General features: G+C 74.8%; 53 protein-coding genes, 1 pseudogene and 1 riboswitch (1 of these 55 running past the window's edge). Of the genes and pseudogenes, 23 read left to right on the top strand and 31 right to left on the bottom strand.

Features of this window, described 5'->3' with window-relative positions; genetic code table 11:
* Window positions 1-2,509 carry the 3' portion of an FAD-binding and (Fe-S)-binding domain-containing protein gene (locus PUR56_RS40220; RefSeq protein ID WP_329952603.1) on the top strand. It extends 416 nt beyond the left edge of the window, so only the last 2,509 of its 2,925 coding nucleotides appear in the window; the start codon falls outside the window, past its left edge; its stop codon occupies window positions 2,507-2,509.
* A 72-nt stretch (window positions 2,510-2,581) separates the two neighbouring features.
* Here PUR56_RS40220 and PUR56_RS40215 read toward each other — a convergent pair whose 3' ends face one another.
* The 3 genes from PUR56_RS40215 to PUR56_RS40205 form a co-directional block, all read right to left on the bottom strand.
* A complete protein-coding gene (locus tag PUR56_RS40215) occupies window positions 2,582-3,598 on the bottom strand; it encodes an MBL fold metallo-hydrolase (protein ID WP_329952602.1) in 1,017 nt (338 codons plus the stop codon).
* A gap of 163 nt (window positions 3,599-3,761) precedes the next feature.
* A complete protein-coding gene (locus PUR56_RS40210; protein WP_329952601.1) occupies window positions 3,762-4,229 on the bottom strand; it encodes a CBS domain-containing protein in 468 nt (155 codons plus the stop codon).
* 76 nt (window positions 4,230-4,305) lie between these two features.
* Window positions 4,306-5,295: a slipin family protein gene (locus tag PUR56_RS40205; RefSeq protein ID WP_329952600.1), complete on the bottom strand. Its 990-nt coding sequence runs from the start codon at window positions 5,293-5,295 to the stop codon at window positions 4,306-4,308.
* Window positions 5,296-5,428: 133 nt separating this feature from the next.
* On the opposite strand from PUR56_RS40205, the gene PUR56_RS40200 reads away from it, so the two are divergent.
* The gene (locus PUR56_RS40200) at window positions 5,429-6,244 is read left to right on the top strand and encodes a uracil-DNA glycosylase (RefSeq protein ID WP_329952599.1); all 816 of its coding nucleotides are present in this window, start codon (window positions 5,429-5,431) and stop codon (window positions 6,242-6,244) included.
* 78 nt (window positions 6,245-6,322) lie between these two features.
* Here the strand turns inward: PUR56_RS40200 and PUR56_RS40195 are convergent, their stop codons facing one another.
* Both PUR56_RS40195 and PUR56_RS40190 read right to left on the bottom strand, forming a co-directional pair.
* A complete protein-coding gene (locus PUR56_RS40195; RefSeq protein ID WP_329952598.1) occupies window positions 6,323-7,207 on the bottom strand; it encodes a CHAD domain-containing protein in 885 nt (294 codons plus the stop codon).
* Window positions 7,208-7,402: 195 nt separating this feature from the next.
* Window positions 7,403-7,789, bottom strand: a complete 387-nt coding sequence (locus PUR56_RS40190; RefSeq protein ID WP_329952597.1) for a hypothetical protein — start codon at window positions 7,787-7,789, stop codon at window positions 7,403-7,405.
* A gap of 66 nt (window positions 7,790-7,855) precedes the next feature.
* Here PUR56_RS40190 and PUR56_RS40185 point away from each other — a divergent pair, with 66 nt between their 5' ends.
* The 6 genes from PUR56_RS40185 (at window position 7,856) to PUR56_RS40160 (ending at window position 12,809) form a co-directional block, all read left to right on the top strand.
* Window positions 7,856-8,254: a hypothetical protein gene (locus tag PUR56_RS40185; RefSeq protein ID WP_329952596.1), complete on the top strand. Its 399-nt coding sequence runs from the start codon at window positions 7,856-7,858 to the stop codon at window positions 8,252-8,254.
* 465 nt (window positions 8,255-8,719) lie between these two features.
* Window positions 8,720-9,397: a hypothetical protein gene (locus PUR56_RS40180; protein WP_329952595.1), complete on the top strand. Its 678-nt coding sequence runs from the start codon at window positions 8,720-8,722 to the stop codon at window positions 9,395-9,397.
* 271 nt (window positions 9,398-9,668) lie between these two features.
* Window positions 9,669-10,511, top strand: coding sequence for a DsbA family protein (locus tag PUR56_RS40175; RefSeq protein ID WP_329952594.1), 843 nt, complete (start codon window positions 9,669-9,671; stop codon window positions 10,509-10,511).
* 63 nt (window positions 10,512-10,574) lie between these two features.
* Window positions 10,575-11,246 carry a vitamin K epoxide reductase family protein gene (locus tag PUR56_RS40170; RefSeq protein WP_329952593.1) on the top strand — a complete coding sequence of 224 codons (672 nt, stop codon included), beginning with the start codon at window positions 10,575-10,577 and terminating at the stop codon, window positions 11,244-11,246.
* Between the two features lie 304 nt (window positions 11,247-11,550).
* On the top strand, window positions 11,551-11,757 hold the full coding sequence (locus tag PUR56_RS40165; protein WP_329884248.1) for a hypothetical protein: 207 nt from the start codon (window positions 11,551-11,553) through the stop codon (window positions 11,755-11,757).
* Window positions 11,754-12,809 carry a radical SAM protein gene (locus PUR56_RS40160; RefSeq protein ID WP_329952592.1) on the top strand — a complete coding sequence of 352 codons (1,056 nt, stop codon included), beginning with the start codon at window positions 11,754-11,756 and terminating at the stop codon, window positions 12,807-12,809. The genes PUR56_RS40165 and PUR56_RS40160 overlap by 4 nt, the downstream gene beginning before the upstream one ends.
* 49 nt (window positions 12,810-12,858) lie before the next feature.
* Here PUR56_RS40160 and PUR56_RS40155 read toward each other — a convergent pair whose 3' ends face one another.
* From PUR56_RS40155 to PUR56_RS40145, 3 genes are read right to left on the bottom strand one after another with little or no spacing between them, the layout of a single operon-like run.
* The gene (locus PUR56_RS40155; protein ID WP_329952591.1) at window positions 12,859-13,920 is read right to left on the bottom strand and encodes a serine hydrolase domain-containing protein; all 1,062 of its coding nucleotides are present in this window, start codon (window positions 13,918-13,920) and stop codon (window positions 12,859-12,861) included.
* Between the two features lie 58 nt (window positions 13,921-13,978).
* Window positions 13,979-14,515 carry a GNAT family N-acetyltransferase gene (locus PUR56_RS40150; RefSeq protein WP_329952590.1) on the bottom strand — a complete coding sequence of 179 codons (537 nt, stop codon included), beginning with the start codon at window positions 14,513-14,515 and terminating at the stop codon, window positions 13,979-13,981.
* Between the two features lie 24 nt (window positions 14,516-14,539).
* Entirely contained in the window at window positions 14,540-14,932 is a 393-nt protein-coding gene (locus tag PUR56_RS40145; protein ID WP_329952589.1) for an ankyrin repeat domain-containing protein, read from the bottom strand.
* 401 nt (window positions 14,933-15,333) lie between these two features.
* Here PUR56_RS40145 and PUR56_RS40140 point away from each other — a divergent pair, with 401 nt between their 5' ends.
* The 3 genes from PUR56_RS40140 to PUR56_RS40130 all read left to right on the top strand — a co-directional run bounded on the left by PUR56_RS40140 (window position 15,334) and on the right by PUR56_RS40130 (window position 17,993).
* Entirely contained in the window at window positions 15,334-15,528 is a 195-nt protein-coding gene (locus PUR56_RS40140; RefSeq protein ID WP_327674940.1) for a hypothetical protein, read from the top strand.
* Window positions 15,529-15,649: 121 nt separating this feature from the next.
* Window positions 15,650-17,275 (top strand): hypothetical protein, encoded by a 1,626-nt coding sequence (locus PUR56_RS40135; RefSeq protein ID WP_329952588.1) that lies wholly within the window; start codon window positions 15,650-15,652, stop codon window positions 17,273-17,275.
* A 343-nt stretch (window positions 17,276-17,618) separates the two neighbouring features.
* On the top strand, window positions 17,619-17,993 hold the full coding sequence (locus PUR56_RS40130; protein WP_030396357.1) for an RNA polymerase-binding protein RbpA: 375 nt from the start codon (window positions 17,619-17,621) through the stop codon (window positions 17,991-17,993).
* 182 nt (window positions 17,994-18,175) lie between these two features.
* On the opposite strand, the gene fxsA is transcribed toward PUR56_RS40130, so the two are convergent.
* The 5 genes from fxsA to PUR56_RS40105 all read right to left on the bottom strand — a co-directional run bounded on the left by fxsA (window position 18,176) and on the right by PUR56_RS40105 (window position 23,236).
* Window positions 18,176-18,754, bottom strand: coding sequence for an FxsA family membrane protein (gene fxsA, locus PUR56_RS40125; protein WP_329952587.1), 579 nt, complete (start codon window positions 18,752-18,754; stop codon window positions 18,176-18,178).
* 55 nt (window positions 18,755-18,809) lie between these two features.
* Complete coding sequence (gene lnt, locus PUR56_RS40120) at window positions 18,810-20,471, bottom strand: apolipoprotein N-acyltransferase (RefSeq protein ID WP_329952586.1); 1,662 nt, start codon at window positions 20,469-20,471, stop codon at window positions 18,810-18,812.
* 125 nt (window positions 20,472-20,596) lie between these two features.
* A complete protein-coding gene (locus PUR56_RS40115) occupies window positions 20,597-21,067 on the bottom strand; it encodes an N-acetyltransferase (RefSeq protein ID WP_329952585.1) in 471 nt (156 codons plus the stop codon).
* Between the two features lie 44 nt (window positions 21,068-21,111).
* Window positions 21,112-22,764 carry an amidohydrolase gene (locus PUR56_RS40110; RefSeq protein WP_329952584.1) on the bottom strand — a complete coding sequence of 551 codons (1,653 nt, stop codon included), beginning with the start codon at window positions 22,762-22,764 and terminating at the stop codon, window positions 21,112-21,114.
* 31 nt (window positions 22,765-22,795) lie between these two features.
* Window positions 22,796-23,236: an Lrp/AsnC family transcriptional regulator gene (locus tag PUR56_RS40105; RefSeq protein WP_329884219.1), complete on the bottom strand. Its 441-nt coding sequence runs from the start codon at window positions 23,234-23,236 to the stop codon at window positions 22,796-22,798.
* 229 nt (window positions 23,237-23,465) lie between these two features.
* Here PUR56_RS40105 and PUR56_RS40100 point away from each other — a divergent pair, with 229 nt between their 5' ends.
* Complete coding sequence (locus PUR56_RS40100) at window positions 23,466-23,918, top strand: hypothetical protein (RefSeq protein ID WP_329884217.1); 453 nt, start codon at window positions 23,466-23,468, stop codon at window positions 23,916-23,918.
* A gap of 155 nt (window positions 23,919-24,073) precedes the next feature.
* Here PUR56_RS40100 and PUR56_RS40095 read toward each other — a convergent pair whose 3' ends face one another.
* On the bottom strand, window positions 24,074-25,237 hold the full coding sequence (locus tag PUR56_RS40095; protein ID WP_329884215.1) for an acyl-CoA dehydrogenase family protein: 1,164 nt from the start codon (window positions 25,235-25,237) through the stop codon (window positions 24,074-24,076).
* 211 nt (window positions 25,238-25,448) lie between these two features.
* On the opposite strand from PUR56_RS40095, the gene PUR56_RS40090 reads away from it, so the two are divergent.
* Together PUR56_RS40090 and PUR56_RS40085 are read left to right on the top strand one after the other, a co-directional pair.
* Window positions 25,449-26,087, top strand: coding sequence for a uridine kinase family protein (locus tag PUR56_RS40090; protein ID WP_443034627.1), 639 nt, complete (start codon window positions 25,449-25,451; stop codon window positions 26,085-26,087).
* 320 nt (window positions 26,088-26,407) lie between these two features.
* Window positions 26,408-28,636 (top strand): AAA family ATPase, encoded by a 2,229-nt coding sequence (locus PUR56_RS40085; protein ID WP_443034626.1) that lies wholly within the window; start codon window positions 26,408-26,410, stop codon window positions 28,634-28,636.
* Window positions 28,637-28,726: 90 nt separating this feature from the next.
* Here PUR56_RS40085 and PUR56_RS40080 read toward each other — a convergent pair whose 3' ends face one another.
* From PUR56_RS40080 to PUR56_RS40035, 10 genes are all read right to left on the bottom strand, one after another.
* Complete coding sequence (locus PUR56_RS40080) at window positions 28,727-29,716, bottom strand: reductase (protein ID WP_329952583.1); 990 nt, start codon at window positions 29,714-29,716, stop codon at window positions 28,727-28,729.
* Between the two features lie 99 nt (window positions 29,717-29,815).
* Complete coding sequence (locus PUR56_RS40075; RefSeq protein WP_329952582.1) at window positions 29,816-30,862, bottom strand: hemolysin family protein; 1,047 nt, start codon at window positions 30,860-30,862, stop codon at window positions 29,816-29,818.
* Window positions 30,859-32,205, bottom strand: a complete 1,347-nt coding sequence (locus PUR56_RS40070; protein ID WP_329884207.1) for a hemolysin family protein — start codon at window positions 32,203-32,205, stop codon at window positions 30,859-30,861. Before PUR56_RS40070 ends, PUR56_RS40075 begins: the two co-directional genes overlap by 4 nt.
* A 223-nt stretch (window positions 32,206-32,428) precedes the next feature.
* The gene (locus PUR56_RS40065; RefSeq protein WP_329884205.1) at window positions 32,429-32,863 is read right to left on the bottom strand and encodes a PH domain-containing protein; all 435 of its coding nucleotides are present in this window, start codon (window positions 32,861-32,863) and stop codon (window positions 32,429-32,431) included.
* Window positions 32,864-32,975: 112 nt separating this feature from the next.
* The gene (hisG, locus tag PUR56_RS40060; RefSeq protein ID WP_329884203.1) at window positions 32,976-33,824 is read right to left on the bottom strand and encodes an ATP phosphoribosyltransferase; all 849 of its coding nucleotides are present in this window, start codon (window positions 33,822-33,824) and stop codon (window positions 32,976-32,978) included.
* 57 nt (window positions 33,825-33,881) lie between these two features.
* Window positions 33,882-34,154, bottom strand: a complete 273-nt coding sequence (locus PUR56_RS40055) for a phosphoribosyl-ATP diphosphatase (protein ID WP_030306151.1) — start codon at window positions 34,152-34,154, stop codon at window positions 33,882-33,884.
* A gap of 138 nt (window positions 34,155-34,292) precedes the next feature.
* On the bottom strand, window positions 34,293-34,763 hold the full coding sequence (gene ribH, locus PUR56_RS40050; RefSeq protein WP_329884194.1) for a 6,7-dimethyl-8-ribityllumazine synthase: 471 nt from the start codon (window positions 34,761-34,763) through the stop codon (window positions 34,293-34,295).
* Window positions 34,764-34,851: 88 nt separating this feature from the next.
* Window positions 34,852-36,135, bottom strand: coding sequence for a bifunctional 3,4-dihydroxy-2-butanone-4-phosphate synthase/GTP cyclohydrolase II (locus PUR56_RS40045; RefSeq protein WP_329952581.1), 1,284 nt, complete (start codon window positions 36,133-36,135; stop codon window positions 34,852-34,854).
* Window positions 36,132-36,776: a nicotinamide mononucleotide transporter family protein gene (locus PUR56_RS40040; protein WP_329884190.1), complete on the bottom strand. Its 645-nt coding sequence runs from the start codon at window positions 36,774-36,776 to the stop codon at window positions 36,132-36,134. Before PUR56_RS40040 ends, PUR56_RS40045 begins: the two co-directional genes overlap by 4 nt.
* Window positions 36,773-37,459 (bottom strand): riboflavin synthase, encoded by a 687-nt coding sequence (locus tag PUR56_RS40035; protein ID WP_329952580.1) that lies wholly within the window; start codon window positions 37,457-37,459, stop codon window positions 36,773-36,775. The genes PUR56_RS40040 and PUR56_RS40035 overlap by 4 nt, the downstream gene beginning before the upstream one ends.
* A gap of 205 nt (window positions 37,460-37,664) precedes the next feature.
* A riboswitch (FMN riboswitch) is annotated at window positions 37,665-37,792 on the bottom strand.
* Window positions 37,793-38,021: 229 nt separating this feature from the next.
* Here PUR56_RS40035 and PUR56_RS40030 point away from each other — a divergent pair.
* Both PUR56_RS40030 and PUR56_RS40025 read left to right on the top strand, forming a co-directional pair.
* On the top strand, window positions 38,022-38,270 hold the full coding sequence (locus PUR56_RS40030; protein ID WP_329884187.1) for an SCO4226 family nickel-binding protein: 249 nt from the start codon (window positions 38,022-38,024) through the stop codon (window positions 38,268-38,270).
* A 113-nt stretch (window positions 38,271-38,383) separates the two neighbouring features.
* Window positions 38,384-39,079, top strand: a complete 696-nt coding sequence (locus tag PUR56_RS40025) for an MSMEG_1061 family FMN-dependent PPOX-type flavoprotein (protein WP_329952579.1) — start codon at window positions 38,384-38,386, stop codon at window positions 39,077-39,079.
* Between the two features lie 100 nt (window positions 39,080-39,179).
* On the opposite strand, the gene PUR56_RS40020 is transcribed toward PUR56_RS40025, so the two are convergent.
* Window positions 39,180-39,404, bottom strand: coding sequence for a YegP family protein (locus tag PUR56_RS40020; protein ID WP_329884183.1), 225 nt, complete (start codon window positions 39,402-39,404; stop codon window positions 39,180-39,182).
* A gap of 117 nt (window positions 39,405-39,521) precedes the next feature.
* Between PUR56_RS40020 and PUR56_RS40015 the strand changes: the two genes are divergently transcribed.
* A complete protein-coding gene (locus PUR56_RS40015) occupies window positions 39,522-39,998 on the top strand; it encodes an HIT family protein (protein WP_329952578.1) in 477 nt (158 codons plus the stop codon).
* On the opposite strand, the gene PUR56_RS40010 is transcribed toward PUR56_RS40015, so the two are convergent.
* The gene (locus PUR56_RS40010; protein ID WP_329952577.1) at window positions 39,995-41,575 is read right to left on the bottom strand and encodes an alkaline phosphatase family protein; all 1,581 of its coding nucleotides are present in this window, start codon (window positions 41,573-41,575) and stop codon (window positions 39,995-39,997) included. The two genes, PUR56_RS40015 and PUR56_RS40010, sit on opposite strands and share 4 nt — an antisense overlap.
* Before the next feature lie 180 nt (window positions 41,576-41,755).
* Complete coding sequence (locus PUR56_RS40005) at window positions 41,756-42,529, bottom strand: GntR family transcriptional regulator (RefSeq protein WP_329952576.1); 774 nt, start codon at window positions 42,527-42,529, stop codon at window positions 41,756-41,758.
* A gap of 425 nt (window positions 42,530-42,954) precedes the next feature.
* Here PUR56_RS40005 and PUR56_RS40000 point away from each other — a divergent pair, with 425 nt between their 5' ends.
* From PUR56_RS40000 to PUR56_RS39990, 3 genes are all read left to right on the top strand, one after another.
* Window positions 42,955-44,091 carry a glycoside hydrolase family 19 protein gene (locus PUR56_RS40000; RefSeq protein ID WP_329884176.1) on the top strand — a complete coding sequence of 379 codons (1,137 nt, stop codon included), beginning with the start codon at window positions 42,955-42,957 and terminating at the stop codon, window positions 44,089-44,091.
* Between the two features lie 144 nt (window positions 44,092-44,235).
* Entirely contained in the window at window positions 44,236-45,315 is a 1,080-nt protein-coding gene (locus PUR56_RS39995) for a serine hydrolase domain-containing protein (RefSeq protein ID WP_329952575.1), read from the top strand.
* A 326-nt stretch (window positions 45,316-45,641) separates the two neighbouring features.
* On the top strand, window positions 45,642-49,370 hold the full coding sequence (locus PUR56_RS39990; protein WP_329952574.1) for a SpoIIE family protein phosphatase: 3,729 nt from the start codon (window positions 45,642-45,644) through the stop codon (window positions 49,368-49,370).
* A 189-nt stretch (window positions 49,371-49,559) separates the two neighbouring features.
* On the opposite strand, the pseudogene PUR56_RS39985 reads toward PUR56_RS39990, so the two are convergent.
* The 3 genes and pseudogenes from PUR56_RS39985 to PUR56_RS39975 form a co-directional block, all read right to left on the bottom strand.
* A pseudogene (locus PUR56_RS39985) lies at window positions 49,560-50,540 on the bottom strand (S-adenosylmethionine:tRNA ribosyltransferase-isomerase); the annotation flags it as partial.
* A complete protein-coding gene (locus tag PUR56_RS39980; RefSeq protein WP_329952573.1) occupies window positions 50,537-51,430 on the bottom strand; it encodes an SDR family NAD(P)-dependent oxidoreductase in 894 nt (297 codons plus the stop codon). The gene PUR56_RS39980 and the pseudogene PUR56_RS39985, both read right to left, overlap by 4 nt.
* Window positions 51,431-51,516: 86 nt before the next feature.
* Window positions 51,517-52,536: a pseudouridine synthase gene (locus PUR56_RS39975; RefSeq protein WP_329952572.1), complete on the bottom strand. Its 1,020-nt coding sequence runs from the start codon at window positions 52,534-52,536 to the stop codon at window positions 51,517-51,519.
* Between the two features lie 178 nt (window positions 52,537-52,714).
* Here PUR56_RS39975 and PUR56_RS39970 point away from each other — a divergent pair, with 178 nt between their 5' ends.
* The 3 genes from PUR56_RS39970 (at window position 52,715) to PUR56_RS39960 (ending at window position 55,234) form a co-directional block, all read left to right on the top strand.
* Window positions 52,715-53,815 carry a PP2C family protein-serine/threonine phosphatase gene (locus PUR56_RS39970; protein WP_329952571.1) on the top strand — a complete coding sequence of 367 codons (1,101 nt, stop codon included), beginning with the start codon at window positions 52,715-52,717 and terminating at the stop codon, window positions 53,813-53,815.
* Between the two features lie 126 nt (window positions 53,816-53,941).
* Complete coding sequence (locus tag PUR56_RS39965) at window positions 53,942-54,337, top strand: DUF3224 domain-containing protein (RefSeq protein ID WP_329952570.1); 396 nt, start codon at window positions 53,942-53,944, stop codon at window positions 54,335-54,337.
* 114 nt (window positions 54,338-54,451) lie between these two features.
* On the top strand, window positions 54,452-55,234 hold the full coding sequence (locus PUR56_RS39960; protein ID WP_329952569.1) for a DUF5995 family protein: 783 nt from the start codon (window positions 54,452-54,454) through the stop codon (window positions 55,232-55,234).
* Window positions 55,235-55,237: 3 nt separating this feature from the next.
* On the opposite strand, the gene PUR56_RS39955 is transcribed toward PUR56_RS39960, so the two are convergent.
* The coding region (locus PUR56_RS39955) for an IMP dehydrogenase (protein ID WP_329952568.1) at window positions 55,238-55,451 on the bottom strand (214 nt) is incomplete at its 5' end.

Here is a 55,451-nt window from a genome sequence, read left to right as displayed (position 1 = left end):
CCACAGCCGGTGCACGCTCGGCGGCATGATCGGCAACGACTCCTGCGGCGCGCACTCGGTGACCTGGGGCCGGACGGCCGACAACGTCGAGTCGCTGGACCTGCTGCTCGCCGACGGCACCGAACTCACCGTCGGCGGCGCCCTCGGCACGGCGGAACGCGCCGCCCTCCGTGCCCTGCCCGGCCCGGTCGGCCGGCTCCACACCCGGCTCCAGGAGTTCACCGAACGGAACCTGGCCGCCATCCGCCAGGGCATGCCCGACCTACCGCGCCGCACCTCCGGCTACCCGCTGGACGCCCTCCTGCCCGAGCGCGGCCACCGGCTGGCCCGCGCACTGACCGGCACCGAGGGCACCTGCGCCCTGCTGCTCGGTGCCACCGTCCGGCTGGTCGAGGAACCGACCGCCCGCGTGCTGGTGGTCGCCGGGTACCCGGACGAGACCGCCGCCGCCGACGCCGTCCCCGCCCTGCTGCCGCTGCGCCCGCTCACCGTCGAGGGCATGGCCGCCGACCTGGTCGCCGCACTGCTGGCCGCCGGCCCGCGCCCGCCCGCCCTCGACCGGCTGCCGGACGGCGCCTGCTGGCTCTTCCTGGAGGCCGGCGGCACGACGCCCGCCGAGGCCCTGGACGCCGCGCGCGGGCTCGCCGACGCGGTGCGGCGCGAACGGACCGCGACCGTCTCCGTGGTCACCGACCCGGCCGAGCGGAAGCAGCTCTGGGGGGTGCGCGAGGCCGGCGCCGGGATCGTCACCCGGCTCCCGCGCGAAGCGGCCGACGGTGCCGGCGGCGGGCAGGGCGGGGGGAGCGAGGCCTGGCCCGGCTGGGAGGACTCGGCCGTCCCGCCGGAGCGGCTCGGCGACTACCTGCGCGACCTGCGCGCGCTGCTGCGCCGGCACGGCCTGCGCGGCATCCCGTACGGGCACTTCGGCGAGGGCTGCGTCCATCTGCGGATCGACTTCCCGCTCACCGAGCCGCGGCGGTTGCCGGTCTTCCGGGAGTTCATGGAGCAGGCGGCCGACCTGGTGGTCTCGTACGGCGGTTCGCTCTCCGGCGAGCACGGCGACGGACAGGCCCGCGCCGAACTGCTGCCCCGCATGTACCCGCCCGGGATCATCGCCCTGTTCGGCGAGTTCAAGCGGATCTGGGACCCCGAGAACCTGCTCAACCCGGGCGCCCTGGTCGACCCGCGCCCGCTCGACGCCGACCTGCGGTTCGACGGTCCGCTGCGCACCCTGCCGCTCGCCCTCCCGTTCGAGCAGGACGGCGGCAGCCTGGCCAAGGCGGTGCACCGGTGCGTCGGCGTCGCCAAGTGCGTGGACCCGACCACCGGGGTGATGTGCCCGAGCTACATGGCCACCGGCGAGGAACGGCACTCGACCCGCGGCCGGGCCCGGCTGCTCGCCGAGATGCTGCGCGGCGAAGCCGTCCCGGACGGCTGGCGGTCGGCGGAGGTGCGCGAGGCGCTGGACCTCTGCCTGGGCTGCAAGGGCTGTGCGAGCGACTGCCCGGTCCACGTCGACATGGCGACCTACCGGACCGAGTTCCTGTACCAGCACTACCGGCACCGGCTGCGGCCCGCCTCGCACTACGCGATGGGGCGGCTGCCGCTCTGGCTGCGGGCCGCCGCGCTGGCCCCCGGCCTGGCCAACCTGGTCGCGCGCTCGCCCGCCGCCGGCCCGTTGAAGCGGCTCGGCGGCGTGGACCGGCGTCGGGTGCTGCCCGTCCTGCCCCCGGAGACCTTCACCCGCTGGTACCGGCGGCACCGGGCCGAGCACCCCGCCCCGCCGGGCTCGCGGCCGGTGCTGCTCTGGCCGGACACCTTCTCCAACCACCTCCAGCCCGACGTGCTGCGCGCCGCCGTCGAGGTGCTGGAGCACCTGGGCTTCGACGCGCGGTTGCCGGCCGGCCCGGTCTGCTGCGGCCTGACCCGGTACTCCACCGGCCAACTCCCCGGCGCCCGGCGGGTGATGCGGCGCAGCCTGGCCGCACTCGCCGCCACCGGCCTGCCCGCCGACACCCCGGTGATCGGGATGGATCCGAGCTGCACCGCGACGCTGCGCGAGGACCTGCCCCGCCTGCTCGGCGCCGACGGCCGCCCGGTGGCCGAACGGACCCGCACCTTCGCCGAGTTCGTCGACGAGTTCGCCCCGGACGCACCTCTGCCGCAGCTGCCGGTGGAGGCCGTCACCCAGACCCACTGCCACCAGCACGCGGTGCTCGGCACCGCCGCGGACCGCCGGATCGAGGCGCGGATGGGCGTCGACAACCGGGTGCTGGACTCCGGCTGCTGCGGGCTGGCGGGCAACTTCGGCTTCGAGCGCGGCCACTACGAGGTGTCGGTGGCGATCGCCGAACGGGTGCTGCTGCCGGAGGTACGGGCGGCCTCGCCGGAGACGGTGGTGCTGGCCGACGGCTTCAGCTGCCGCACCCAGATCGCCCAACTCGCCCAGGGGCGGCAGGCCGTGCACCTGGCGGAGCTGATGCAGCGGGCCCTGCGCGCACAGGGCTGACCCCGGCCGGAGCGGCCGTCCCACGGCGCGCCGCGCCGGGGACGGCCGCCGCACCACGGCCCGGCACCGCGGCTACCGGAAGGTGCGCGGCGTCAGGTAGTCCGGCACCACCACCCGGCTGCGCGGCGAGGTCTGCCGGACCTGGGCGACGAACGCGCCCAGGTCCGCGTCCGGCCGGACGGGGTTGACCAGCTCGGTCTCGAACCTGTCCCAGTGCACCGGCACCACCGTGCGCGGCCGTCCCAGCGCCTCCAGCAGCCGGGGCACGTACCGGTGGGTCGAGGCACTGCTCGGCACCGCCACCATCGCGATGTCCGGCCGCAAGCCGGCGAGCTCCCGCTCGGCGAAGTCACTGGCCCCCGTCAGGAAGGCCGACGGCCCACCGGCGAAGGAGAGTTGGAAGGCCAACGTGTCGCCCTCCGGCAGATCGCCGACGGTCGCGGGCGGCTGCGCCGGCGCCGAGTGCAGGGTGCCCGGAGCGAAGTACTGCCGGCGGCCGTTGCGGCTGTGCCGGGCGGAGACCGCCTCCACGACCAGGCCGTCGCCGAAGTCCAGGACCTCGCCGCCCCGGACCACCACCAGCTGCCCGGCCGGCACACCCCAGGCGCGCAGCAGGTGGTAGGTGGTCTCGGTGCCGACCACCGTCGCCCCCGTGGTGAGGGCGATGTGCGGGACGTCGTTGATGTGGTCCCAGTGGCTGTGGCTGACCAGCACCAGCTCCGGGCGCCCGGCGTGCTCGTCGACCAGCCGGGTGTTCACCGTCAGCGCGGTCGCCTCGCTGAACGTCCCGTCGTACAGACCGGTGTGGAAGCGCGTCAGGTACGGGTCGAAGAGGACGGTGCGGCGGCCGTGGTCGATCCGCCAGCCGGCCGTGCCGAGCCACCGGTACACGGTGTCGGTGGCTGTGGCGGAGGGGGACGCCGCGGACTCCGGGACGGGCCGGTCGTCGGCGACGGTCGTGGCTGGTGTGTTCGTGGCTGTGGTGGTCGCGGCTGCGGCGGGACCGGTGGTGGCCGCCGTGACCAGGCCGGCGCCGGCCACGGCGGCCGAGCCCAGGAACGCGCGCCGGGCGAGTCCGGAGTGCTGCATGCGGGAGGGTCCTCTCCACGGGTACCGCACGGCCCTCGGGCCACGGGTACGGACGGTGAAACCGGGCGGCACCCGTACGCCGAGTGCCACCCGATCGATCACCACGCCCCGGGCAGGGGGTTCCGGACCGCCCGTCGCGGAGATTTCCCGAAAACGCTCCTCCTCAGGCGCTCTGCGGCGTCTCCAGTACCTCCTTCGAGCGCGCCGGTTCCTCGGCGCAGACCGCCGCCACGAACTCGGCCAGCCGCGCCTGCGGCAGGCTGCGCGCGATGTCCGCCTCGCTGATCATGCCGACCAGCTCGTGCTCCGGGTGGTTGATCACCGGCAGCCGGCGGACCCGGTACTGCTCCATCACCCGCAGCACCTGTTCGGCGTCCTCGTCCGCCTCCACGGTCAGGGGCCGCCCCTGGGCCAGCTCGCCCGCCGTCACCGCCGCCGGGTCGAGCCCCTCGGCGACGCACTTGAGCACGATGTCCCGGTCGGTCACGATGCCCAGCAGCTTCTGCCGCTCCCCGCAGATGGGCAACGCCCCGACGCCGCGCTCCTTCATGATCCGGGCCGCCGTGGCGAGCGTCTCGTGCTCGCGCACGCACTCGGCCCCCTGGTGCATGATGTCGCCCGCGCTGGTCATGATCGGCCTCCTGACGTGCCTGGCACTCCCACCACTCCATCGTGGTCCGGCCCCGGTGCCCCCGCCACCGGGCCCCTCACCGGGACCGCCCCGGTCCTCGCCACGCCTCCCCGGCCGCGCCGTCCCGGATCGCCGGCGGATCCGGCAGTGGGTCCGGCACCGGGTCCGGCGGCGGTTCCAGCGGCGTGCGCTCCAGGAGTTCGTCCAGCGGCGGCAGTTCGAGCTGCTCCGCGCCGTCGACCTGCGCCGTCGGAGCCGCACCGCCCTCCGGCCGTTCCCGCTCCGGCTCCCCGCCCCGGGCCGCGTGCCGGGTCTCGGTCGCACTGTCCAGGAACCGCAGCAGCTCCACCGGGAACGGCAGGACCAGCGTCGAGTTCTTCTCCGCCGCCACCTCCACCACCGTCTGCAACAGCCGCAGTTGCAGCGCCGCCGGGGTCGCGCTCATCACCGCCGCGGCCTCCGAGAGCCGCGCCGACGCCTGGAACTCGCCGTCCGCCGTGATGATCCTCGCCCGCCGCTCCCGCTCGGCCTCCGCCTGCCGGGACATCGAGCGCTTCATCGACTCGGGCAGGGCGACGTCCTTGATCTCCACCCGGTCGATCTCGATCCCCCAGCCGAGCGCCGGGCTGTCGATCATCAACTCCAGTCCCTGGTTGATCGGTTCGCGGTTGGCCAGCAGATCGTCCAGCTCGCTCTTGCCGATGATCGACCGGAGCGAGGTCTGTGCCACCTGGGAGATCGCGAAGTTGTAGTCCTGCACGTTCACGATCGCCTTCGCCGGATCCTCCACCCGGAAGTAGACGACCGCGTCCACCCGGACGGTGACGTTGTCCCGCGTGATGCCCTCCTGCGCCGGGATCGGCAGGGTCACGATCTGCACGTTCACCTTCCGCAGCCGGTCCGCCACCGGCATCAGGACCACCAGACCCGGCTCCCGCACCTCCGCGCGCACCCGGCCGAAGCGGAACACCACACCCCGCTGGTACTGCTGCACGACCCGGACGCTCAGGCCCGCCCAGAGCCCCAGCAGGAGGACGACCGCCAACACCGCATCGAGAACCAGCATCGCGGCCTCCTCGCGCGCACCTGCGCTCTCCGGCGGTCGCCGACCCCGGCCGGGCCGGGACACACCGCCGGAGCGGCTCGTCTCCACGCTACGCCTGCCGGACGCCCGCCGGAACGCGCCTACGATCGTTCCCATGCCCCAGTCCCCCGGCAGCGTCCCCGGCCCCGCCACCGGCAACGACCCGGCCACCGACCCGGACCACCCGCGCCATCCCGCCGAGGCCGCCGCCCGCGCCGACGGGCTCACCGCCCTCGACCGCGTCGTCACCGGCTGCCGCGCCTGCCCCCGCCTGGTCGAGTGGCGCGAGGAGACCGCCCGCACCAAGCGCCGCGCCTACCTCGACTGGGACTACTGGGCCCGTCCGATCCCCGGCTTCGGCCCGCCCGACGCCCCGCTCCTGCTGGTCGGTCTCGCGCCCGCCGCGCACGGCGCCAACCGCACCGGCCGCATCTTCACCGGCGACCCCTCCGGCGACCTGCTGTACGCCGCCCTCCACCGCCTCGGTCTGGCCGACCGCGCCGAGTCCGTCCGCCACGGCGACGGCCTGCGGCTGAACGGCGTCCGGATCACCGACCCGGTCCGCTGCGCCCCGCCCGACAACAAGCCCACCACCGCCGAACGCGACACCTGCCGCCCCTGGATCACCCGCGAGCTGGAGCTGCTCCGGCCCACCGTGCGCACCGTCGTCGCCCTCGGCGGCTTCGCCTGGCAGGCGCTGCTGCCCGCGCTCACCGCCGCCGGCTGGAGCGTCCCGCGCCCCCGGCCGGTCTTCGGCCACGGCGCCCACGTGACCCTGGCGGCCCGGGACGGCGGAGCTCCGCTGGAGCTGTACGGGTGCTACCACGTCAGCCCGCGCAACACGAACACCGGCCGGCTGACCGTGCCCATGCTCCGCGACCTGCTCCGCACCGCCGCCCGCACGGCCGGGCTCGCCCCCGCCGAGGAGTGACCCCGCGCCGCACCCCCACTCCCGGCGCCGTGCGCTCGTCCGCCCACCGACCCGTGAGCCCGTGAGCCCGTCCGCCCGTCAGCCGAAGCGGGCCAGCTTCGGCCGCGCCGCCCGCGCCCACACCTCCGGCAGCGCCCGCCGCGCGCGCTCCGCCGCCGCCAGCTGCTGCCCGTACAGCACGCCGTAGGCGAACGGCTCGCCCGCCTCGCCGGCCCTGCTCCGCAGCGCGGTCGCCGCCACCACCGCGTCCTGGTGCTCCCCCAGCACCTCCTGGACGGCCTTCATCCGCTCGACGTACCGCTCCGCCGGCCTCCCGACCAGCGGGACCGCCGTCTCACCCGCGTACCGGGCCCGCTTCGCCGCCTTCCGCGCCTCGTGCAACGCCCGGGCCCGGGACTCCGCCGTGTCCGGGCCGCCGCCGGCCAGCGCCGACCGCACCCGCTCCGCCGTCCGGCGCTGCTCCCGCGCGGCCACCCGGGCCAGCTCCGGTCCGGCCGCCCGGTCCGCCCGCGGGCGCAGCGGCGGATCGGCGAGCAGCTCCGCCAGCCCGCGCGCCAGGGCCTTCCGACGCGGGCTGTCCAGGGCGGCGACGACCTCCGGCCGGACCCGCCGGTACTCGGCCTGCCCCCACCGCTCCAGCTCCGCCGCGACGCGCTCCGGCCCGCACTCGGGCGGCAGCGTGCGGGCCCGTTCGGCCAACCGCAGGCCCAGCACCTCGCGGTCCCGGGCCTGCCCCAGGGCCGCCGCCAGCCACCGCAACTCGGCCACCAGCTCGTCGGTGGCGCCCGGCGCCAGCAGCCGCCGGTACGTCCGGAACGCACTGCGGAGCCGTCGGCAGGCGACCCGCATCCGGTGGACCGCGTCCGGCTCGTCCGCCCGCACCGCCTCGTCCAACCCGGCCAGTACCGCGGCCTGCGCCCCGATCCGCCCGAGCACGACGTCTCCCGCGGTGGCATCGGCCATCCGCCTCACCCCCTCCTGGGGCGTGTCTGACGGCTCCCGTCGGGCGGGTCGACGCCCGGTCCCGCCGTCGGGGCCCCGAACGCCTTCCAGGCTAGCCCGCCCTCCCGTCCCCGGCAGGACACGTTCGCGCCACCTTCGGACGGCAGGAGGCCGCGCACCGGACCGGAGACGGGCACCGGACCGAGCCGCCGCCCGCTACGGGCGGAGCTGGATCGCCAGCGACGCCGTGTAGCCGACCAGGGCGGCGAAGAAGCAGACCGCGGTGGTGTACCGGACGGTGAAGGGGAGACCGGCCAGCGCCGGGAAGAGGAGCACGGCGATGCCCGCGGCCGCGTCCGCGACGTAGAGGCCCCGCGGCGGCAGCACGCCGGTGCTGTGGGCCGCCCAGCCGGTGGCGACCAGGAAGCCGGTGATCAGGAGGAAACCGGACAGCAGGCCGGAGCCGATGCTGTAGAGGACGGGATGGGGCTCGGGCGGGTCCTCGCCCTCGGGGACGGCCGGACGCAGCCGGTGGGCGACGGCCAGCGCGGTGACGGCGAGGGTCACGGCCGCGGCGGCGCTGAGCATCGGGACGGGGTTCATCGGCGGCTCCGGGAGACGGTGACGTGATGGCCGAGGGCTGCGGCGAGCGCGGCCGGGAGGAGCACGGTGAGCACCAGGACGGCGGTCCACACGACCGGGTCCAGACCCGGCGCCGGGGCGTCGGGCGGCGGTGGCGCTGCGGCGACCGCGGCGGTCACCGCCGGGCCGGGCGCGGGGGGCGGGGCGGACGGCGGGGCGGGCGGCGGCGGAAGCACCGGCCGGGCGGGTGCCGCCGCCGGGGCGGCCGGCGGCCGGTCCGGGCGGGGTGGACCTGTCGGCGCGGGCGAGGGCACGGGCGCCGCACTCCGGACCGGGGAGGGTGACGGCGGGGCCGCGACCGTGACCGGAGCGGCCGGCACCGCCGCCGCCGCCGGCACCGTGACCGGCGTCGGCACCGTGACCGGCGTCGGCACAGCGGTCGGCGGCGGCACCGACGTCGGGGTCCACGTCGGCGCAGCGGTCTGACCGGGCGCAGCGGTCTGAGTCGGCGCAGCGGTCCACGTCGGCGTGGCGGTGGGCGACGGCACTGCGGTCGGCGACGGCGAAGGAGCGGGCGGCGACGGCGAAGGGCAGTGCGTCGCGGGGAAGGTCGGGTGCGCCGGCCACGACGGATGCGGCCACGACGGCCACCGGGGTGGCACCGGCGGCACCGGCAGCGGGGGCCCCGCGGGAACCGGTGGCCCCACGGGAACCGCGGCCTCCGGGCCGCTGGCATAGTCCATCGCCCGATTGTCGGACCGCCCCGGCTCCCACGTCAGCCCCTGACGGCCCGTCACCCACCCGTACGGCCGCCAAACCCATCCCCCCGGTGAACTCGCGGCCCCCGCACCGCGAACGAACGACCGATGCGGGACAATCTGTGCGCCGATTCCCGCCCCGCCCCCGACGCACCCTCGTGCCCGGTGTAAGCGTCGTGGCATACTCCGGGACGTGACGACTTCCACCGGTGCGACGAGGGCCCTGCGGGCCGCGGTGTTCACCGCGCTCGCCGTGCCGTTGTCCGCACTGGGCCAGGTGGTCATCACCGGTCGTCCACTGCCGATCGTCCTGGTGGCCGCCGCGACGGTCGTCGTCTTCGTGCTGGCGGCGGCCCTGGCCGGCGGCGAACGGCGGTTGCTGCACATCGCGGCCGTGATGGTTCCGGTCGAGCTGTTGCTCAACACCACCTTCAACCTGGGCCAGGCCGGCTGCGGCCCGGCCCTCGCCCCCGACCACCTCCCCGCCCGCGGCATGAACCTCCTGGTCTGTGGCGGCGGTTCGGTGGACGGCTCGCTGTTCTCCGGGCCGTTGGGGCACTCCGGGCCGCTGGCGCCCGCCGCCACCCAGCTGCTGCTCCTGCTGGTGCACCTGCTGGTCGCGCTGGCCGCCTCCGCCTGGCTGCGGCTGGGCGACGCCGCCCTGTCGGGTCTCGCCCGCGCCCTGCGCGTGCTGCGCCAGTCGCTCGCGGCCCCGCTGCGGGCGCTGTTCCTGCTGCTGGCCCCGGTGCCGGCCCGGCCGGTGCTGCGGGTTCCGCTGCCGGTCCCGGACCGCCGCCGACCGCGCCGCGAGGACGTGGTGCTGAGCCCGGCACCGCGCCGCGGGCCGCCGGTCCTCGCGCCTGCCTGCTGACGGCCCCGAGCCCGAAGTCCCGATCCCCCGGCTCCCCTAGCCCCGCGTTCCGAGCCCGCCGGCTCCGACCCCGCAGGGCCCGGTCCCGGCCGCCCCGACGCCCCACGGCGCGGGCTCCGATGGCCCCCGGGCGAGCTCCGCACAGGCAGCGCGCGACTCCGCCGTTCCACCGACCCCGCCCCTCCCGGCCCGCCGGCGCCCCGCGCCCGCGCCGCGCCGAGGCGGCCCCTTCCGCACCTCCCGGTGCGTCCCACAACGGAGTTGACCCGTCATGGCACAGTCCGACCAGAAGCCCGGCACCAAGCAGCCGTCCCGCAAGCAGTCCCAGAAGATCAGCGCCCGCGAGCGCATCCAGGAGGCCCAGCGCCAGGAGAAGCAGTCCGCCCAGCGCCGTCAGCGGATCGTCGTCGGGGTGTCGATCGTCGTCGTGCTCGCCCTGGCCGGGGGCACCGCGCTCGCGATCAGCGCGGCCGGCGACGACAAGTCCTCCGCGGACACGGCCGCCGCGGAACCCACCGCGCTGGTCGTCCCGGCCAACACCTCCGGCCCGGACGGAACGGTGATCACCTACGGCAAGGCGGACGCCGCGCACACCCTCCAGGTGTTCGAGGACTTCCGCTGCCCGGTCTGCAAGGGCTTCGAGGCCGCCAACGGCGAGGCCGTCAAGAAGCTGGCGGACGACGGCACCGTCAAGGTCGAGTACCACCTGGCCGCGTTCCTCGACAAGAACCTCGGCGGCAAGGGCTCGCGCACCGCGCTGGCCGCCATCGGCGCCGCGGCGAACGAGGGCGTCGACAAGTTCAAGGCCTACCACGACGTGCTGTACGCCAACCAGCCGGAGGAGCGCGACGACGCCTTCGGCGACGTCAACCACCTGCTCGAACTCGCCGACAAGGTACCGGGTCTGAAGACGGACGCGTTCGTCAAGGCGGTCACCGACCGGACGTACGCGCCGTGGGCGAAGAAGGTCGCGGACGCCTTCAACGACAGCGGGGTGACGGGCACGCCGACGGTGAAGGTGGACGGCAAGCCTCTCACGCTGTTCAGCGGGAACCGCGCGGTGACGCCGGAGCAGTTCACCGCCCAGGTGAAGCAGGCCGCGGGTTTGTCGTGAGCACCACCGGCCCGGCCGACTCGCGGCCGGGCCGGCCCCTTCCCACCCCCGGAGTGCTCTGCCATGACCGCCCCGACCGCCGTGCCCCGCTCCTCCCGCCCCGCCCCCGCCGACCCCGCCGACCCCGCTCCTCCGGGCCCGGCCCCGATCGGCGCGGGCCGCGCGTTCTCACTGCTCGTCCTCCTCGGCGGACTGATCGGGCTGGCCGCCTCGGCCGTCCTGACCTTCGACAAGCTCCGCATCCTGGAGGACCCCTCCTACATCCCCAGCTGCAACATCAACCCGGTGATCAGCTGCGGGTCGGTGATGCGCACCGAGCAGGCCGAGGTCTTCGGCTTCCCGAACCCGCTGCTCGGGCTGGCCGCGTTCGGCGCCCTGGCGGCGATCGGCGCCGGGCTGCTCGCCGGGGCGGCGTACCGGCGCTGGTTCTGGCTCGGGCTGCAGGCCGGCACGCTGTTCGGACTGGGCTTCGTGCACTGGCTGATCGACCAGGCGCTGTACGACATCGGCGCGCTCTGCCCGTACTGCATGGTGGTCTGGGCGGCGGTGGTGGCGCTGTTCTGGTACACGACGCTGCACAACCTGCGCTCCGGGGTGATACCGGTCGGACCGAGGTTCCGGGTGGTCGTGCGGGAGGCCGCCCGCTACCACTGGGCGGTACCGGTGCTCTGGGCCGCGGTGATCGGCCTGCTGATCCTCAACCGCTTCTGGTACTACTGGTCGACCCTCCTCTGACGGGGACCTCCGCGAGCTGACGCGACGTCAACTCCTTCGCCGGGGCGGCAGGGTCCCCGCCCCGGCGGAGCGGTTCGACCGGCCTCCCGCGCACCGCTGCTCCGCCCGGGTCGCACCCGGTCCGGCCATCACCTGCACGGGCGAACATCCCGCGCGGCCCGCCGGACCGGCCCGGACGATGGAGAGCGACCCCTCGCCCGAGTCGTCGTTCTCCCGAGGCGGGGTCGTTCGGCCGTCGGCCGGGCGCCGATCCCCGACGCTCCGGTGGCCCCGGCCGTCCCAAGCCTCCCGAGGAGAGAAGACCATGGCCAGTCAGGGACCCACCTTCGCCATCAGCACCGCGGACCTCACCCTCGACGACGAGGGGCGGGTGCACATCCAGAACCCGGAGCTCGCCGAGTCGGTCGTGGCCGCCATGGCCTCGTCGCCGAACGCGTCGGCCCGCGCGACCACCAACAACTGTCACGGCGGCAACTGCGCCAAGGGCTGCGGCAAGTCGGTGGAGAGGTGACCGGCTCCACCGGCGAACCCTCGCCCTTCGACCGGGAGTTCGCCGAATCCGTGCGCAGCGACCGGCTCCAGCTGATCCTGCTGCCCACCGAGCAGTGCAACTTCCGCTGCACGTACTGCTACGAGGACTTCGCGATCGGCCGGATGGCCCCCGAGGTGGTCGCCGGGGTGAAGAACCTCATCGACCGGCGCGCCGCCGGACTGCGGCACCTCCAGGTGTCGTGGTTCGGCGGGGAGCCGATGCTGGCCCGCCCGGTCATCGAGGAGGTGACCGCGCACGCCCGGGCGGCGCAGCGGCGCCACCCCGGCCTCGGCTACGAGAGCGACATGACCACCAACGGCTACCTGGTCGACGGCCGGACGGCCGAACACCTGGCGGGCCTCGGCGTCCGGGCCTACCAGGTGTCGCTGGACGGCCCCGCCGCGTTCCACGACCTGACCCGGGTGCGGGCCGACGGCCGGGGGACGTTCGAGCAGGTCTGGCGCAACCTGGAGGAGGTCCGGGCCGGCTCCGCCGACGTACGGATGCTGCTGCGGGTCCACCTCACCCCGGAGAACCTGCCGGTGATGCCGGAGTTCCTCGCCCGGATCCGGGACACCTTCCTCGACGACCCGCGGTTCTCCGTCTTCCTGAAGCGCGTGGTCCGTCTGGGCGGCCCCAACGACGACACCATGGACGTGCTCGACTCCGACGACGGGAAGATCGCCGGGCTGCGGGCGCTGCTGACCGAGGGTGGCGGCGAGGAGCGGCTGTTCGCGCCGGAGGAGGTCTGCTACGCCGCGCGCGCCAACTCGCTGCTGGTGCGCGCGGACGGCCGGCTGGGCAAGTGCACGGTGGCACTGTCCGACCCGGCCAACGACATCGGCCGGCTGCGGCCGGACGGCTCGGTGGAGATCGACAATCCGCGGCTGCGCCCGTGGCTCCAGGGCTGGGCCGCGCGCGACCCGGAGCTCAACGCCTGCCCGTACGCGGCGTTCACGCGCCAGTCGGAGCCGGAGCCGAAGCCGCTGCTCCAGATCTCGAAGCGCCCGTTGGCGGCGGCGTCCGTCTGACCGCGCCGGCCCGGGGCCCGGCCGCACACGCGCGGCCGGGCCCCGGGCGTCAGCCGAAGACGGCCCGCCGGAAGGCGTTGCGCAGATCGGTGAGCGGCTGGAACTCCCGGTCGTAGTGGACCTTGTTGGTGAGCAGCAGCGCCCAGCGGCCGAGCCGTCGGGAGATCCAGATCCCGGTGCCGGTGAAGCCGTAGTGGACGAAGGTGCCCTCCGCCGGATCGGTGCCGGCGGCGCAGAGCCAGGAGAGGCCCCTCGCGGGCTCCAGGCCGCCGGTCTGCTCGCGCAGCGACTCGGTGATCCACTCCTCGCCCCAGGGCAGGCCGGGCGGCGGGTCGAGCAGCGCGGTGAGGAAGCGTTCCAGGTCACGGGCGGTGGAGAAGGCGCCGGCGTTGCCGGAGACGCCCCCGAGCAGCCGGGCCGAGGGGTCGTGCACGACCCCGCAGAGCTCGGTGCCGGCCAGCTCCTCGTACTCGGTGGGCGCGGTGCGGGCGGCGAGTTCCGGGCCGAGCGGGCCGTAGCGGGTGTCGGACATCCCGAGCGGGCGCCAGACCTGGCGGGCGGCGAGCTCGTCGAGCGGCGATCCGGCCAGCGAGCCGACCAGGTGGCCGAGGAGGACGGCGGCCCGGTCGGTGTACTCGACGGCCGTCCCGGGCGCGCGGTACAGCGGGGCGTCGAGCACGCCGGCCAGGATCACCGCCGGGTCCCGCCCGTAGAGCTCGACGAACCGGGTGCGCAGGGGCATCCCGGCGGTGTGGGTGAGCAGCTGACGGACGGTCACCTCACCGGCGGTCCGGCCGGCGACCTCCGGCCAGAAGTGACCGAGGGGCCGGTCGAGCGGGAGCCGCCCGGACTGCCGGAGCACCCCGGCGCACGGCCAGAGCGCGACGATCTTGGTGATGCTGGCCACGTCGAAGAGCGTGTCGTGGTCCATCTCCCGCGCGCCGTAGGGGCCCTGGCCCAGCACCCCGGACCGCCCCCGGCCGCGGACGCCGCCAGCGTCACCGACCGACCAGACGCCACCGGTCCCGACGCCGGCCAGCCCGGCCGTCACCAGCCGGTCCACCACACCTGCGGGTGCCGCGAGTTCGGGCAGTGCTTCCGGTCCGCTCATCAACTGCCGCCCCCGTCTGCCGACTCCCCCGGGGGGAGCCTACCCGCGCGGGCACCGGTCAGACCGCTGCCGCACCGAACTCCTTGCCCATGCAGACCGACTGCGGGTGCTCGCGGTAGATGCCGAACTTCTGGATCGCCGCGTACCCCTCGGAGGCGTACAGGGCGATGGCCTCGGGCTGCTCGGTCCCGGTCTCCAGGACGAACCTGGTCCGCCCGGCCTCGGCCGCGGTCAGCTCCAGCCGGCGCAGCACCGTGCGGGCCAGGCCGCGGCCGCGCGCCCCGGGGCGGACGAACATCCGCTTCAGCTCGGCGTCGCCCGCCCGCAGCCCGTGCGGACCGGCCTCCTTGGCGCGCCAGCCACCGCAGGCGACCGGCTCGCCGTCGAGGTAGGCGATCAGGAAGAGGCCGTCCGGCGCCTCGAAGTGGTCGGGGTGCAGCTCGGTGAGGTCGCCCTCGCCGTAGCGGCGGACGTACTCCTCCTGCACCTCCGCCGAGAGGCGCTGGGCGTCGGGGTGGCCGTAGCCGGTGACGCGGATCTCGATGCTGTCGTCCTTGGCGTCCCGCAGGGCGCTGCTGCCGGTGGTGCTCTCCATGGTCGACAAGCCTACGGCCCCGGCTCAGCGACCCTCGAACCGGGCGACCAGCTCCTCCTTTCCGAACATCCGGGCGGTGTCGACGGCCGAGGGGGTGCCGGCGGAGGGGTCGGCGCCGCCGCCGAGCAGCACGGCGAGGACGTCGTCGGCCCCCTTGAAGACGGCGCCGGCGAGCGGGGTCTGGCCCCGGTCGTTGGCCCGGTTCGGGTCGGCGCCGCGCTCCAGCAGGGCGGTGACGGCGGCGGCGTGGCCGTGGTAGGCGGCGAGCATCAGCAGCGTGTCACCGCGGTCGTTGGTGAGGTCCGCCGGGGCTCCGGCGTCGACGTAGGCCGCGAGGGTCGCGGTGTCGCCGGCCCGGGCCGCGTCGAACAGCTTGCCGGCCAGCGCGATCACGTCGGCGTCGGGGGTGTCGGTCATCTCTGGGGCCTCTTTCGGGGTCTCGTCTCGTCCTGCGGTTCGGTGGTCGCGCCCGTCGCACCGTAGCGGCCGGACCCGTACGCGATCCAGCACGCTTCCGGATCCCGGATTCCGCCGCTCCCGCGCGTACCGCACGCGGGCCGGAAGGTTGCGCGCCCGTTCGAGCGAACTTCCGGGGACCCCCGGAAACTTCCCGACCCGCGGACGGGAATGTGTCGGCGCCCGGAACGGCGCGGCCCGCGGCTCCCCGGAGCCCGGTCCGCCTACCGCCACCCGGGTCACGAACCGGAACCATCAGGGAAAACCACCCGTTTGCACCGTTCCATCATCTATTACTTTTTGTCACGATTAAGGCACTTTCGGTAACACTGCCCCTGTCCCCCCTCCCCGAGGAGCAGAACGTGATCCTCTCGATTTCCGGCATCGTCCTGTTCGGCACCATCGCCTTTCTCTTCTTCCGCAGGGACGGACTAAAGGTCTCCCACGCCATCGTCTGCGCCCTTCTCGGCTTCTACATCGCCGGCTCCTCGATCGCACCGAGCATCACCGCAGGCGGCGCCAGCCTCGCCAGCCTGCTCGGCGGCCTCAAGTTCTAGCGCTTGTCCGACCCCGCCACTCCCCCGTACGGGCCCGGGCGCGGATCCCACCGCCCCCGGGCCCCGTCGTTGGATCAAGCCCAGTTCCGCCCGACCGTCCCATTCGCCCGGGGAGCCCGGAATGCCGCTCAACCGCCTACCGCTCAGCAAGGGCCGCGACCTCGTCCGCACGGCCGGCGACCACGCCTCCGACATGTTCGCGCCGCTCACCGTCATCGGCCGTGGCATGCGCCACCACGTCGCCTGGGCCAAGGCCCGCTGGCAGGCCACCCCCAAGGAACGCCGCGGGCCCACCGCGTTCCTGGTCGCCGCCATGCTGCTCGGGATCTACCTGCTGCCGCACGGCCTGCTGTTCGCCCTGGTGGCCCTGATGGCCAGCGCCGCCTGGGCCGGCCGGGGCCCCCGGACACCCCCCGGCCCGCCCGAGCCGGACGTCGCCGACGTCAAGCTCGGCGCGCTCTACGCCGCCCTCACCCCGTACCTGTCGGGGCCGGACGACCTCAACCCGCTCTACCGTCACGAGGGCGGCTACCAGGACGCCTTCGGCGGCTGGGAGTTCGACGGCGAGGGCCGGCTCTCCCGGCTGGAACTGGTCTACCCCGCCTACTTCACCGACACCGAACCGGCCGCCCGGGCCCGGGTCGAGCAGGTCGTCCAGGGCAAGGCCGGCCGCGCCCGGGAGTACCGCTTCGACTGGGACGAGGAGTCCAACAAGCTGCGGATCGCCGCGCTGGCGCCGCTGCCCACCGACATCGCCGCCCAGCGGTTCGTGACCGCGCCCGGCGAGATCGTGCTCGGCTTCACCGACGGGGACGGCAGCGCCCGGACCATCCCGGTCCACCAGGGCGGCGCCGTCACCCAGCAGCCGCCGGTGATCTGGCGCACCGGGCCGCGCTCCGCCGAGCCCCACCTGCTCGCCCTCGGCGTGAGCGGCTACGGCACCTCCAGCCTGATCCGCTCGGTCGCCCTGCAGGCGCTGCCCTACGCCGACCTGGTGGTGATCGACGGCGCCGGCACCGGCGAGCACGCCTGCCTGGTCAACCGCCCCGGCGTGCACACGGTGGAGACCAGCCTGCACGGCGCGCTGGCCGCGCTGCAGTGGACGGCCCAGGAGACCGAGCGCAGGCTCGGCGCCCTGAACGCGGCCCGGCACGCCGGCGTCGCCCCGCCCGAGGACGTCGTCCGCCCGCTCTGGCTGCTGCTCGACCACCCGACCGAGCTGAGCGAGCTGGCCCACGCCGAGGGCCGCCCCGACCCGCAGGACCTGCTGGAACTGCCGCTGCGGCACGGCCGGGCCGCCCGGGTCACCGTCGTCGTCGCCGACGACGTCGAGGCCCGGGACCGGATCACCCCGAGCGTCCGGGCCACCACCCGGGCCCGCGTGGTGCTCGGCCCGACCGGCCCCGCCGAGGGCCACGCCGCGCTCGGCACCCCGCTGGACATCGTGCCCGCCGCACACGCCCCCGCCGGGCGCGGCTACGCCCGGATCGGCACCGGCACCCCGGTCCGCCTCCAGGTGCCGGCCACCGTCGACCCGCTGGACGAGGACGCGCCCGCCCAGCTGCGGGACGCGGTGATCGCCCTGCTGCCGCACCGCGACACCCGCACCGAGGCCGCCGCCCCGGTCGAGGCGCCGCCGCGCCCGGACGGTCCGCCGACCGTGCCGGTGGAGCTCGACGCGGACCCGCGCGCCGGGGTGGACCTCGCCAAGGGGCCGTCCGCGCTACGCTTCCGCCCGCTCGCCTGACCCGCTCGGTCCGGGCCGCCGGGCCCCTCCGGCGGGTCCGGCCCACTCGGCCGGGCGGGCGGAACGTGAGGGCTTCGGGAGGGGCGGCGCAGGCCGCCGGTTCCCGCCCCGGTACGCTCGTCCGGGAAAGGCCGACCGATCACCAGATGTGAAATAGGTGACACCTGGGGTGATATCACCGGCCAGATGTGACAAATCGGGCGCCGGTGGGTACAAACAGGGGCGGCACGACAGACGACGCATGTCCCGGGACGGGAATCTTCGTCGGAAGCCGAGCGTTGACCGAACGACGAAGAACAACGACCACTAGTCCTGTGGGCCATAAGCCCGGGAGGCACGATTCATGAGCGAGCGAGCTCTCCGCGGCACGCGACTCGGGGCCACTAGCTACGAGACCGACCGCGGTATCGATCTGGCTCCGCGCCAGACCGTCGAGTATGCATGTCAGAACGGACACCGATTCGAGGTTCCTTTCTCGGTCGAGGCGGAGATCCCCTCGGCGTGGGAATGCCGCTTCTGCGGCCAGGAGGCGGTACTCCTCGACGGTGACGAGCCTGAGGAGAAGAAGACCAAGCCGACGCGTACCCATTGGGACATGCTGATGGAGCGCCGGACGCGCGAGGAGCTGGAGGAGGTGCTGGCCGAGCGGCTGGCCGTGCTCCGCTCCGGCGGGATGAACCTCGCGGTGCACCCGCGGGACACCCGCAAGAGCGCCTGACCCCGCTCCCGCGGCCCGGCGGGAGCACGCGAAAAGGGACCCTGGCCTCCAGGGTCCCTTTCGCGTTGCCCGCATCCTGCCCGGAATCGCCTCGGAGCTCCCCGGGAAGCCCCCCGGGGAGGGGCCACGGCCGCCGGGGGCGTGCGAGCCCTCCGGCGGCCGTGCGGCCGAGGCCGAGCCGGTCAGCCGTTGATCGGCGGGCGGTAGGCGGTGTCCGGGCCCTGCGCGTCGCGCGGGCCGCTGCCCGGCTCCACGACCTCGCCCTGGATCACCTTGCCGTCCGGGCGGTGGATGCGCAGCTGCTCCTGGAGCCGCATCGCGTCCGCGAACGGGTCGGCGCCGACCGAGGAGGTCGAACGCAGCGCCTTGTCCGCGAGCCGGCGGCCGGCCGCCCGCCAGAGCACCCGGGTCGGCGGGAACAGCAGGGTGAGCGCCAGGGCGTCCGAGAGGAAGCCCGGCACGATGAGCAGCAGGCCCGCCAGCACCGTGAGGCTCGTGCCGGTCTGCGCCTGCTGCGACTGCGGGTCGCGGCTCTGCTCGATCGCCGCCGACAGGGCCTTGAGTCCGGCCCGCTTGATCAGCGAACCGCCGATCACCGCCCCGGCGATCAGCAGCAGGACGACGGTCAGGCCGCCCAGCCAGGATCCCACCTGGACCAGCAGCCAGATCTCCAGGACCAGCCAGGCGGTGACCACCAGCGGCAGCACCCGCCGGAGCTTCGAGCGCGGCGCCGGACGGGCGGGGGTAGCTTGCTGGGTCACGGTACGAATCCACTCCTAGCGGTGCTCTGCGCGCCGCACGGGAGGTCCGAACCGGCTACGGCACCAACTGCTCCAACGATCGCCCGTCGGCCGGTGTTCCGTCGGTCCGCGCGCCGGCCTCCGGACGCCGGCGACGGGTGACCAGTACCGCCCCGCCGCAGGCCAGCAGGCCGGCCAGGGCGAGCGTCCACTCGGGCACGGCGCCCAAGCGGTTGGCGACGGTCGTGCCGTCGCGCAGCGGGACGGTGGCGGACAGCTCGGCGGCGGTCAGCTCCTCGGTCCGCTGGACGACCGTGCCGTCCGGGGCGATCACCGCGCTGATGCCGCTGGTGGCGGCGATCAGCACGGCCCGGCCGTGCTCCACCGCGCGCAGTCGGCTCATCGCCAGCTGCTGTTCGGGCTGGCCGGTCCTCGCGTAGGTGGCGTTGTTGGTCTGGACGACGAGCACCCGGGCGCCCTGGTCGACGGTGTCGCGGACGATCTCGTCGTAGGCCACCTCGAAGCAGATGACGTCGCCGATCCGGGCCGGGCCGAGCTGCATCACGCCGTTGTGGTCACCGGGGTAGAAGTCGCGGGCGACCCGCTGGAGCCGGGTGATCACCTTGGACAGCTGGTCGCGGAACGGCACGTACTCGCCGAACGGCACCGGGTGCTGCTTGGTGTAGGAGGCGCCGGGGCCGGTCCTCGGGTCCCAGACGATGCCCTCGTTCTGGACGTGCTGCTCGTCCGGGCCGTCGACCAGGGTGCCGACCAGGGTGGGCACGCCGATGGCCTTCACCGCCTCGTCGATCCGCCGGTAGGCGAGCGGGTCGCTGAAGGGGTCGAGGTCGGAGGAGTTCTCCGGCCAGATCACGAGGTCGGGCTTCTCGGCGCGGCCGGCCGCGATGTCGGCGGCGAGCTTCTCGGTGGCGGCGGCGTGGTTGTTGAGGACCATCATCGGGCGGCCGAGGAAGTCCATGCCGGGGTTGGGCACGTTGCCCTGGATGACGGCGACCTTGACGGTCTCGGCGGGCGCGGTCGGCACGGGCACGAGGAAGCCGGCGAGCATCACGGCGACGGCGCCGAGGAGCCCGGCGGCGGCCGGGCGCGGGTGCCCGGCGCGGCCCCGGCCGGGCAGCCGCAGGACGGCCCAGGCGAGCAGGGTGCCGGAGAGGGCGACCGCGAAGGTCACCAGCGGGGCGCCGCCGAGCGCCGCCAGCGGGGTGAAGGGCGTGGCGGTGTTGGCGAAGGCGAGCCGGCCCCAGGGGAAGCCGCCGAGCGGCAGCCGGTCACGGGCCCACTCCTGGGTGATCCAGAGGCAGGCGCCCCAGAGCGGCCAGACGGGCAGCCGGGAGGTGACCGCGAGACCGGCACCGAGGGCGGCCAGGAACAGCGCCTCGACGACCGAGAGGCCGACGGTGGCGTCCCAGCCGATCACCCGCAGCCAGCTGAGCAGCATCAGGAAGAACGGCAGTCCGAAGGCGAAGCCGGTCCAGGCACCCTGCCGCACGGTGCGGCCCCGGGTGAGGAGGGAGAGCGCGGCGACGCCGAGCAGCGAGAGCGGCCAGAGGTCGTACGGCGGAAAGGCCAGGGCGAGCAGGAGCCCGGCGAGCACGGCCAGTGCGGTGCGGGGCAGACCGGCCCGGACCTTGGCGAGCGCGCGGACGGCCCGGCCTTCGCGAGGGGTCCCGTCTGGGGTCTCGGATGCGGTCCCGGACCGCTCCGGGGGGACGGGCATGGCCACCGTCGCACCATCTCTCTCGGTGCCGCCGCGGAGGTGCACGGACGGCTGTTCGGACGCTGTCCGAAGAAGGTACCCCGTCAGGACACCGAACCGTGAGGTGAGGGTCGCTTCGTACCGCTTCAGCGCGGGCCGTAGCGGACCTCGCGCAGCGGCCAGTCGGCGTCGAGCCAGGCGGACACGGCGCGGTACAGCGGGGCGTCCAGCTCGGCGCGGTCGGCGCGGACCCAGGAGCTGACCTTGGCCACGGCCGGATCCTCGCGGTCCGGGTAGACGTAGACGCAGCCGATCACGGCGTCGCCGGGGACCTCGCGGACGGTGTAGGTGAAGCCCCTGCGGGCGGCGAAGTCGGCGGCGTGCCGGCGCAGGTCGGCGAGGTTGCGGTCGAGGGGCATGCCCTCGACCGGGGGCCAGTGGCCGTGGCCGAAGCCGGGGGTGGCGCGGATGTGTTCGATGCTGCCGCTCCAGGCGGCGTGGTCGGCCTCGTTGTGCTGCGCGCCGAGGGGCTCCAGGCGGAACCCCTCGGCGCGCAGCTCGCGCGGCACGGCGAAGCCGGCGGGGACGAACGCGGGTGCGGTGGTGTGATCGGTCATGCCGGTCACGCTACGGGCCACACCGCGCCACGATCATCCGCTTTTCACTCGGCGGCGCGGTAGACCGTGCGGCCGAGGACCACCGTGCGCAGGCAGACCGGCAGCGGACGGCCCGGGGTGAGGTCGGGCAGACCGGGGGTGCCGGAGCGCGGGTCGGTGGACCAGCCCGCCACCCGGGAGTCCGGCGCCTGGACGACCAGGTCGTCGGCGGCCCAGATCGCGTAGCTGGCGACGGCGCCGGGGACGAGCACGCCGTCGTGGTCCCGGCCGATCGCGCGCCAGCCGCCCCGGGTGTGGGCGGTGAAGGCGGCCCGGACCGAGATCCGGTGCTCCGGGGTCCGGTGGAAGGCGGCGGCCCGGACCGCCCCCCAGGGGTCGAGCGGGGTGACCGGGGCGTCCGAGCCGAAGGCGAGCGGCACGCCGACCCGCAGCAGGGCCGCGAAGGGGTTGAGCGCGGCGGCGCGCTCGGCGCCGAGCCGCTGGACGTACATGCCCTCCGGGCCGCCCCAGGCGGCGTCGAAGGCCGGCTGGACGGAGGCGGTGAGACCCAGCTCGGCGAAGGCCGCGACGGTCTCGTCGTCCAGCGCCTCGGCGTGCTCGACCCGGTGGCGCAGCGCCCGGACCCGCCCGGCGCCGACCCGTTCCCCGGCCGTCCGGACGCCCTCGACCACGGCGGCGACCGCGGCGTCGCCGATGGCGTGGAAGCCGGCCTGGAGCCCGGCCGCGGTGCAGGCCGCGACGTGGTCGGCGACCTGCTCGGCGGTCAGGTACGACGTCCCGGTGTGGTCGGCGTCGGCGTAACTGGCGTGCAGGCAGGCGGTGTGCGAGCCGATCGCGCCGTCGACGAACAGGTCGCCGCCGGCGCCGACCGCGCCGAGCCGGCGGGCGGTCTCCACGCCGCGCTCCCCCAACTCCCCCCAGTAGCCGAAGACCTCGGGGCCCTCGCCCCCGGCGGCCAGCGCGAGCAGGGCGGCGAGGTCCTCCTCGGAGGAGATCTCCGGACCGGCGCACTCGTGCAGCGCGCCGATGCCGAGTTCGGCCGCGCGGGCCAGGGCGGCGCGCTGGGCACGGGCGCGCTGCTCGGGGGTGAGGCGGGCCAACGCGGTCTGCCGGACGGCGTGGTGGGCGTCGCGGGTCAGCGGGCCGTCGGCGTGGTGGCCGGGGCGGCCGGCGAGGTCCTCGGTGAGCTCGCGCAGCGCGCTGGTGGCGAGGGCGGAGTGCACGTCGGTGCGGGAGAGGTAGACGGCCGCGCCCCGGGCGGCGGCGTCCAGCTCGGCGAGCGTGGGCGGGCGGCCCTCGGGCCAGCGGGTCTCGTCCCAGCCGTGGCCGATGAGCACGCCGCCGGGCACGTCCTGGGCGTCCACGAAGGCGGTGAGGGAGTCGAGGGCCGCGGCCAGCGAGGCACTGCCGGTGAGGTCGAGCCCGGTGAGCGCCAGCCCGGTGGACGTGGCGTGCACGTGGGCGTCGACGAAGGCGGGGGTGACCAGGGCGCCGTCCAGCTCGACGATCTCGTCGGCGGTCTGCGCGTAGGCCTCGGCGGCTCCGTCGCTGCCGACCCAGGCGACGTGCCCGCCCTCGACGAGCATGGCGGTGGCGAAGGGGTCGGCGGGGCTGTAGACGGCGCCGCCGCGCAGCAGGACGGTTCGTGGGCCCCTCCTGCCCGAGGGCGGGCCAGGAGGGAGGGTGCGTTCGGTCATGCGGCCTAGTCTGCACCTCCCCGGAGCCCGCTCAGAGCTTCGGGGGGCGCGCCTCGTAGGGGGTCGAGAGCACGACGGTGGTACGGGTGGAGACGCCGGCGGCGCTGCGGATGCGGGCCAGCAGGTCCTCCAGGTCACCGGGGGCGCCGACCCGGACCTTGAGGATGTAGTTCTCCTCGCCGGCGACGCTGTGACAGGCCTCGATCTCGGGCAGGCCGGCCAGCCGTTCGGGCGTGTCGTCCGGGGAGCTGGGGTCGAACGGTTTGACCGAGATGAACGCGGTCAGGGCCAGGTCGACGGCGTCCGGGTCGACGATGACGGTGTAGCCGCGGATGACGCCGCGCTGCTCCAGCCGGCGCACGCGCTGGTGCACCGCCGAAGTGGACAGGCCGGTCGCCTTGCCCAGGTCCGTGTAGCTCATCCGGCCGTCCTGGAGGAGCAGCTGGACGATGCGTTGGTCGAGATCCTCCACAAGGCGCAAACCTACCCCCTCGGGGGCGCACGCGGTGCCGGGGCGGGCGCACGCGGAGTCACCCGGGGCGCCACGGGGTGTCATACGGGCACATGCCGGGCGAATGTGGCGGACGACACACCCGGTGCATCACAGTGCGCCCGGCCGCAGGATTATGAGTCCGCGTCGGCGGGAAGTGCTGGTTGTGGCCCCGGGCGACCACGCCGGGCCCGATCCGAGGGGGATCACCATGCGCGTAGCCGACCACCGCCCGACGGGCGCGGACGACTCCCACGATACGAGCGACCGCGAGGACCTCGCGGTCCCCTACGACGCCGCGCCCGGGGTGGACCCGGGCGAGGCCGACACCTGGGAGATCTTCCGGGTGCACTGCCCGGAGTGCCGGCGTCCGATCGCCCTGGTGGGCGACGAGGAGCGGCTCCCGCAGCACGCCGTCCTGCCGACCGCCTGGCACCCCTTCTCCCCCGCGCTCTGCCCGGGTTCGGGCGTGCCGTCGGACGACCTGGCCGAGGTGGACGCCGCCGAGGACGCGGAGCCGACCGGCCTGGAGGCGCTGCTCGCCCTGCCCTCCGAACTCGACTGGCGCACCCAGCCGTTCTCCCACGCGATGGTGCACCGCCCGGTCCGGGTGGAGCCCGCCCCGGCCATCCCCGAACAGCGCAGCCGACTGACCCGGCGCTGAACGACCGCGCCCCGGGCGGCCGTACGCCGAACCACCGCATCCTGAACGGCGGCTTGTCCGAACGTCGTTGACGGGACCTCAGAGGAAGAGACACCTCCGGGCGTCGCTCCGCACCCTGGAGCGACGCCCGGAGGCCGTTCACGGGCCGCCCCCGCTCAGCCCTTGGTGAGGTGGCGGCCGATCACCAGGCGCTGGATCTGGTTGGTGCCCTCGACGATCTGCAGCACCTTGGCCTCGCGCATGTACCGCTCGGTGGGGAAGTCCTGCGTGTAGCCGTAGCCGCCGAGCACCTGCACGGCGTCCGTGGTCACCTTCATCGCCGCGTCGGTGCAGAACAGCTTGGCCATCGCCGCCTCCTTGGAGAACGGCAGCCCGGCGTCGCGCTTGCGGGCGGCGGCCAGGTAGAGCGCCCGGCCGGCCTCGATCTGGGTGGCCATGTCGGCGAGCAGGAACGACAGGCCCTGGAAGTCCGCGATCGGGCGGCCGAACTGGCGGCGGGTGCGCGCGTAGTCGACGGCCTGGTCGAGCGCGGCCTGGGCGACGCCGACCGCGCAGGCCGCGATGCCGAGGCGGCCGGAGTCGAGCGCGGCGAGCGCGATCTGGAAGCCCTGGCCCTCACTGCCGATCAGCCGCTCCCGGGGGACCCGGGCGCCGTCGAAGTGCAGTTGGGCGGTCGGCGAGGACTTCATGCCCATCTTGTGCTCCGGCGGGGCCGCCGACAGCCCGGGCTGGGTACCGGGCACCAGCAGGCAGCTGATCCCGCGCGCGCCCTCCTCGCCGGTCCGGACCAGCGAGCTGTAGAAGTCGGCGTGGCCGCCGTGGGTGATCCACGCCTTGGTGCCGCTGACCACGTACGCGTCACCGTCCAGGTCGGCGCGGGTGCGCAGGGCGGCGGCGTCGGAGCCGGACTGCGGCTCGGAGAGGCAGTAGGCGCCGAGCTGCTCGCCGGAGAGCATGCCCGGGAGCCAGCGGTCGCGCTGTTCGTCACTGCCGAAGGTGGCGAGCGCGTGGCAGGAGAGCGTGTGGACGCTGACGCCGAGGCCGACGGCCAGCCAGCCGGCCGCCAGCTCCTCCAGCACCTGGAGGTAGACCTCGTAGGGCTGCTCGCCGCCGCCGTGCTTCTCGTCGTACGGGAGGGAGAGCAGGCCGGCCTCGCCGAGCGTGCGGAAGACCTCGCGCGGGAAGCGGCCGACGGCCTCGTCCTCGGCGGCGCGCGGCTGCAGCTCGCGCTGGACGAGGTCCCGGGTCAGGCTCAGGAGCTCACGGGCCTCCTCGCTCGGCAGCTGGCGGTCCACGGCTTTCGCAGGGGAGGGGGTCATAGCGGCTGGTCGCCTCCTCGATCTGGCACCGGGCCCCGGGAGTGGTGGGCCCCGCGCGGGGTGTGGCAGGTCGGCCCGACCGGCACCGGATTGCGGTGAACGGCCGTTCACATACGTGGCGAAGTGAGTATGCCCGATCACGGCGCTGCCGTCACGACCTGCCTTCCCTCACTGTCCGCATCGGCGCACGGCCCCCCGTAGGGTTGACGTTGTGGCTTGTTCCGAGACCTCCGCTCCCCCTGTAGAGGGGCCCCGCGCGCCCGCTCCGGACCTGGGCGGCCTGGCCGCCGGGCTGCGGGCGCTGCCGCCCTCCTGCGGGCCCGTGCGGCTGGTCTCGGTGGACGGCCACGCGGGTTCGGGCAAGACCACGTTCACGGACCGGCTGGCGGCGGCGCTGGGCGGGGCGCCGGTGGTCCACCTGGACGACCTGGCCACCCACGCCGAACCGTTCGGCTGGACCGGGCGCCTGCGCACGCAGGTGCTGGAGCCGCTGGCGGCCGGGCGGGACGCCGCGTACGAGGTCTACGACTGGACGCTGCGCCGGTTCGCCCGCACCGCCGCGGTGCCGCTCGCGCCGGTGGTCCTGATCGAGGGGGTCGGCGCCGGGCGGCGCGCGGTGCGGCCGTGGCTGAGCCGGCTGATCTGGATGGAACTGGACGCCGCGTCGGCCCGGCGGCGCGGCGAGGAGCGGGACGGGCCCGGACTGGCCGAGTTCTGGGAGGGCTGGGCGTCGGCCGAAACCGCACATTTCGCCGACGACCCGAGCCGGCCGTTCGCCGGAAACCTGGTCGACGGAGTGACCGGACGGATCGCGCCGAGCACGTTCGGTGAACCTTCAACAAGCGCTTGACCTGCGGTATCTCCAGGAATTAGGTTCTCCCACGTTGCCGGGTTCGTTGAATCCGCAACCTCGGACCCGGCATCCCCGGCTTGTTCCCCCGTGAGCCGGGGGTGCCGTCCGTCATTCCTCCCCCGGCCCCGGCCACCGTCCAACGGCCGCACCCCCGATCGCATTTGACACCGTGCGGCACCCTTCCGGATCAGCGCCGCGCCGGTACGATTCCTGGCAGGCGCATAGGCGCCCCGGGGGTTGACGACCACCGGCCGGCTCCGCACATCGCCCCGCCGGCCGAGCCCCGAGCCACACCGCGGGGGGCGTGAGTGACGACGGTGGAGAGTTCCGACAGCAACAACGCGGGCGGCACGGCGCCGGACCGGCTCGCCGACCGTGCCTGGCTCCGTGCCATGGACGCCTACACGGCCGGCGCGTACTCCCGGGCCGAGGAGGAGTTCCGCGCCGCCGTACGGCTGGACCCCGGCATGGCCGACGCCTGGCTCGGCCTGCACGCGCTGCGCAGCGACACCTCCGGCGCGCTGCTCGCCATGTACCGCCACCAGAAGCGGTTCGGTGAACAACGCCGCCGGCACGGCCGGCCGCTCAGCTCCTGGTACTGGCTCGGCTGGTGGGTGCAGCCGGTCCTGGAGAACACCCGGGACCTGGCGCTCGCCCACGCCTCCCACTGGCTCGACGGGCGTCACCTCACCGAGCTGGACCAGGCCCTGGAACAGTGCCCGGCCCCCGACGACGACCCGTGCGCCCGGTTCCTGCACGCCTGCCGGTCCTACCTCCTGAAGGACTGGGAGCAGCTGATCAGGGACACCGACCGGCTGCTGGACGACCCGCTGCTCGGCATCGAGGCCGGACTCTTCGCCGGCATGGCGCGGGTCCGGCTGGACATGTGCGCGCAGGCCCAGGGGCCGCTCGCCGCGTCGCTCGCCCGCTGCCGCTCCGAGCAGCCGCAGCGCAAGGAGCTGCGGTACTGGCTGGCCCGCTCGTACGAGGGCGCCGGGCGCAGCGCGGCCGCGTTACCGCTCTACCGGGCCGTCCACCGGGCCGATCCCGCGTTCATGGACACCGCGGCCCGGCTCACCGCGATCTCGGCGGAGGACGGCGTCGCCGACGCGCTGCTGGAATCCGGCGCAGCGGGCGGGCTAGGCCGCGAGACGGGCCGCGCGGGCGGCCCGGAGGACGGGCTGGACCCCCTGGACCCCCTGGATCCCCCGGGTTCGCCGGGCTCCGTGGAGGCGCTGGACGCGCTGGACCCGACGGGGCTCGACCCCGTCGGCTACGGGGCCTTCGGACCGGACCCGGTCGGCGCGGAGGCTCCCGGCCCGGGCGGTCCCGGCGTCGAGGGGCTCGGCGGCGACGGCCTCGCCGGCGGGAGTCCGAACCCGGCGGGTGTCGGTGCGGAGGGGCCGGGGCCGGCCCTCACCGGTCCCGACGGCCCCGGCGGTTCGGTTGCGGATGTTCCCGGCCCGGACGCCGAGCCCTACCCCGCGGCGCCGGCCGCGCCCGCCACCGCGGGGACCGGCACCGACAACAGACCCGGCAGCGTGCCCGGTTCCACGGCGGGCGGCGGGCGCTCCGGTTCTTCGGCCGCTCCGCAGCCGGCCCCGGCCGCGCCGGCCGCCCCCGCCCCGGCCCGGGGCGAGGCGCTCCCCCGCACCGCGAACGCCTTCACCACGGTCGAACGCGAGGACGACCGGGGCGACTTGGACGCGGCCCTGGCCGAACTGTCGCAGATGGTCGGTCTGGAGCCGGTCAAGCGGCAGGTCCGGGCGCTCTCCGCACAGCTGCGGATGGCCCGGCTCCGCGCCGAGCAGGGCCTGCCGGTCCAGCCGCCCAAGCGCCACTTCGTCTTCTCCGGCCCCTCCGGCACCGGCAAGACCACCGTGGCCCGGATCCTCGGCCGGGTCTTCCACGCCCTCGGGCTGCTCTCCGGCGACCACCTGGTCGAGGCCCAACGGGCCGACCTGGTCGGCGAGTTCCTCGGACAGACCGCGGTCAAGGCGAACGAGCTGATCGACTCCGCGCTGGACGGCGTGCTCTTCATCGACGAGGCGTACAGCCTCTCCAACTCCGGCTACAGCAAGGGCGACGCGTACGGCGACGAGGCGCTCCAGGTCCTGCTCAAGCGCGCCGAGGACAACCGTGACCGGCTGGTGGTGATCCTGGCCGGCTACCCCGAGGGCATGAACCGGCTGCTCGCCACCAACCCCGGCCTCAACTCCCGCTTCACCACCCGGGTCGACTTCCCCAGCTACCGCCCCGGCGAGCTGACCGCGATCGGCTCGGCGCTCGCCGGGCGGGACGGGGACGGCTGGGACGAGGACGCCACCGAGGAGCTGGCCTCGATCTGCACCCACGTGGTCCGCGAGGGCTGGATCGACGAGCTGGGCAATGGCCGGTTCATCCGCACCCTGTACGAGAAGTCCTGCGCCTACCGGGACCTGCGGCTCACCATGCTGCGCGAACCGCCCGGCCGCGAGGACCTGGCCACCCTCCGGCTGCCCGACCTGGTCCAGGCGTACGGGGAGCTGATCGACGGCCGGAGCTGAACCGGTACCGGGCAGGCTGCGGGCAGGCACCGGGCCGGGGCGACCGGCCGGGGCGGGCCGCCCCGGCCGGTCCGGTCACCGGCGGCCCGCTCAGCCCGCCAGCACCTTCGCCTCCAGCTCCGGGTCCAGCCCCACCTTCGGCCGGTCCGGGCGCTGCGGCGCGGTGCCGCCGATCGCGGTCAGCCAGGCCCAGGTGTCGGCGACGGTCTCCGCCACCGGGCGGCAGCGCAGCCCGGCCGCGACCGCCTTGGCGACGTCGGAGCCGTGCATGGTGTCGTACAGCTCGCCCGGCGGGATCCAGACCGGCAGGTGGCTCCACGGCTCGACGCCGGCCGCCAGGATCGGCGCGGGCTCCGTCCAGCGCAGCTCGGCGTCCGCGCCGGTGGCCGCCACACAGGCCTCCAGCAGCTCGCCCATGGTCGTGTGCCCCCTGGGGCCGACCAGGTCGTACGGACCGCCGAGGCCGGCCGCCAGGGCGTCCAGCGTCCAGGCCGCGAGGTCGCGGGCGTCGATGTACTGCACGGCGAGGTCGCGCGGCCCGGGGGCCAGCACCGGGCCGCCGCGGGCGATCCGGCCGAGCCACCAGGGCAGCCGGCCGATGTTCTCGTACGGGCCGAGGATCAGTCCGGCCCGCACCAGCAGGGCCCGGTCGCCGAACGCGTCCAGCACCGCCAGCTCGCCGCCCCGCTTGGCCTGCGGGTACGCCACGTCACCGCCGTCGTCGGGCGAACCGTCGACCACCGGCGCGGTCTCGTCCGCGCCGGCCGGGGCCGGGTAGGCGTACACCGAGCGGCTGGACACGTACGCGTACCGGCCGACCCGGCCGGCCAGCAGGCGGGCGCTCTCGCGCACCGCCGACGGGGCGCCGGACCAGGTGTCCACCACGGCGTCCCACTCCCCCTCGGCGAGCGCCGCGAGCCCGCCCCCGGCCGTCCGGTCCCCGTGCCGGACCTCGGCCACCCCCTCCGGCGGAGCGTGCGTCCCCCGGTGGAAGACCGTCACCTCCCACCCTCTCGCCACCGCGTCCTCGGCCACGGCCCGACCGACGAACTCCGTCCCACCCAGCAGTAGAAGCTTCATGCCGCCCACCCTGCACAGAGGGTGGGCGGCATGGGAACAGTCGCACGCTCAGAGCGGAATCGCCCTGAGCGAAAGGGCCGGGCCGAAGGCCGGGGCCGGCTACGCCGCGGAGCGGTGGTCCGGGTCGTGGACCTCGCCGACCAGCTCCTCCAGGACGTCCTCCAGCATCACCACGCCGAGCGTCCGCCCGTCGGCGTCGAGGACGGCCGCCAGGTGGCAGGCGGCCCGGCGCATGGCGCCGAGCGCGTCGTCCAGCGGGAGCGTGCCGCGCACCACCGTGATCGGCCGCCAGAGGCGGGCCGGGACCGGCGCGGTCGGGTCCTCGACGTCCAGGATGTCCTTGAGGTGCAGGTACCCCAGGTAGCCGTGGCCGGCCGGGTCGCCGTCGGCGACCGGGAAGCGCGAGAACCCGGTGCGCAGCGCCAGCTCCTCGATCTGTGCGGCGGTCACCTTGGTGTCCACGGTGACCAGCTGCTCAGGGGTGAGCAGGACCTCGGTGACCGGGCGGCGGCCCAGCTCCAGGGCGTCCTCCAGACGTTCCTGGCGGCCCTCGTCGAGCAGGCCGGCGTCCCGGGAGTCGACGAGCAGGTACATCAGCTGCTCGGTGGTGAAGACCGACTCCACCTCGTCCTTGACCTCGACCTTGAACAGCTTCAGCACGCCGTTGGCGAAGGCGTTCAGGAACGAGATCACCGGGGTGAGCCAGCGGGCCAGGCGGTCCAGCGGCGGGCCGAGCCAGAGCGCGGCCTTCTCCGGGCCGGCCAGCGCGATGTTCTTGGGCACCATCTCGCCCATCACCATGTGCAGGTAGACCACGACGGCCAGGGCGATGCCGTACGAGAGCGGGTGCATCAGGCCGGACGGGATGCCGATCGCGTGGAACGGCCCCTCCAGCAGGTGGGCGATGGTCGGCTCGGCGAGGGCACCGAGGCCCAGCGAGCAGACGGTGATGCCGAGCTGCGCGGCGGCGAGCATCGCGGAGACGTTGGAGAGCGCGTGCAGCACGGTGCGGGCACGCTTGTTGCCGGCCTCGGCGAGCGGCTCGATCTGGCTGCGCCGGACCGAGACGACGGCGAACTCCGCGCCGACGAAGAAGGCGTTGCCGAGGAGCAGCAGGACGGCGACGGCCAGTTGGAGCGCGGTCATCGGGTCCCGTCCTCGTCGTCGCCGAAGAAGTGGTGGTGCTCGGCGGTGCGTTCCACCCGGACCCGGCTGGTCCGGTGGCGGTCCACGGCCTCGACGGTGAACCGCCAGCCGGGCAGCTCGGTCTGCTCGCCCGGGGCGGGCAGCTTGCCGAGCAGGTCGGTGACCAGGCCGGCCAGGGTCTCGTACGGACCGTCCGGGGCGTACAGGCCGATGGCCTCCAGCTGGTCGAGCCGGGCGCGGCCGTCGGCGGCCCAGACGGGCTGTCCGTCGACCGGCGGCAGCGGCAGCAGCTCGGGGGTGTCGGCCGGGTCGTGCTCGTCCTGCACCTCGCCGACGATCTCCTCGACGATGTCCTCGACGGTGACCACGCCGGCGGTGCCGCCGTACTCGTCCACCACGATGGCCATCGGCTGGAGGCGGCGCAGCTGGTCGAGCAGCCGTTCGGCCGGGAGCGTCGCGGGCACCAGCAGCGGCGGCACGGCCAGGTCCGAGACCCGGACCGAGGCGCGCCGGCCGGAGGGGACGGCGAGCGCGTCCTTGAGCGTGACGGTGCCGGTGACCTCGTCCAGGCTGTCGCTGTAGACCGGGAAGCGGGAGAGGCCGGTGGCGCGGGTCAGGTTGAGGACGTCGGCGGCGCTGGCGTCGTGCTGGAGCGCGGCCACGTCGATCCTCGGGGTCATCACGGACTCGGCGGTGAGGTCGCCGAGGCCGAGGGTCCGCACGAACAGGGTGGCGGACTCCTCGTCTATGGCGCCGGCCCTGGCCGAGTGACGCGCGAGCGAGACCAGCTCGGCAGGGGTCCGGGCGTGGCCCAGCTCCTCCTGCGGCTCGATCCCGAAGGCGCGGACCATCCGGTCGGCCGAACCGTTCAGCACGCTGATCAGCGGGCGGCAGACGCGCGAGAAGGCCATGTGCGGCGCGGCGACCGCGCGGGCCACCTGGAGCGGCCGGGAGATCGCCCAGTTCTTCGGGACCAGCTCACCGATCACCATCTGCACCACGGTGGCGAGCACCATGCCGATGATCACGCCGGTGCCTCGGGCCGCGCCCTCGGGCAGGCCGACGCCGGTGAGGACGGGCTTCAGGAGGACGGAGAGCGCCGGCTCGGCGAGCATGCCGACCACCAGCGAGGTGACGGTGATGCCGAGCTGGGCTCCGGAGAGCTCGAAGGAGAGGTGCCGCAGGGCCTTGGAGACCCGGCCGGACTTGGCGTCCCCGGCCTCGGCGGAGCGCTCGACGGCGCCGCGCTCGACGGTCACGAAGGCGAACTCGGCGGCCACGAAGAGGCCGTTGGCGAGGATGAGCAGAAGGGCTGCGAGCAGCAGCAGCCAGGCGGTGATCACAGTGCCGCCTGCCTTCCGAGGGTCGGAAGTTGGGCGGCGTAGGTACTACCGGACGGATCGTCCATGGACGGGGGGTTTCACTCCTCAGGTCGTTTTCGGGCAGGACAATGCCTTTGCCCCGCTTTTACCAGCGTAGACGATACCCGTGCGCATGTCGGATCCGTGTTCGGACCCGCGAAGGGCGTGAAGGGGCGAAGGGCGGTGCGAGGGGCGGAACGGCGGCTCAGTGGCCGCGGCGCTCGACCAGGTCGCGCAGCGCGCGGGCGTCCGCGATCGCCTGGGCCTTGCCCACACCGGACTGGATGCCGACGGCGGCCAGCGAGGAGCCGTCCGCGAGGTCGAGCGTGGCCCACGGGTCGCCCTGGCGGAAGTTGACCCGGACGATCTCGGCCCAGGCCAGGCGACGGCTGCGGACGAAGTTGACCACGGTGACGCCCTCGGCGTCGGCCCTGACCCGGGGGCGGGCCAGCATCAGGCCCACCGAGGCGAAGAACACCCCGCTGGCCGCCATCATCAGCCGGTCGTTGAACTGCCAGTTCGCCGGCAGCGCGACCGCCATCACGGCGAACAGCACCACCAGCAGCGCGCAGACCGGCAGCAGGACGGCACGGGTGCGGCGCGGGGCCCAGGTGACGGGGAACTCGGCGGTGGTGGACACGAGGGGCTCCGGGGTGGTTCGACGGCTGGTGCGGGGAAGGGGCGGGGACGCGTACGGCGTCCCCGCCCCATTCAACCGGTCCTTACCTGCGGGGCCGCAGGCGGCAGGCGGATCAGAGACGGCAGGCGTGGATGTTGGTGACCAGGATCGCCCGGGCGCCGATGCTCCACAGGTCGTCCATGATCCGCTGGGCCTCCTTGCGGAGCACCATCGCGCGGACGGCCACCCAGCCCTCGGTGTGCAGCGGGGAGACGGTCGGCGACTCCAGGCCCGGGGTGAGGCCGACGGCGGCGCCGACGTTCTCGGCGCGGATGTCGTAGTCCATCAGCACGTAGCGGCGGGCCACCAGGACGCCCTGCAGACGGCGCAGGAACTGGTCGACGGCCGGGTCCTCGCCGGCGCCCTTGGGCCGGATCACCACGGCGTCGGAGACCAGGATCGGCTCACCGAACACCTCCAGGCCCGCGTTGCGCAGGCTGGTGCCGGTCTCCACCACGTCGGCGATCACGTCGGCGACGCCCAGCTGCACCGCGGTCTCGACCGCGCCGTCCAGCTTGGTGACGGTGGCCTTGACCCCGTGGTCGGCGAGGTGCTGCTCGACCAGGCCGGTGTAGGAGGTGGCGATCCGCAGACCCTCCAGCCCCTGCACGTCCTGGACGTCCACGCCCTCCGGGCGGGCGAAGCGGAAGGTGGAGCCGCCGAAGCCGAGGGCCAGCACCTCCTCCGCGTTGGAGTGCGAGTCCAGGAGCAGGTCACGGCCGGTGATGCCGACGTCGAGGCGGCCGGAGCCGACGTAGACGGCGATGTCGCGCGGGCGCAGGAAGAAGAACTCGACCTGGTTGCCCGGGTCGACCAGCACGAGCTCCTTGGCGTCCTTGCGCTGGCGGTAGCCGGCCTCATGGAGCATCTCCGCCGCAGGACCCGAGAGCGAACCCTTGTTGGGAACGGCGATGCGCAGCATGGAGGTCTGTTCCTTACCTGTTGGGTGTGACGAAGGGGGTTACGTGCCGGACCGGTTCTAGAGGTACTTGTAGACGTCGTCGAGCGTCAGCCCACGGGCGACCATCATCACCTGAAGGTGGTAGAGGAGCTGGGAGATCTCCTCGGCGGTCTGCTCGTCCGACTGGAACTCGGCGGCCATCCAGACCTCTGCGGCCTCCTCGACGACCTTCTTGCCGATCGCATGGACGCCCTGCTGGACGAGCTGCGCGGTACGGGAGGACGAGGGGTCGCCGGTGGCGGCCTTCTGCTGGAGCTCGGTGAAGAGCTCCTCGAATGTCTTCGAAGCCATGATGGACTCACCTTACGGCGTGCGGGCTTACGGGCGGTAAACGGTCCCGGACCGTGGACAGTCCGGTGGACGTCCACGGTCCGGGTTCCCGAACGGGTGGGCGGGGACGGGCCCGCGAAGGCGCGGCCCGCCCGCGGCTCAGAGCGCGCGCAGGGTGACGGCGGTCGCGACGGCGGCCGTGACGGCCTCGTGCCCCTTGTCCTCGGCGGAGCCCGGCAGGCCCGCCCGGTCCAGCGCCTGCTGCTCGTCGTCGCAGGTCAGCACGCCGAAGCCGACCGGAACGCCGGTGTCCACGCTGACCTGGGTGAGACCGGCGGTGGCGGCCTGGCAGACGTAGTCGAAGTGCGGGGTGCCGCCGCGGATCACCACGCCGAGGGCGATCACGGCGTCGTAGCCGCGGTCGGCGAGCCGCTTGGCGGCCACCGGCAGCTCGAAGGTGCCGGGGACGCGCAGGACGGTCGGCTCGGCGACACCCAGCTCCTTCAGGGCGCGGTGGGCACCGTCCAGGAGGCCGTTCATCACCTGCTCGTGCCACTGGGCGGCGATCACGGCGACCTTGAGGCCGGCGGCGTTGTCGATGGTCAGCTCGGGGGCTCCGTGGCCGCTCATGTGCGGGTGCCTTTCGATGGTTCGGCTCGGTGGTTCGGCGGTGCGGGTGGGTGGTGCGGGCGGGTGGTGCGCGGTGTCGCTCCGCGGGTCAGGAACCGAGGCCGGGCAGGTCGTGGCCCATCCGGTCGCGCTTGGTCCGCAGGTAGCGCAGGTTGTGCTCGCCGGCCGGGATCTCCACCGACTCGCGGCCCTTGACCTTGAGCCCGTGCTCGGTGAGCGCGGTCAGCTTCTCCGGGTTGTTGGTCAGCAGGGTGAGCGAGCGCACCCCGAGGTCGCAGAGCATCTGGGCGCCGATGCTGTAGTCGCGGGCGTCCGCGGGCAGGCCCAGTTCGAGGTTGGCGTCGACGGTGTCCCGGCCCTGCTCCTGCAGCTCGTAGGCGCGCAGCTTGTGCGCCAGACCGATGCCCCGGCCCTCGTGGCCGCGCAGGTAGAGCACCACACCGCGGCCGGCTTCGGCGACCCGCCGCAGCGAGGCCTGCAGCTGCGGGCCGCAGTCGCAGCGCAGCGAGCCGAGGACGTCGCCCGTCAGGCACTCCGAGTGGACCCGCACCAGGACGTCCTCGCCGTCCGGGAGCCGGCCGTCCGCGTCCAGCCCGCCGGCGACCAGGGCGATGTGCTCGACCCCGTCGATGGTGCCCTGGTAGCCGACGGCGGTGAACTCGCCGAACTCGGTGGGCAGCGAGGTGACGGCGGCCCGGCCGACGTGCAGTTCGGTCCGGCGGCGGTAGGCGATCAGGTCCTCGATCGAGATGATCGCCAGACCGTGCTCGCGGGCGAAGGCGACCAGCTCGGGCAGCCGCGCCATGGTGCCGTCGTCGTTGACCACCTCGGCGATCGCACCGGCCGGCGCCAGCCCGGCGAGCCGGGCCAGGTCGACGGCGGCCTCGGTGTGACCGGGGCGGACCAGCACGCCGCCGTCGACGGCCCGCAGCGGGAACACGTGCCCGGGGCGGGCCAGGTCGCCGGGCCCGGTGCCGGGCGAGGAGAGCAGCCGGACGGTACGGGCCCGGTCGGCGGCCGAGATGCCGGTGGAGACCCCGTCGCGGGCGTCGACCGAGACGGCGTAGGCGGTGCCCTTGCGGTCCTCGTTGACCTGGGTCATCGGGGGGAGCTTGAGCCGGTCCAGTTCGTCGCCGGTCATCGGGACGCAGATCACGCCGGAGCTGTAGCGGATGGTGAACGCCATCAGCTCGGGGGTGGCGGCGGAGGCGGCGAAGACGATGTCGCCCTCGTTCTCGCGGTCCTCGTCGTCGACCACGATCACGGCGCGGCCGAGCGCGATGTCGGAGACGGCCCGCTCGACCGGGTCCAGGGCGAGGTCGAGCACGTCGGCGTGGTCGCCGGTGCGGGCCGGGGTCTGGTTCTCGGTCATGCGGAGGCTCCCTGGAGGACGCGGTCGGTCGAGGGACGGGCGGTGCGGCCGCGCAGCCACCAGGCACGCAGGCCGAGCAGGACCAGGACGAAGTAGACGGAGTACGTGAAGCCGGAGAAGACCAGCCCGTTGTTGAAGGCGAGCGGGACGCCGACCAGGTCGACGGCGACCCAGGCGAACCAGAACTCGACCCAGCCGCGGGCCTGGGCCACCATCGCGGCCAGCGTGCCGACGAAGATGTAGGCGTCCGGCCAGGCGTCCCACGACAGTTGCGGGTAGACGGTGAAGAGCGTGCCGACCGCCACGGTGCCGAGCGCGGTGCCGCCGATCAGCACGGCGCGCTCCCGGCCGGTGGCGAAGCGGACCTCGACGTCGCCGCCGCCGTGCTTGCCGCGCTGCCAGCGGGTCCAGCCCCAGACGGCGGCCACGATGACCACGAACTGCTTGCCCACACCGCCGCTGAGGTGGGCGGACCAGTAGGCGCCGACCAGGACGACCCCGGAGAGCAGTTGGACCGGCCAGGTCAGCCGGGAGCGCCGCCAGCCGAGGGCGAGCGCGGTGAGGCCGAGCAGGTTGCCGATGATGTCCGAGCGGTAGACGTCCTGACCGAAGAGGTGGACGGTGCCGTTGAGCCAGTTCACGTGTTCTCTCCGGCGGTCGTCGGAAGGGTGGGGAGGGTGGGGAGGGCCGGGAGCGTGCGGGACTCCAGCAGCCGCTCCACGTACTTGGCGAGGACGTCGACCTCCAGGTTGACGCTCTCGCCGACGGCCCTGGTCCCGAGCGTGGTCAGCGCGAGGGTGGCCGGGATGAGGCTGACGGTGAAGCTGTCACGGGCCGCCTCGACCACGGTGAGGCTGACACCGTCGACGGTGATCGAGCCCTTCTCCACCAGGTAGCGCGAGACCGACTCCGGGAGCGAGAAGCGCAGCACCTCCCAGCGCAGCTCGCCGGCGGCGTCACGCTCGCCCGGTTCGCGGCTCAACAGCCGCCCGGTGGCGTCGACATGACCCTGCACCAGATGTCCGCCGAGCCGGGCGCCGAGCGCCATGGCCCGCTCCAGGTTGACCCGCGAGCCGGGCTTCAACTCGCCCAGGCTGGAACGGTGGAGTGTCTCGGCCATCACGTCCGCACTGAACTCGCCGGTTCCGGCGGCCAGTTGGTCGGGGCTGTCGACGACGGTCAGGCAGACGCCGTTCACCGCGATGGAGTCGCCGTGGTGCGCGTCCTGACAGACCACCGGACCACGCAGGCGGATTCGCGAGGAGTCGCCGATCTCCTCGATCGACACGACCTCGCCGAGCTCTTCGATGATGCCGGTGAACACCCGGGTTCTCCTCGCGCTTGGGGCGCGGACTCCGGGGCTGTGGCACGGGAGATGACACGGACGGGCACGGGGTGCACGGATCCGCCGACGGCGGGGCCGCCCGTGGTCACGGGTCACCGCCGACCGGCCGACGGCAGAGGAGACCTCTGCCGTCGTGCACGTCCGCGGTCCACCGGGGGACCGCGGATACCGCTCTCTCGTCCGTCGCGCACGCCTCCCATCCGGACTTTAACCGTCGGTCCAGGAATTTCACCTGGTCAACCGGCCGCTGGCTGCGGACGGGTCGCGGACTGTAACCGCCGGTTCGGATTTTCACCGACCCCGGAGTGCGCTGAACGTCACTGCTACTACTGCCGTCATTGTGCCATGATCCGTGCGGTCCCAGGGAGAGGCCCCGGCTGTGGTCTGTTTCACGCGGAGGCCGGGAATGCGGGCGGACGGGAGTACGCGGCGGGCGCCGGGTGCGCGGGGCTCCCGGTGGCGGTCCGCGGTGCGCCGGGCGCACGCTGGTGGTAGGCGGACGGGCGGCGGCCGTCCGCAGGCTCCAGGAGGTGCGAGCACGATGGCGAAGTTCATGGATGTCCACCACGGGATGGCCGGCATCACGCAGGACGAGTTGCGGATGGCCCACCAGGCCGACCTGGCGATCCAGGCCGAGGAGGGCGTGCAGTTCGAACAGGCGTGGGCCGACCCGGAGTCGGGCATCGTCTACTGCCTCTCCGAGGGTCCGTCGAGGGAGGCCGTGCAGCGGGTCCACGAACGCGCCGGACACCCGGCGGACGAGGTGCACCCGGTGCCGCTGATCGTCTGAGCAGGCCCGGGAGGTCGGCGGTCCCGCCGAACCCGGACCCGGCGGCCGGGTCGCGGGCGGCCTCGCCGCCGCCCGTCGGCGATCACCCGGAGGCCCTCCGCTAGATTTCCGGTATGACCAGCACACCGGAGACTCCCGACCCGTCAACCGTCGAACCGGGCGCCCCGAACGGCCTGTTCGAGGCGCTCGGCGCGAGCGCCGTCCGCGACGCCGCGGGTCTGCGGGAGGTCTACGAGCAGCCCGGCGTCCATGCCCGTCGCAAGCAGGTCGACCACCTCCACGAGGTGGCGCGCCGGCTGATCGCGTGCTCGTCGCTGGTCTTCGTGGCCAGCGCGGACGCGGACGGCCGGTGCGACGTCTCCCCGCGCGGCGGGCCGGCCGGGCTGGTGTCGGTGCTGGACGAGCACACCCTGGCGATCCCGGACGCGACCGGCAACAAGCGACTGGACACCCTGCACAACATCGTCGAAACCGGCCGGATCGGGCTGATCTTCGTGGTGCCGGGCCGGGACTCCACGCTGCGGGTGAACGGCCGCGCCTGCGTCTCCACCGATCCCCGGCTGCTGGAGCAGCTGACGGCGGTCGGCAAGCCGCCGCGCAGCGCGATCGTGGTGGCGGTCGAGGAGGTCTACGCGCACTGCCCGAAGGCGTTCCTGCGCTCCTCGGCGTGGAAGCCGGAGAACTGGCTCGCCGCGGACGCCCAGCCCAGCTCGGCCGAGGTCACCCTCTCCCACCTGGGGGACCCGTCGCTGACCGTCGAGGCCATCGAGCAGAACGAGCGGGAGGCGCTGCTCTACCGGTACGAGTAGCGGCCACCCGCCCGGCCGGAGCCGGGACGGTGCGGGAGGCCGGGCTGGACGCACCTCCGCGTCCGGCCCGGCCTCCCGCACGCGCACCGCGGACCGGAGCTCAGGCCGCGGCCTTGGCCACGTCCACCACGCTCGCGCCCGCGGCGGCCCGCTGGACCGCCTCGACTCCCTTGTGGGCGGCGTCCTTGCTCGCGTACCCCTGGCCGGTGGCGACGATCTCGCCGTTGCCCGCCTTGAGCCGGAACCGGAACTTGCCGCCGGAGTCCTCGTACACCTCGAACTTGCCCGCCATCCGGGCCACCTCCTCGTCGAGGGGGCGCGCCACGCGCCCCCTCCTGCACGGTGCGCCCCGGCCGGGGCGCACCGCACCCGGTCGGGGTCCGGACGGGTGACGCCGCCGCACCGGCGCGCCGGTACGGCGGGAGGCCGCTTGAATGGACGGATGGACTGCGTCTTCTGTGCGGTGGTGGCGGGCACCGAGCCCGCGCACCGGGTGCTGGACGACGGGTCGGCGGTGGCCTTCCTGGACCGCCGCCCGCTCTTCCCCGGCCACGTGCTGGTCGTACCGCGCGCCCACCACCCCACCCTGGCCGACCTCCCGCCGGCCGAGGTCGGCCCGTTCTTCCTGCGGGTGCAGCGGGTGGCGGCGGCGGTCGAGCTCGGGATGGGAGCGGCGGGCAGCTTCGTCGCGGCGAACAACCGGATCAGCCAGTCGGTGCCGCACCTCCACGTCCACGTGGTGCCGCGCAACCCGAAGGACGGGCTGCGCGGCTTCTTCTGGCCGCGCGGGAAGTACCCCGACGAGGCGGGCGCGGCGGAGGTCGCCGGGCGGCTGCGCGCCGCGCTCGCCCCGGTCGCCCCGGTCGCCTCGCCGGAGGGGCCGGCGGGCGGTCCGACCGGCGGGCCGGCCGGCCCCTAGCTCTGGCCGACCCGGACGTTGTCGAGCACCCAGTACCAGTTGTTGCTGCCGGTGTACCGGAACCGCAGCCGCAGGCGGCTCGCGCCCGCCGGGACGGCCAGGTTCAGGGTCTGCCGGCCGTTGGTCTCCGCGGTGTAGCTCTTCACCTGGACCGGCGCGCCGCCGTCCCAGACGGCGAGCACCTGGGCGGTCTGGGCGCCCTCCTGCTGGTAGTAGGTGGTGAAGGAGACCGGCACGGTGGCCAGTCCGGCGACCGGGTACTCGGGGCTGACCAGGGTGGAGTCGTAGCTGCCCTTGAAGGTCTTGTCGGCCCACTCGTCGGAGTCCGCGACGGCGAACACGTTGCGGGCGCGGACGTTGAGCTCGCGGGACTGGTCGCGCTGGGCCTTGGTCCAGAACTCGTCGGTGGTGAACGACCAGCCGCGCCACTCGGTGACACCGCCGGTGCCCATCGCGGAGTTGTCGACCGACCAGCCGCTCGGCGGGGTGTGGGTGAAGCCGAGGACGCCGGCCGGGATGCCGGTCTCGTCGACCCGGCCGGTCAGCTGCGGGCGCAGCGCGTCGAAGGCGTCCGGGACGAGGCTCGGGACCGGGCTGCCGTCGAGGCCCCAGGCCGGGTCGACGGCGATGCCGAGGTGGGCGAGGGCGGTGGGGGCGATGTCCACCATGCGCACGTCGTACCGGACCGAACCGGCCGGGAAGGCCGAGCCGTTGGCGATGACGAAGGTCTGCCGCTCCTCCCAGGTGGAGCCGCCGTGGCCGCCGGTGGGGGTGTGCCCGTGGTCGGCGGTGACCATGACCAGCCAGTCCTCCTGCGCGTACCCGGTCCGGCCGCGGACGGCGGCGAGGATCTGGCCGACCTGGGCGTCCACGCCGCGGATCGCCTCCAGGTAGGCCTGGCTGGCGGAGCCACTGCTGTGGCCGGCGTGGTCGACGTTGTCGAGCTGGACGAAGACCGCGTCCGGGTCGGTGTCGCGGAGCCTGGCGACGGCGCGGGAGGTGGTGCCGGCGTCGTACTCGGCGGACGGCGTGGCCACCCGGGTGTCGACCCGCCCGGAGTAGATGATGTCGGCGATCGGCGCCCAGGAGGCGACCACGTAGGTGTTGAGCGCGGGCCTGGCGGTCTCGGCCCGGGTGAGGAAGTCGGGGTAGGCGGCGAAGGCGGGGGCGGTGAAGTTGTTGTCGCGGACGTTGTGCTTGTCCGGCCAGACGCCGGTGGCGACGGTCGACCAGCCCGGGCCCGAGCTGGTGCCGGCCATCGGGTTGGCGTAGAGGCTGCCGGCGGCGGTGAGTCCGCCGGCCATCAGCGCGTTGAGGTTGGCGGCGCCGGAGTCCTTGATGCGGTTGAGCATGGTGCCGTCGAGGCCGATGACCAGCACCTTGGGGGTGCGGCCGGCCACGGCGGCGGTGGCGGCACGGGCGGCGCCGGCGGTCAGCGGGGCGGCGGCGAGTACGGCGGCGGCGGAGCCGAGGAGCAGGCCGCGGCGGGAGAGGCCGGAGGCGGCCGGGGCGGCGGGGGTGGCGGCGGGCGTGGCGGGGGTGTGCGGGGTCACGTCGTCCTCCTGATGCTGCGTCATGGCGGGGAAGGGGGGCGGTGACCACGGTCGGATCGGCGGATGGACGGCGGTGGCCCGGCTTCCGACCCGGGCATGAACAGCGCTCGAAATTCGGTCCAGACCCGTTATCTCTGCGTGATCAACAAGGGGTCGGGGTCAGGGTCGGGGACAGGACCGGGGTCGGGCCGGGCCCCGGGGTCGTCAGCCGGCTTCGAGACGCGTGGTGAAGCTGAAGCGGTCACCCCGGTAGAGCGAGCGCACCCGCTCCACGGGGGCACCGGCCGGATCCCTGGTCAGCCGGTGCAGCAGCAGCATCGGCAGCGCCGGCGGCGTACCGATCAGCAGTGCCTCGCGCGGCGAGGCCAGCACCGTCTCGATCCGCTCGTCGGCCGCACCGAAGGTGATGCCCGCCTTCTCGGCCAGGAACGCGTAGAGCGAGGATCCCGGATCGAACTCCCGGTCCAGCGCCGGGACCCGCCGCACCGCCAGGTAGGTGCTCTCCAGCCCGACCCGCTCTCCGTCCGCGAGCAGCACCCGCTCCAGGTGCCAGACCGGCTCGCCCGGTGCGATCCGCAGCTGTCCGGCCAACTGGGTCCCAGCATCGAGCCGTTCCAGCCCGATCAGGGTGCGGCCGGGGACCCGGCCCTGGCGGCGGACCCCCTCGGTGTAGCTGGCCAGCGAGAGCGGCTGCTCCAGCTTGGGGCCGGCCACCACCGTGCTGCGCCCGCGCCGGCGGACCCGGCCCTGGATCAACAGGTCGCGCAGGGCCTGGCGGAGCGTCTCGCGGGCCACCTCGAAGCGGGCGGCCAGCTCGCGCTCGGTCGGCAGCACGCCACCCTCGCCGAGCTCGTCGAGCAGCTCCTCCAGCCGACCCTTGACGGCGTAGTACTTGGGCACCCGGCCGTGCTCCGGGATACCCGACCTGATCGGTGCACCGGGGCCGGACAGGGCGGCGGGGTCGGGGGTCTCGTCCACCCCGCCATCCTCCCAGACCACCGGGCGGGGCCTGCGCAGGTGCACGGCCGGGGCGGGGCCGGTGGGGCGGGCGGGGCCCGTGGGACGGGCCGGATCCGCGCGTCAGCCGGAGACGGAGGGCGAGTTTCGGCCGTGGCGCGACCGGGGTGCGACCGGGGTGCGGAAACGGGCAGGTCGGGGCAGGGGGCGGGCACCGTGCGAACGGTGACGGACCGGGGGCCGCAGCCGCCGAATCCGGGCCCCGCCACGCCGTGCGCTCTTGACAGGTTTAGACCATTCCGCTTGAGTCTGGGCCAGCCCCGCACCGGCCCGCACCCCGGTCGGCCCGTCCCCCACGACGAGCCCCCACACCGCGGGGCCCCCTCCCTGACCCGACCCTCCCGCCTCCACGACCGTGCGGCCCCCACCGCACAAGGGGTGATCAAGTGTCAACGAAACGTCTCCTCGCACTGCTGTCCGCCGTCGTCACGGCCCTGGCAGTCGTCCTGCTGCTGCCCGCCGCCAACGCGAGCGCCGCCGTCTGCGCCACGCCCTGGAGCTCGTCGGCCGTCTACACCGGCGGCACGAGCGCCTCGCACAACGGCCACAACTGGTCCGCGAAGTGGTGGACCCAGGGCGAGGCCCCGAGCACCGCCGGCTCCGGCGTCTGGGCCGACCAGGGCACCTGCGGCACCGGCCCGACCCAGACCCCCACCACGACGCCCACCGCCACTCCCACGGTGACGCCCACCGCGACGCCGACTCCCGGGAACTGCGCCTACCCGGACTGGGTCGCCGGACGCACCTACACCACCGGCACGATCGTCCGGTACGTCAACGGCAGCTTCTACCGGGCCACCCACGACAACCCGGGCTACGACCCGGTGATCAGCACCTGGTACTGGGAGCCGTACAGCTGCGGCCCGACGCCGACGCCGACCACCACCGTGACCCCCAACCCGGGCGGATTCCCGGTCAGCCAGGCGCAGTTCAACCAGATGTTCCCGAACCGGAACACCTTCTACACCTACCAGGGCCTGCTTGACGCCCTCTCCGCCTACCCCGCCTTCGCGGGCACCGGCACGGACACCGTGCGCAAGCAGGAGGCCGCGGCCTTCCTCGCCAACGTCAACCACGAGACCGGCGGCCTGGTCTACGTGGTCGAGCAGAACACCGCCAACTACCCGCACTACTGCGACGCCGCGCAGTCGTACGGCTGCCCGGCCGGTCAGGCCGCGTACTACGGGCGCGGCCCGATCCAGCTGAGCTGGAACTTCAACTACAAGGCGGCCGGCGACGCCCTCGGCATCGACCTGCTGCGCAACCCCAACCTGGTGCAGACCGACCCGGCCGTGGCCTGGAAGACCGCGCTCTGGTACTGGAACACCCAGAACGGGCCCGGCACCATGACCCCGCACAACGCCATCGTCAACGGGTACGGCTTCGGCGAGACCATCCGCAGCATCAACGGCAGCCTGGAGTGCAACGGCGGCAACCCCGCGCAGGTGCAGAGCCGGATCAACGCCTACCAGCGCTTCACCCAGCTGCTCGGCACCGTTCCGGGCAACAACCTGAGCTGCTGACCGGCACGACGGCCGCCCACCGCCGCCCGCCCCCACGCATGCGGGCGGCGGTGGGCGCGTACCTCCGGCGGACGAACGGCGGGGGCCCGAAATCGTCGCCACGGTGGACGTCGCGACCGGCCGGGGGATCCTAGGCTCGGGGTCATGAACGACCTTGGCAGCCTCGTCCAGCAGACCGCCGACCGCCTCGCCGGCCAGCACGTCGGCGCGGTGGTCGCCGGCCTGGCCGGAGGCACGGTGGAGATCCGCGGCGCCGGCCGCACCGGCCCCGGCAGCGCCGGCGGTGCTCCCGGCCCGGACACCCTGTTCGAAATCGGCTCGGTGACCAAGGTGTTCACCTCTCTCGCGCTCGCGCGACTGGCGCTCGCCGGCACCGTCGCCCTCGACGAGCCGCTCGCCGACGTCCTGGCCGACGCGCTCCCGGCGGGCGTCACCGTCCCCGCCAAGGGCGGCACCCCGCTCACCCTCCAGCACCTCGCGACCCACTCCGCCGGGCTGCCCCGCCTCCCCGCCGGGATGCTGCTGCCGGCCCTGCTCACCCCCAACAAGCCCGACCCGTACGCGCACTGCACCGCCGAGTACCTGCTCGCCGGACTCGCCCGCACCCGGCTGCGGGCCGCCCCCGGCCGAAGCTTCCGCTACTCCAACCTCGGAGCCGGACTGCTCGGCCTCGCGCTCACCCACCGGACCGGCCTCGGCTACCAGGAGCTGGTGACGCGGGAGATCTGCGCCCCGCTCGGCCTGACCGACACGACGGTGACGCCGGACGCCGAGCGCGCCGCCCGGCTGGCCCCCGGACACACCTCCGGCGGTCGCCCCGTCCCCGGCTGGGACCTCGCCGACCTGGTCGGCGCCGGCGGCCTCCACTCGACCGTCGCCGACCTCTCGATACTCGTGCGGGCCCAGCTGGCGAACGGCACGGACGGTGACGACTCGCCACTGGCGCCCGCGATCGCACTCAGCCGGGAGGTCCGCCACCGGGTCAACCCGTTCGCCTGGATGCACCTCGGGTGGCTCGGCCACCGCCTGCACGCCCGCCAGGGCGGCCACCTGCAGATCTGGCACAACGGTGGGACGGGCGGCTACCGGTCGTTCGTGGCCTTCGACCCGGAGAAGCAGGTGGGCGTGATCGCCGTGGTCAACACCCGCCGCTCCGTCGACCCGGCGGGCGTCGCGCTGTTGCGCACGCTCCAGAACACCCACGCCTCGGGCGGGACGGCGTAGGAGCGCAGCGACGCCCACCGCCGCGGGCGGCCGGGCAGGCCCCGGCCCGGCCCGGCCCGGAGTACCGGTGTCGCCCGCTCGGACGCCGGGCGTGACCGGCCGGTCGCCGCCGGGCGGCCCGGGCCCGCCGTGCACCGGACGTCGGACCCGCCGACCTCCTGTGCGGGCGGCCGGAGGGGCCGGAGGGACCGGGGCGGGCCCACCGGTCGCGGGCGCCGCCCACCGGTGCCGGGGCGCGTGCCGCGCGGGCGGGGCAGGGCGCGTGGGAAGATGGCAGGGCTGGCGAAAACGATCTCCGGGCGGTTCTCTGGCCATGGTGACCGAGCATGGTGAACGAGCGGCGTGACCTCGGCGGGCCCGGGCGGGCTCGCCGTGACGAACCGGGCGGCGAACCCGGCGCGGGGCCGCACCAGGACGCCCTCCTCATGGTGCCGATCGCCACCGCGCTGATCGAGTCCGACGGCCGCATCCTGCACTGGAGCAACGACGCCGAGGCGCTGCTCGGCTACTCCCCGGAGGAGGCCATCGGCGCCCGGGCCGCGCAGCTGCTGGCCCCCGACGACCAGCGGCCCGAGGTGCTGGAGCTGTTCCAGGAGATCCTGGACGGGCGCGGCTGGTCCGGCGTGTTCCCGGTCCGGCACCGGGACGGCCACCACGTCAACCTGGAGTTCCGCACCCACCCGATCGCCGGGCCGGGCGGCAGTCCGCTGGTCCTGGCCGTGGCGTCGGACGTGACGACCCTGCGCCGGATCCAGGCGGACCTGGCCGTGCTGGACGGCTTCTTCACCCAGTCCCCGGTCGGCATGGGCGTCTTCGACAGCCGGCTGGCGTTCGTCCGGCTGAACGAGGCGCTGGCCCGGGTGAACGGGTTGCCGGTGGACCGGCACGTCGGCAGCCGGCTGACCGAGCTGCTGCCCGGCATCGACGGCGAGGAGAGCGAGGCGGTGATGCGCCGGGTGCTGGAGACCGGCGAACCCGTCCTGGACGCCCGGTCCCACGGCCGGACCCCGGGCGACCCGACGCACGAGCACGCCTGGTCGGCCTCGTACTTCCGGCTGGAGGACCCGAGCGGCCGGGTGCTCGGGGTCAGTTCGACGGTCATCGACATCACCGAGCGGTTCCGTGCCGACGCCCGCGCCGCCCGGGCGCAGGAGCGGCTGGCCCTGCTGGTCGACGCCAGCGCCTCGATCGGCACCACCCTCGACCTGCGGCAGACCGCCCGCGAGCTGGCCGACGCCATGGTGCCCAAGGTCGCCGACATCAGCGGCGTCTTCGCGCTGGAGGCGCTGGCCGCCGGCCGGACCGTCGAACCGCTGGACCCGTCCGCGCCGCAGCAGGTCCGCCGGCTCGCCCTGGCCACCACCGACCCGCTCTACCCGGCGGAGGCCCTGCCGGTGGACGCCGTGTACGAGGTGGCGCCGGAATCCCCCTACGCGAGGGCGCTGGCCACCGGCCGGACGGTGGTGGTGCCCTCCTGGGAGCTTCCGCCACTGAGCAACGGGATCAGCGAGAGCCGCCGCCAGGCCTACCTGGGCGACCGGCCGCGGTCGGTGCGGATCACCCCGCTGGTGGCGCGCGGCACCACCCTCGGCATGATCGTGTACTCGCGGCGCGGGGAGCGGGAGTCCTTCGCCGAGGCGGACATCACGCTCGGTGACGAGCTGGCCTCCCGGGCGGCCGTCGCCATCGACAACGCCCGCCTCTACCTGCGCCAGCACCAGATCGTGCTGGCGCGGCAGCAGGCCCTGCGCGAGGCGAAGGCCGCACAGGAGCGGCTGGCGCTGGTGAACGTGGCCTCCACCCGGATCGGCACCACGCTCGATCTGGCCCAGACCGCACTGGAGTTGGCCGAGGTGGCGACGCCCCGGCTGGCCGACACGGTGGTGGTCGAGGTACTGGACGACCTGGTACGGGGCGAGCGCGAGGCCCGGCCGTCGACGGACGGCTCCGCGGTGCTGCGGCGGATGGCGTTCCACTCGGCGCACGGCTCGACGCTCGAACCGATCGACCGGACCGGCGGCGTGCAGCGGTTCCTGCCCGGCTCGCCCTACGCCTGGGCCCTCACCCGTCGCAGGCCGGTGCTGGTACCGAGGATGGACGAGGCCGGGATGGCCTGGTTCGCGAACGACCCGGTCCGCACGGCGGCCGTCCACGAACAGAACGTCCGCTCGTTCATGGTGGTGCCGCTGATCGCCCGGGGCTCACCGGTCGGTGTCGCCGCCTTCTACCGGACGGTGGTGGACCATCCCTACGAGGACGACGACCTGGCGCTGGCCGGGGAGCTGTCCGTCCGCGCGGCCGTCGCGATCGACAACGCCCTGCTGTTCACCCGGGAACGGGACGCGGCGGCGGCCCGCCAGCGCGCCCTGGACGAGGCGTGGGCCGCGCAGCAGCGGCTGTCCCTCCTCAACGAGGCCTCCACCAGGATCGGCACCACGCTCGATCTGGACCGCACCTCCGAGGAGTTGGTGGAGGTGGTGATCCCCCGCTTCGCCGACTTCGTCACCGTCGACCTGCGCGACGCGGTGCTCGGCGGCGAGGACCCGTCCCCCGTCCCGGCCGACGGCTCGGTGCTCATGCGGGCCGTGGCCGTCGGCGAGGCCGCCGCCGACGGCACCATGTCCCGGGCGGCCGACCAGGTCGGCACGACCTCGCAGTCCGCCCAGGTGTACGCGGAGAGCCTGCGCACCGGCCGCTCGATCCTCGTCTCGGAGGTGGACGAGGCGGCGCTGCGCCGGATCGTGGCCTCGGAGGACCGGGTGCAGCCGGGGCTCGACGCCGGCGTGCACTCCTACCTGATGGTGCCGCTGCTGGCGCGCGGACTGGTGCTCGGCGGCGTGGAGTTCATCCGCACCCGCAACCCGCTGCCGTTCGGCGCGGCGGACCGCTCGCTGGCCGAGGAGCTGGCCGCCCGCACCGCGCTGGCCATCGACAACGGCCGGCTCTACCGCCGGGAGCGGGAGACCGCGCTCACCCTGCAACGGAGCCTGCTGCCGCAGGAGATCCACCGCACCCTGGGGCTGGAGATCGCCTACCGGTACCTGCCCAGCAGCGTGGTCAGCGAGGTCGGCGGCGACTGGTTCGACGTCGTCCCGCTCTCCTCCGGCCGGGTCGCCCTGGTGGTCGGCGACGTCATGGGCCACGGCATCCGGGCCGCCGCGACCATGGGTCAACTCCGCACGGTGGCCCGCACCCTGATCACCCTGGAACTGTCGCCGGACCGGGTCATGCACCGGCTGGACGAGGCCACCACGGCGATCGGCGAGGGCCAGTTCGCCACCTGCGTCTGCGTGGTGTACGACCCCGTCGGCCGGCACTGCATCGCCTCCTGCGCGGGCCACCTGCCGCCGGTGGTGGGCGACGGCCGGGGCGGCGCCCGGCTCGTCGAGCTGCCGCCCGGGGCTCCGCTCGGGGTGGGCGGAGTCCCCTTCGAGAGCGTCGAGTTCACCCTCCCCGAGGACGGCCTGCTGGCCCTGTACACGGACGGATTGGTGGAGCGGCGCGGCCGTGACCTCGACGAGGGCCTCGACCTGCTCTGCCGCACCATCGCCGCCGGCACCCACCGCTCGCCGGAGCAGACCTGCGACGCGGTGCTGGCCGAACTCACCGGCCGCACCAGCGAGGACGACATCGCCGTCATCATCGCGCAGGCCCGGCCGGTCGGCTCCGACCGGATCGCCACCCTCCCGCTCGGCGACGACCACGCGATGGTCGCCCACTCGCGCCGCTTCACCCGTGACACGCTCGGCGACTGGGGGCTGGGCGCGCTCGCCGACTGGGCAGAACTGCTCACCAGCGAGCTGATCACCAACGCCCTGGTGCACGCCGGATCCCCCACCCAGCTGAGGCTGTTGTGCAACCGGACGCTCACCGTCGAGGTCGCCGACCAGGACGCCGAGTCGCCCCGGATGCGCCGCGCGCGGGAGGAGGACGAGGGCGGGCGCGGTATCCACCTGGTCAACGAGCTCGCCCACCGCTGGGGCAGCCGGAAGACACCGGACGGGAAGGTGGTCTGGTTCGAACTGGAGCTTCCGCCGGGCCTGGTGGAGCGGTAGCACGGCCGGAGACCGGCTCGGCTCGGCACAGCTCGGCTCGGCACAGCTCGGCCCGGCCCGGCCCGGCTGCGCGGGATTCCGGGGGCGCCGCCGGTCAGTCCGGGAGCAGCAGGTTGACGTCGCCGACTCGTGCCACAGGTACCGCTGCCGGACCGCCTCCCGGTAGCAGCGCGCCAGCAGCGGCAGGCCCGCGACGGCGGCGAGCAGGTGCAGGTGCGAGGCGCGCGGCTCGTGCCAGCCGGTGAGCAGGCCGTCCACCGCCCGCACGCCGCGCTCGGGGGTGACCACCAGCTCCGTCCAGCCCTCGGCCTCCCGGACCGCGCCGTCCGGGCCGGCCGCCGACTCCAGGGCGCGAACGGCCGTGGTGCCCACCGCGATCACCCGCCCGCCGCCGGCCCGGACGTGGTCGACCAACCGGGCGGTGGCGGCCGGTACCCGGAACCACTCCGCGTACGGCGGCTCGTGCGCCTCCGGGGAGGCGACCCCGGTGTGCAGCGTGATCGGTGCCAGCAGCACGCCCCGACCGGTCAGCCGGGCCACCACCTCGGCGCTGAACGGCCGCGCCGCACTGGGCATCTCACTGCTTCCCGGGACGGTCGCGAACACCGTCTGGTAGGCCTCGATCGGCCAGTCGCGGTCGACGTAGCCGTAGCGGACGGCCCGGCCGTGCTGCGCGAGGTACCCGGTCAGCGGACCCGGGAGGACGAGCCGGGCGTGCCAGAGCCGGGGCGTGAACGGTGCGGTCAGCTCGGCCGAGCCGCCCGCCGGCAGCGACACCCGCAGCCCGGGCCGGGCGGGCGACTGCGCCGGTGGGAAGTAGGCGGGCGCCCTCCCCGGGACGACGCGGCGCAGTTCGACCAGGTGCGCGCCGTGCCGGTCCGGCCGGCTGGAGGACAGGTGCAGGGCGACCGGGCCCCCGTCGGGCAGCCGGCCCGGCAGCGCGGCGGGCAGGGTGGCCGAGTTGTTGACCACCAGGAGGTCGCCGGGGCGGAGCACCTCGGGCAGCTCGGTGAAGCGGTGGTGCGCGACGGTGTCGGTGCCCCGGGCGTTCCGGCGGCCGACCAGCATCCGGACGCCGTCCCGGGCCGTGCCGCGGGCCTCCGCGGGTGCGCGGGCGGAGAGTTCGGGCGGGACGGTGACGTCGAGGGCGGGCTCGGCGACCGCGGTCACCGGTCCCCCCGGCGGGCGGACGACGCGGCCAGGGGCACGGCACCGGCGGGGGCCTCGGCGAAGGCGTGGCCGGGGGCCTCGGCGGCGGGGGCGGCGGCGGGGCCGGCGGGGTCCGGTCCGGCCGTCACGGCGCCGGCGGGGCCGACCCGGTCGGCGAGCAGCTCGGAGGCGCGGTACCTGCCGGAGGCGGCCCGGTCGCGGACGAGGGTGAGCAGCGCGGGCGCCACCTCCTCGGGCAGCGGCTCGCCGGAGATGTCCTCACCCGGGCTCGCCTCCTGGAGCATCCTGGTGCGCATGCTGCCCGGATCCACCGCCCAGACCCGCAACTCGGGCTCCTCGACGGCCAGTACGGCCGAGGCGAGGTCCAGCGCCGCCTTGCTCGCGCCGTAGCCGCCCCACCCCTCGTACGCCACCGCGGCCGCGTCCGAGCTGATGTTGAGGACGTCACCGGTGTGGGCGCGCAGCTGCGGCAGGACGAGCTGGGTCAACGCGATCGGGGCGAGGACGTTGACCTCGAACGTCTCCAGCAGCTCGGGCAGCGGGAAGTCCGCCAGACGGGGCAGGGGTTCGCAGCCGCCGTCGGCACCGGCCGCGTCGGCGCCGTTGAGGGTCCCGGCGTTGTTCACCAGGAGCCGTGCCCCGCCGAGGGCCGCCGCGGCCGAGGCGAGACGGGCCCGGTGGTCGTCGTCGACGATCGAACCGGCGAGTGCCACCACCGTGGTGAGCTCCGCCAGCTCGGCCTCCGCGGTGGCGAGTTCGGCCCCGCCCCGGGAGGTGATCACGAGCTGCCAGCCGTCGGCGGCGAGGGCCCGGGCGAGCGCCCGGCCGAGACCGCGCGAGGCGCCGGTGACCAGGGCGACGGGGCGGTTGCTGATCTGTTCTGCGTTCATGGCACCACGATCACCCCGGACCGGTCCGATCCGGATCGGCCGCCGGACCCGCCCCCACCTCGGCCCTTCGTCCTCCGCCCTCCGGCCTAGGACAGTCGGCCCGCCTGCGCGGGGGCGGACGGCGGCGGGCCCGGGGCGGGTCGGACCTCCGGGTCGGCCGACCCGGCCCACCCGGCCGGGTCGGCCCACGCGGACAACGTCCGGCGGCTCTCGAAACGGCGCGGGTGCCCGCTCAGCGGATCGGTGAACTCGACCACCGAGGAGAGCAGTTGGAGTGGGCGGCGAAAGTCGTCCGGGGCCGGCTCGGGCAGCACCACCGGGTACACCGGGTCGCCGAGGATCGGCACGCCCAGGCCGCTCATGTGCAGGCGCAGCTGGTGCGTCCGCCCGGTCGACGGCAGCAGCCGGTAGCGGGCCAGCGCGCCGCGCCGCTCGGCCAGGTCGATCCGGCTCTCGCTGTTCGGCGGCGCGTCCACTTCGCGGGCCGCGATCTCGCCGCGCTCCTTGAGGATGTGGCTGCGCACCGTCCGGGGCAGCTCCAGGTCCGGGTCGTACGGCGCGACCGCCTGGTACTCCTTGTGGACCAGGCGGTCCCGGAACAGCGTCTGGTAGGCGCCCCGGTCCTCCGGGCGGACCACGAACATCGCCAGCCCGGCCGTCAGCCGGTCCAGCCGGTGCGCCGGGCTGAGGGCCGGCAGGGCGAGTGCGTGGCGCAGCCGGGAGAGCGCCGTCTCCACGACGTGCCGGCCGCGGGGGGTGGTGGCCAGGAAGTGCGGCTTGTCGACCACCACGAGGTGCTCGTCGTGGTGCAGCACGTCCAGCGCGAACGGGACCGGCACCTCCGCCGGCAGCTCCCGGTAGAACCACAGGTGCGCCCCGGGCCGGAACGGCTCGTCCGGCGCGATCGGCAGCCCGTCCTCACCGACGATCCCGTGCTCGTCCAGCAGGGCGCCGACCCGCTCGACCGCCGCGGCGGGCAGCCGCTCGGCCAGGTACGCGCGCACCGTCGGCCACGGGCCGCCGACGACCGGCAGCCGCAGGTGCACCGGGTCCACTCCGAGGCGTTGCGGGAGGGGGGCGGCCGGCGGCGTGCTCTTGCGTCTCATCTCGCCGGCCAGCCTATCCGGCCCGCCGGACCGGACCGGGCGGGCGGACCGGGCGGAGCAGGCCGGCCCGCCGGGATGCCGTCCGCGGCGGCCCCGGTGGAGAGTGGAGGGTGGAAGAGGGTGGAAGCGCGCAGGCGCCCCTCCCGGTGCCTCCGTCGACCTCCTGGGAGGCGAGTGCGTGACCGTGACCGCCGACGGCCCGCGGGACGGGGCACGGCCGCCGCGCCTGCCGCGGCGGACCCGGCTGCTGCTCCACTGCGCCTTCCTGCTGCTGGTCGCGGCCGTGGTGGCCGATCTCCTCACCGGCCCGGGGACGACCCTCTCCCCCGTCCTCGCGGTGGCACCCGTGCTGGTCGGGGCGACCACCCGCCGTGCCCGGGTGCCGTTGGCCACCGGGGTGGCCGCGGCCGTCGCGGCCGGGCTGCTGGAGCGGGGCAACACCGCCGTGTCGGGTTCCGTCCACCTCACCGCGCTGGTCACCATCCTCGCGGCGACCCTCGCGAGCACCGCCAACGTCGTGCTGATCTCCTCCCGGGAACGCGAGCTGCTCCAGGTCCGGACGGTCTCCGAGGCGGCGCAGCGGGCGCTGCTGCGCCCTCCCCCGGAACGGATCGGCCCGCTGCGGATCGCCGTCCGGTACGTCGCGGCGGCGGCCGAGGCGCGGATCGGCGGCGACCTCTACGAGGTGGCCGACACGCCGTTCGGCATCCGGGTGCTGCTCGGGGACGTCCAGGGGCACGGGCTGTCGGCCGTCGAGACGGCGGCCGACGTCCTCGGGGCCTTCCGGGCGGCGGCCCGCACCGAGCCCGACCTCGCCCGGCTCGCCGGGCGGCTGGACGCCGCGCTGGTCGCCCGGCCGGACAACGAGCGGTTCGCCACCGCCGTGCTGCTCGGCGTCGGCGGACCGGGGGGCTCCGCCCTCCTGGTCAACTGCGGCCATCCGCACGCCCTGCTGCGCCGCGCGGGCCGGGTGACCGAACTCGTGCCCTCCCGGCACGCGCCGCCGCTCGGCCTGCTCGATCTCCTCGGCGGCGGCCGCTACCGGGCCGATCCGTTCGAGCCGCTCGCCGGGGACCTCCTGCTCCTGCACACCGACGGGTTCTCCGAGGCCCGCGACCCGGCGGGCCGCTTCTACCCGATCACCGACCGTCTCGCCGCCCTGCACGCCACCGCGCCCGACGCCCTCCTCGACGACCTCCTCGACGATCTGGCGGCGTGGGTCTCCCCGACCGGTCTGGACGACGACGCGGCCGCGCTGGCCCTCCGCTGGGAGTACTGAGCGGCCGCGGGGCCGCCGGGCCGGCCGCCCGCACGGCGCCGCGGCGCGCTTGTCGGTGGGGCGTGCAAGGGTGGGCCTGCGGTCGGCGACGGGCCCGGCCGCGGGGTTCGGTCGAGGGACGGTGCCATGGGGAGCAGGACGAGCGGGGCGTTCGAGCTGACGGCGTTCGAGCCGGAGGAGACGGACGAGCAGCCGGGGTCGACGGTCGGCCGGGTGCGGATCACCAAGGACTTCACGGGCGGGCTGACGGGGACGAGCCTGGTGCGGATGTTCTCGGTGATGGACGGCGAGGGCGGGCCGGCCGCGTACGTGGCGGTGGAGCGGTTCACGGGCGCGCTGGACGGGCGGCAGGGGTCGTTCGTGCTGCAGCACTCCGCGCCGGGGAGCCAGGGCGAGCGCCTCGCGATCCGGGTGGTGGCGGGGACCGGCTCGGGCGGGCTGACGGGGATCACCGGCACGTTCGAGCTGAACGTCGACGAGCAGGGCGCCCACACCTACGTCCTGGAGTACGAGCTGGGCTGAGTGGCGGAGGGGGACGGAGGAGCGGCCGGGGGCTCCGCGCGGCATCGACCGGGCCCGGGCAGGCGGCTGTCACGATGATGCGATCAGTGCACGATCGACATCGGAGGGTGACGGATGGCCGGCACGCACACGCGGGTGGCGATCGGGGTCGACGGCGTGATCCGTCGGCTGCGGGCGATCGGGCGCGGGCTGCCGCCCGGTGACGGCGTCGCGGTGTTCAACCGGATGTACCTGACCGTGACGGAGACGCTCCGGGCCCGACTCGGGGAGTTCGCGGACCCCGGCGCCGTGGCCGAGCTGGACGTCGTGTTCGCCGGGCGCTACCTGCTGGCCGTGGACGCCGTGGCGGCCGGGCGCCGGCCGCCGGCCAGCTGGCAGCCGCTGTTCGAGCGGCGGGCGTGCCCGGAGGTGCACCCGGTCCAGTTCGCGCTGGCCGGGATGAACGCGCACATCCAGCACGACCTGCCGCTCGCCGTGATCGACACCTGCCGGCGGCTGGGCCGCGAGCCCGGGCAGCTCGCGGCCGACTACCACCGGATCAACGGTCTGCTGGCCGGGGTGGAGGCGGCGGTCCGGGAGCAGCTGATGCCGGGGCCGGACCTGCTGGAACGGATCGAGCCGCTGACCCACCGGATCGGCGCGTGGTCGGTCGACGCCGCCCGGGACGCGGCCTGGTCGTCGGTCCGGGTGCTCTGGGAGCTGCGCGGGCTGCCGGGCGCCGCCGTGGCGTTCACCGCGACGCTGGACGGCGCGGTGGGGCTGCTCGGCCGGGCGCTGCTCGCCCCGACGGGCCTGCACCCGGCCACGGCGGAGGCCCGCCCGCACCCCGCCACGACGCCGGCCGGGCGGCTCCCCGTCGCGAGGAGCCGCCCGGCCGGCGGTGGGCTTCAGCGCTAGGCGTCAGGCCCAGCTGGAGTGCAGCGGCTTGCCCTCGGCGTAGCCGGCGGCGCTCTGGATGCCGACGACGGCCTTGTCGTGGAACTCCTCCAGGGAGGCCGCGCCCGCGTAGGTGCAGGAGCTGCGCACGCCGGCCACGATCGAGTCGATGAGGTCCTCGACGCCCGGGCGGGCCGGGTCCAGGAACATCCGGGAGTGCGAGATGCCCTCCTCGAAC

It is taken from the genome of Streptomyces sp. BE303 (assembly GCF_036290945.1).
Classification (GTDB): Bacteria; Actinomycetota; Actinomycetes; order Streptomycetales; family Streptomycetaceae; genus Kitasatospora.
This window is presented reverse-complemented; position numbering and strand designations above follow the sequence as displayed.

What these genes read in the sequence shown, in the direction of transcription:
- PUR56_RS40215 (WP_329952602.1), bottom strand. Translation starts at nt 3,598, where the DNA reads ATGCAGCACTCCGGACTCGCCCGGCGCGCGTTCCTGGGCTCGGCCGCC.
- PUR56_RS40210 (WP_329952601.1), bottom strand. Translation starts at nt 4,229, where the DNA reads ATGACCAGCGCGGGCGACATCATGCACCAGGGGGCCGAGTGCGTGCGC.
- PUR56_RS40205 (WP_329952600.1), bottom strand. Translation starts at nt 5,295, where the DNA reads ATGCTGGTTCTCGATGCGGTGTTGGCGGTCGTCCTCCTGCTGGGGCTC.
- PUR56_RS40200 (WP_329952599.1), top strand. Translation starts at nt 5,429, where the DNA reads ATGCCCCAGTCCCCCGGCAGCGTCCCCGGCCCCGCCACCGGCAACGAC.
- PUR56_RS40195 (WP_329952598.1), bottom strand. Translation starts at nt 7,207, where the DNA reads ATGGCCGATGCCACCGCGGGAGACGTCGTGCTCGGGCGGATCGGGGCG.
- PUR56_RS40190 (WP_329952597.1), bottom strand. Translation starts at nt 7,789, where the DNA reads ATGAACCCCGTCCCGATGCTCAGCGCCGCCGCGGCCGTGACCCTCGCC.
- PUR56_RS40175 (WP_329952594.1), top strand. Translation starts at nt 9,669, where the DNA reads ATGGCACAGTCCGACCAGAAGCCCGGCACCAAGCAGCCGTCCCGCAAG.
- PUR56_RS40170 (WP_329952593.1), top strand. Translation starts at nt 10,575, where the DNA reads ATGACCGCCCCGACCGCCGTGCCCCGCTCCTCCCGCCCCGCCCCCGCC.
- PUR56_RS40165 (WP_329884248.1), top strand. Translation starts at nt 11,551, where the DNA reads ATGGCCAGTCAGGGACCCACCTTCGCCATCAGCACCGCGGACCTCACC.
- PUR56_RS40155 (WP_329952591.1), bottom strand. Translation starts at nt 13,920, where the DNA reads ATGAGCGGACCGGAAGCACTGCCCGAACTCGCGGCACCCGCAGGTGTG.
- PUR56_RS40150 (WP_329952590.1), bottom strand. Translation starts at nt 14,515, where the DNA reads ATGGAGAGCACCACCGGCAGCAGCGCCCTGCGGGACGCCAAGGACGAC.
- PUR56_RS40145 (WP_329952589.1), bottom strand. Translation starts at nt 14,932, where the DNA reads ATGACCGACACCCCCGACGCCGACGTGATCGCGCTGGCCGGCAAGCTG.
- PUR56_RS40135 (WP_329952588.1), top strand. Translation starts at nt 15,650, where the DNA reads ATGCCGCTCAACCGCCTACCGCTCAGCAAGGGCCGCGACCTCGTCCGC.
- PUR56_RS40130 (WP_030396357.1), top strand. Translation starts at nt 17,619, where the DNA reads ATGAGCGAGCGAGCTCTCCGCGGCACGCGACTCGGGGCCACTAGCTAC.
- lnt (WP_329952586.1), bottom strand. Translation starts at nt 20,471, where the DNA reads ATGCCCGTCCCCCCGGAGCGGTCCGGGACCGCATCCGAGACCCCAGAC.
- PUR56_RS40115 (WP_329952585.1), bottom strand. Translation starts at nt 21,067, where the DNA reads ATGACCGATCACACCACCGCACCCGCGTTCGTCCCCGCCGGCTTCGCC.
- PUR56_RS40110 (WP_329952584.1), bottom strand. Translation starts at nt 22,764, where the DNA reads ATGACCGAACGCACCCTCCCTCCTGGCCCGCCCTCGGGCAGGAGGGGC.
- PUR56_RS40100 (WP_329884217.1), top strand. Translation starts at nt 23,466, where the DNA reads ATGCGCGTAGCCGACCACCGCCCGACGGGCGCGGACGACTCCCACGAT.
- PUR56_RS40095 (WP_329884215.1), bottom strand. Translation starts at nt 25,237, where the DNA reads ATGACCCCCTCCCCTGCGAAAGCCGTGGACCGCCAGCTGCCGAGCGAG.
- PUR56_RS40080 (WP_329952583.1), bottom strand. Translation starts at nt 29,716, where the DNA reads ATGAAGCTTCTACTGCTGGGTGGGACGGAGTTCGTCGGTCGGGCCGTG.
- PUR56_RS40075 (WP_329952582.1), bottom strand. Translation starts at nt 30,862, where the DNA reads ATGACCGCGCTCCAACTGGCCGTCGCCGTCCTGCTGCTCCTCGGCAAC.
- hisG (WP_329884203.1), bottom strand. Translation starts at nt 33,824, where the DNA reads ATGCTGCGCATCGCCGTTCCCAACAAGGGTTCGCTCTCGGGTCCTGCG.
- PUR56_RS40055 (WP_030306151.1), bottom strand. Translation starts at nt 34,154, where the DNA reads ATGGCTTCGAAGACATTCGAGGAGCTCTTCACCGAGCTCCAGCAGAAG.
- ribH (WP_329884194.1), bottom strand. Translation starts at nt 34,763, where the DNA reads ATGAGCGGCCACGGAGCCCCCGAGCTGACCATCGACAACGCCGCCGGC.
- PUR56_RS40045 (WP_329952581.1), bottom strand. Translation starts at nt 36,135, where the DNA reads ATGACCGAGAACCAGACCCCGGCCCGCACCGGCGACCACGCCGACGTG.
- PUR56_RS40030 (WP_329884187.1), top strand. Translation starts at nt 38,022, where the DNA reads ATGGCGAAGTTCATGGATGTCCACCACGGGATGGCCGGCATCACGCAG.
- PUR56_RS40025 (WP_329952579.1), top strand. Translation starts at nt 38,384, where the DNA reads ATGACCAGCACACCGGAGACTCCCGACCCGTCAACCGTCGAACCGGGC.
- PUR56_RS40015 (WP_329952578.1), top strand. Translation starts at nt 39,522, where the DNA reads ATGGACTGCGTCTTCTGTGCGGTGGTGGCGGGCACCGAGCCCGCGCAC.
- PUR56_RS40010 (WP_329952577.1), bottom strand. Translation starts at nt 41,575, where the DNA reads ATGACGCAGCATCAGGAGGACGACGTGACCCCGCACACCCCCGCCACG.
- PUR56_RS39995 (WP_329952575.1), top strand. Translation starts at nt 44,236, where the DNA reads ATGAACGACCTTGGCAGCCTCGTCCAGCAGACCGCCGACCGCCTCGCC.
- PUR56_RS39990 (WP_329952574.1), top strand. Translation starts at nt 45,642, where the DNA reads ATGGTGAACGAGCGGCGTGACCTCGGCGGGCCCGGGCGGGCTCGCCGT.
- PUR56_RS39980 (WP_329952573.1), bottom strand. Translation starts at nt 51,430, where the DNA reads ATGAACGCAGAACAGATCAGCAACCGCCCCGTCGCCCTGGTCACCGGC.
- PUR56_RS39975 (WP_329952572.1), bottom strand. Translation starts at nt 52,536, where the DNA reads ATGAGACGCAAGAGCACGCCGCCGGCCGCCCCCCTCCCGCAACGCCTC.
- PUR56_RS39965 (WP_329952570.1), top strand. Translation starts at nt 53,942, where the DNA reads ATGGGGAGCAGGACGAGCGGGGCGTTCGAGCTGACGGCGTTCGAGCCG.
- PUR56_RS39960 (WP_329952569.1), top strand. Translation starts at nt 54,452, where the DNA reads ATGGCCGGCACGCACACGCGGGTGGCGATCGGGGTCGACGGCGTGATC.